This is a genomic window from Ancylobacter sp. 3268, assembly GCF_031456575.1.
Lineage (GTDB): Bacteria > Pseudomonadota > Alphaproteobacteria > Rhizobiales > Xanthobacteraceae > Ancylobacter.
The window spans coordinates 1-54729 of record NZ_JAVDUX010000018.1 but is presented as its reverse complement, the minus strand read 5'-3'; the positions used below and the strand labels follow the sequence as shown (position 1 = coordinate 54729).

General features: G+C 67.1%; 56 protein-coding genes (1 of these 56 only partly in view). 26 read left to right on the top strand and 30 right to left on the bottom strand.

What is annotated here, in order from left to right:
• Positions 1-143: the beginning of an ATP-binding cassette domain-containing protein gene (locus J2X65_RS21965; protein WP_310206023.1), read on the bottom strand. 664 nt of this gene lie to the left of the window's left edge; only the first 143 of its 807 coding nucleotides appear in the window; the start codon lies at positions 141-143; its stop codon lies beyond the left edge, outside the window.
• Between the two features lie 319 nt (positions 144-462).
• Between J2X65_RS21965 and J2X65_RS21960 the strand changes: the two genes are divergently transcribed.
• The gene (locus tag J2X65_RS21960; protein WP_310205838.1) at positions 463-912 is read left to right on the top strand and encodes a DNA-binding protein; all 450 of its coding nucleotides are present in this window, start codon (positions 463-465) and stop codon (positions 910-912) included.
• A gap of 30 nt (positions 913-942) precedes the next feature.
• On the opposite strand, the gene J2X65_RS21955 is transcribed toward J2X65_RS21960, so the two are convergent.
• On the bottom strand, positions 943-1968 hold the full coding sequence (locus tag J2X65_RS21955; RefSeq protein ID WP_310205836.1) for an NAD(P)-dependent alcohol dehydrogenase: 1026 nt from the start codon (positions 1966-1968) through the stop codon (positions 943-945).
• Positions 1969-2075: 107 nt separating this feature from the next.
• Here J2X65_RS21955 and J2X65_RS21950 point away from each other — a divergent pair, with 107 nt between their 5' ends.
• From J2X65_RS21950 to J2X65_RS21940, 3 genes are all read left to right on the top strand, one after another.
• On the top strand, positions 2076-2981 hold the full coding sequence (locus tag J2X65_RS21950; protein ID WP_310205833.1) for a LysR family transcriptional regulator: 906 nt from the start codon (positions 2076-2078) through the stop codon (positions 2979-2981).
• Positions 2982-3082: 101 nt separating this feature from the next.
• Positions 3083-5056, top strand: a complete 1974-nt coding sequence (locus tag J2X65_RS21945; RefSeq protein WP_310205830.1) for a glycosyltransferase family A protein — start codon at positions 3083-3085, stop codon at positions 5054-5056.
• A gap of 625 nt (positions 5057-5681) precedes the next feature.
• Positions 5682-6374: a porin family protein gene (locus J2X65_RS21940; protein WP_310205828.1), complete on the top strand. Its 693-nt coding sequence runs from the start codon at positions 5682-5684 to the stop codon at positions 6372-6374.
• Positions 6375-6721: 347 nt separating this feature from the next.
• Here J2X65_RS21940 and J2X65_RS21935 read toward each other — a convergent pair whose 3' ends face one another.
• Together J2X65_RS21935 and J2X65_RS21930 are read right to left on the bottom strand one after the other, a co-directional pair.
• Positions 6722-7909 carry an acetate/propionate family kinase gene (locus J2X65_RS21935; protein ID WP_310206020.1) on the bottom strand — a complete coding sequence of 396 codons (1188 nt, stop codon included), beginning with the start codon at positions 7907-7909 and terminating at the stop codon, positions 6722-6724.
• 266 nt (positions 7910-8175) lie between these two features.
• Complete coding sequence (locus J2X65_RS21930; RefSeq protein WP_404977779.1) at positions 8176-8889, bottom strand: FadR/GntR family transcriptional regulator; 714 nt, start codon at positions 8887-8889, stop codon at positions 8176-8178.
• A gap of 189 nt (positions 8890-9078) precedes the next feature.
• Here J2X65_RS21930 and J2X65_RS21925 point away from each other — a divergent pair, with 189 nt between their 5' ends.
• The 10 genes from J2X65_RS21925 (at position 9079) to J2X65_RS21880 (ending at position 18056) form a co-directional block, all read left to right on the top strand.
• Positions 9079-10083, top strand: a complete 1005-nt coding sequence (locus J2X65_RS21925; protein ID WP_310205825.1) for an ABC transporter substrate-binding protein — start codon at positions 9079-9081, stop codon at positions 10081-10083.
• Positions 10084-10093: 10 nt separating this feature from the next.
• Positions 10094-10924 (top strand): ABC transporter permease, encoded by an 831-nt coding sequence (locus J2X65_RS21920; RefSeq protein ID WP_310205822.1) that lies wholly within the window; start codon positions 10094-10096, stop codon positions 10922-10924.
• A gap of 3 nt (positions 10925-10927) precedes the next feature.
• On the top strand, positions 10928-11731 hold the full coding sequence (locus tag J2X65_RS21915; RefSeq protein WP_310205819.1) for an ABC transporter ATP-binding protein: 804 nt from the start codon (positions 10928-10930) through the stop codon (positions 11729-11731).
• A gap of 9 nt (positions 11732-11740) precedes the next feature.
• The gene (locus J2X65_RS21910) at positions 11741-12493 is read left to right on the top strand and encodes an ABC transporter permease subunit (RefSeq protein WP_310205816.1); all 753 of its coding nucleotides are present in this window, start codon (positions 11741-11743) and stop codon (positions 12491-12493) included.
• Positions 12493-13197 carry a fumarylacetoacetate hydrolase family protein gene (locus tag J2X65_RS21905; RefSeq protein ID WP_310205813.1) on the top strand — a complete coding sequence of 235 codons (705 nt, stop codon included), beginning with the start codon at positions 12493-12495 and terminating at the stop codon, positions 13195-13197. Before J2X65_RS21910 ends, J2X65_RS21905 begins: the two co-directional genes overlap by 1 nt.
• A 304-nt stretch (positions 13198-13501) precedes the next feature.
• On the top strand, positions 13502-14689 hold the full coding sequence (gene ssuD / locus J2X65_RS21900) for an FMNH2-dependent alkanesulfonate monooxygenase (RefSeq protein ID WP_310205810.1): 1188 nt from the start codon (positions 13502-13504) through the stop codon (positions 14687-14689).
• Positions 14686-15249: an NAD(P)H-dependent oxidoreductase gene (locus J2X65_RS21895; RefSeq protein ID WP_310205806.1), complete on the top strand. Its 564-nt coding sequence runs from the start codon at positions 14686-14688 to the stop codon at positions 15247-15249. Before ssuD ends, J2X65_RS21895 begins: the two co-directional genes overlap by 4 nt.
• Before the next feature lie 153 nt (positions 15250-15402).
• On the top strand, positions 15403-16398 hold the full coding sequence (locus J2X65_RS21890) for an ABC transporter substrate-binding protein (RefSeq protein WP_310205804.1): 996 nt from the start codon (positions 15403-15405) through the stop codon (positions 16396-16398).
• 48 nt (positions 16399-16446) lie between these two features.
• A complete protein-coding gene (locus J2X65_RS21885; RefSeq protein ID WP_310205802.1) occupies positions 16447-17214 on the top strand; it encodes an ABC transporter ATP-binding protein in 768 nt (255 codons plus the stop codon).
• Positions 17211-18056, top strand: coding sequence for an ABC transporter permease subunit (locus tag J2X65_RS21880; protein WP_310205800.1), 846 nt, complete (start codon positions 17211-17213; stop codon positions 18054-18056). The genes J2X65_RS21885 and J2X65_RS21880 overlap by 4 nt, the downstream gene beginning before the upstream one ends.
• 6 nt (positions 18057-18062) lie before the next feature.
• Here J2X65_RS21880 and J2X65_RS21875 read toward each other — a convergent pair whose 3' ends face one another.
• Together J2X65_RS21875 and J2X65_RS21870 are read right to left on the bottom strand one after the other, a co-directional pair.
• Positions 18063-18299, bottom strand: a complete 237-nt coding sequence (locus J2X65_RS21875; protein ID WP_310205797.1) for a hypothetical protein — start codon at positions 18297-18299, stop codon at positions 18063-18065.
• 74 nt (positions 18300-18373) lie between these two features.
• The gene (locus J2X65_RS21870) at positions 18374-18880 is read right to left on the bottom strand and encodes a ferritin-like domain-containing protein (RefSeq protein ID WP_310205794.1); all 507 of its coding nucleotides are present in this window, start codon (positions 18878-18880) and stop codon (positions 18374-18376) included.
• 395 nt (positions 18881-19275) lie between these two features.
• On the opposite strand from J2X65_RS21870, the gene murI reads away from it, so the two are divergent.
• The 4 genes from murI (at position 19276) to rpsD (ending at position 22803) form a co-directional block, all read left to right on the top strand.
• Positions 19276-20121 (top strand): glutamate racemase, encoded by an 846-nt coding sequence (gene murI, locus J2X65_RS21865; RefSeq protein WP_310206015.1) that lies wholly within the window; start codon positions 19276-19278, stop codon positions 20119-20121.
• A 122-nt stretch (positions 20122-20243) separates the two neighbouring features.
• Positions 20244-21482 (top strand): lytic murein transglycosylase, encoded by a 1239-nt coding sequence (locus J2X65_RS21860; RefSeq protein ID WP_404977778.1) that lies wholly within the window; start codon positions 20244-20246, stop codon positions 21480-21482.
• A 50-nt stretch (positions 21483-21532) separates the two neighbouring features.
• Positions 21533-21997 carry a lipocalin-like domain-containing protein gene (locus J2X65_RS21855; RefSeq protein ID WP_310205792.1) on the top strand — a complete coding sequence of 155 codons (465 nt, stop codon included), beginning with the start codon at positions 21533-21535 and terminating at the stop codon, positions 21995-21997.
• A 188-nt stretch (positions 21998-22185) separates the two neighbouring features.
• The gene (gene rpsD, locus J2X65_RS21850) at positions 22186-22803 is read left to right on the top strand and encodes a 30S ribosomal protein S4 (RefSeq protein ID WP_310205790.1); all 618 of its coding nucleotides are present in this window, start codon (positions 22186-22188) and stop codon (positions 22801-22803) included.
• 60 nt (positions 22804-22863) lie between these two features.
• Here rpsD and J2X65_RS21845 read toward each other — a convergent pair whose 3' ends face one another.
• The 7 genes from J2X65_RS21845 to purC form a co-directional block, all read right to left on the bottom strand.
• Complete coding sequence (locus J2X65_RS21845; RefSeq protein ID WP_310205788.1) at positions 22864-23964, bottom strand: alpha/beta hydrolase; 1101 nt, start codon at positions 23962-23964, stop codon at positions 22864-22866.
• A gap of 104 nt (positions 23965-24068) precedes the next feature.
• Positions 24069-24407, bottom strand: coding sequence for a Grx4 family monothiol glutaredoxin (grxD, locus tag J2X65_RS21840; RefSeq protein ID WP_310205786.1), 339 nt, complete (start codon positions 24405-24407; stop codon positions 24069-24071).
• A 175-nt stretch (positions 24408-24582) separates the two neighbouring features.
• On the bottom strand, positions 24583-24819 hold the full coding sequence (locus tag J2X65_RS21835) for a BolA/IbaG family iron-sulfur metabolism protein (protein WP_230361076.1): 237 nt from the start codon (positions 24817-24819) through the stop codon (positions 24583-24585).
• A gap of 15 nt (positions 24820-24834) precedes the next feature.
• A complete protein-coding gene (purL, locus tag J2X65_RS21830; protein ID WP_310205782.1) occupies positions 24835-27075 on the bottom strand; it encodes a phosphoribosylformylglycinamidine synthase subunit PurL in 2241 nt (746 codons plus the stop codon).
• 72 nt (positions 27076-27147) lie between these two features.
• Positions 27148-27846, bottom strand: coding sequence for a phosphoribosylformylglycinamidine synthase subunit PurQ (purQ, locus tag J2X65_RS21825; protein WP_310205779.1), 699 nt, complete (start codon positions 27844-27846; stop codon positions 27148-27150).
• Positions 27847-27856: 10 nt separating this feature from the next.
• Positions 27857-28099: a phosphoribosylformylglycinamidine synthase subunit PurS gene (gene purS, locus J2X65_RS21820; RefSeq protein WP_213360729.1), complete on the bottom strand. Its 243-nt coding sequence runs from the start codon at positions 28097-28099 to the stop codon at positions 27857-27859.
• Positions 28100-28264: 165 nt separating this feature from the next.
• Complete coding sequence (purC, locus tag J2X65_RS21815; protein WP_213360731.1) at positions 28265-29074, bottom strand: phosphoribosylaminoimidazolesuccinocarboxamide synthase; 810 nt, start codon at positions 29072-29074, stop codon at positions 28265-28267.
• Between the two features lie 317 nt (positions 29075-29391).
• Between purC and J2X65_RS21810 the strand changes: the two genes are divergently transcribed.
• From J2X65_RS21810 to J2X65_RS21800, 3 genes are all read left to right on the top strand, one after another.
• Positions 29392-29715, top strand: coding sequence for a DUF1476 domain-containing protein (locus tag J2X65_RS21810; protein ID WP_310205769.1), 324 nt, complete (start codon positions 29392-29394; stop codon positions 29713-29715).
• A gap of 214 nt (positions 29716-29929) precedes the next feature.
• Entirely contained in the window at positions 29930-30871 is a 942-nt protein-coding gene (locus tag J2X65_RS21805; RefSeq protein ID WP_310205765.1) for an SH3 domain-containing protein, read from the top strand.
• Between the two features lie 166 nt (positions 30872-31037).
• On the top strand, positions 31038-31691 hold the full coding sequence (locus tag J2X65_RS21800) for an SH3 domain-containing protein (protein ID WP_310205761.1): 654 nt from the start codon (positions 31038-31040) through the stop codon (positions 31689-31691).
• A gap of 75 nt (positions 31692-31766) precedes the next feature.
• On the opposite strand, the gene purB is transcribed toward J2X65_RS21800, so the two are convergent.
• The 6 genes from purB to J2X65_RS21770 form a co-directional block, all read right to left on the bottom strand.
• Entirely contained in the window at positions 31767-33074 is a 1308-nt protein-coding gene (gene purB, locus J2X65_RS21795) for an adenylosuccinate lyase (protein ID WP_310205758.1), read from the bottom strand.
• Positions 33075-33170: 96 nt separating this feature from the next.
• A complete protein-coding gene (gene rpe, locus J2X65_RS21790) occupies positions 33171-33857 on the bottom strand; it encodes a ribulose-phosphate 3-epimerase (protein ID WP_310205755.1) in 687 nt (228 codons plus the stop codon).
• Positions 33858-34104: 247 nt separating this feature from the next.
• Positions 34105-34971: a glycine betaine ABC transporter substrate-binding protein gene (locus J2X65_RS21785; protein WP_310205752.1), complete on the bottom strand. Its 867-nt coding sequence runs from the start codon at positions 34969-34971 to the stop codon at positions 34105-34107.
• A 72-nt stretch (positions 34972-35043) separates the two neighbouring features.
• A complete protein-coding gene (locus J2X65_RS21780) occupies positions 35044-35892 on the bottom strand; it encodes a proline/glycine betaine ABC transporter permease (RefSeq protein WP_310205748.1) in 849 nt (282 codons plus the stop codon).
• Between the two features lie 12 nt (positions 35893-35904).
• Complete coding sequence (locus J2X65_RS21775) at positions 35905-37104, bottom strand: glycine betaine/L-proline ABC transporter ATP-binding protein (protein WP_310205745.1); 1200 nt, start codon at positions 37102-37104, stop codon at positions 35905-35907.
• A 163-nt stretch (positions 37105-37267) separates the two neighbouring features.
• Positions 37268-38284, bottom strand: a complete 1017-nt coding sequence (locus tag J2X65_RS21770) for a P1 family peptidase (RefSeq protein ID WP_310205742.1) — start codon at positions 38282-38284, stop codon at positions 37268-37270.
• 196 nt (positions 38285-38480) lie between these two features.
• Between J2X65_RS21770 and J2X65_RS21765 the strand changes: the two genes are divergently transcribed.
• On the top strand, positions 38481-39212 hold the full coding sequence (locus J2X65_RS21765) for a cytochrome c biogenesis protein CcdA (protein ID WP_310205739.1): 732 nt from the start codon (positions 38481-38483) through the stop codon (positions 39210-39212).
• A 116-nt stretch (positions 39213-39328) separates the two neighbouring features.
• Here J2X65_RS21765 and J2X65_RS21760 read toward each other — a convergent pair whose 3' ends face one another.
• The 9 genes from J2X65_RS21760 to J2X65_RS21720 form a co-directional block, all read right to left on the bottom strand.
• Positions 39329-39832 carry a GNAT family N-acetyltransferase gene (locus tag J2X65_RS21760; RefSeq protein ID WP_310205736.1) on the bottom strand — a complete coding sequence of 168 codons (504 nt, stop codon included), beginning with the start codon at positions 39830-39832 and terminating at the stop codon, positions 39329-39331.
• 192 nt (positions 39833-40024) lie between these two features.
• On the bottom strand, positions 40025-41125 hold the full coding sequence (locus J2X65_RS21755) for a branched-chain amino acid ABC transporter substrate-binding protein (protein ID WP_310205733.1): 1101 nt from the start codon (positions 41123-41125) through the stop codon (positions 40025-40027).
• A 144-nt stretch (positions 41126-41269) separates the two neighbouring features.
• Positions 41270-41635: a DUF6867 family protein gene (locus tag J2X65_RS21750; RefSeq protein ID WP_310206010.1), complete on the bottom strand. Its 366-nt coding sequence runs from the start codon at positions 41633-41635 to the stop codon at positions 41270-41272.
• 115 nt (positions 41636-41750) lie between these two features.
• On the bottom strand, positions 41751-42464 hold the full coding sequence (locus J2X65_RS21745) for an ABC transporter ATP-binding protein (protein ID WP_310206006.1): 714 nt from the start codon (positions 42462-42464) through the stop codon (positions 41751-41753).
• A gap of 26 nt (positions 42465-42490) precedes the next feature.
• Positions 42491-43441 carry an ABC transporter ATP-binding protein gene (locus J2X65_RS21740; RefSeq protein WP_310205730.1) on the bottom strand — a complete coding sequence of 317 codons (951 nt, stop codon included), beginning with the start codon at positions 43439-43441 and terminating at the stop codon, positions 42491-42493.
• Positions 43441-44880 (bottom strand): high-affinity branched-chain amino acid ABC transporter permease LivM, encoded by a 1440-nt coding sequence (livM, locus tag J2X65_RS21735; RefSeq protein ID WP_310205727.1) that lies wholly within the window; start codon positions 44878-44880, stop codon positions 43441-43443. Before livM ends, J2X65_RS21740 begins: the two co-directional genes overlap by 1 nt.
• Positions 44881-44890: 10 nt before the next feature.
• Entirely contained in the window at positions 44891-45808 is a 918-nt protein-coding gene (locus J2X65_RS21730; RefSeq protein ID WP_310205724.1) for an ABC transporter permease subunit, read from the bottom strand.
• Positions 45809-46229: 421 nt separating this feature from the next.
• Positions 46230-47360 carry an NAD(P)/FAD-dependent oxidoreductase gene (locus tag J2X65_RS21725; RefSeq protein WP_404977781.1) on the bottom strand — a complete coding sequence of 377 codons (1131 nt, stop codon included), beginning with the start codon at positions 47358-47360 and terminating at the stop codon, positions 46230-46232.
• Between the two features lie 56 nt (positions 47361-47416).
• On the bottom strand, positions 47417-48529 hold the full coding sequence (locus J2X65_RS21720; RefSeq protein WP_310205719.1) for a lysine-2,3-aminomutase-like protein: 1113 nt from the start codon (positions 48527-48529) through the stop codon (positions 47417-47419).
• An 88-nt stretch (positions 48530-48617) separates the two neighbouring features.
• Here J2X65_RS21720 and J2X65_RS21715 point away from each other — a divergent pair, with 88 nt between their 5' ends.
• The 3 genes from J2X65_RS21715 to J2X65_RS21705 are packed head-to-tail and all read left to right on the top strand — an operon-like array spanning position 48618 to position 51366.
• Positions 48618-48965 (top strand): XdhC family protein, encoded by a 348-nt coding sequence (locus J2X65_RS21715; RefSeq protein ID WP_310205714.1) that lies wholly within the window; start codon positions 48618-48620, stop codon positions 48963-48965.
• Positions 48965-49693: an XdhC family protein gene (locus J2X65_RS21710; protein WP_310205712.1), complete on the top strand. Its 729-nt coding sequence runs from the start codon at positions 48965-48967 to the stop codon at positions 49691-49693. The genes J2X65_RS21715 and J2X65_RS21710 overlap by 1 nt, the downstream gene beginning before the upstream one ends.
• The gene (locus tag J2X65_RS21705; RefSeq protein WP_310205709.1) at positions 49690-51366 is read left to right on the top strand and encodes a molybdopterin-binding/glycosyltransferase family 2 protein; all 1677 of its coding nucleotides are present in this window, start codon (positions 49690-49692) and stop codon (positions 51364-51366) included. Before J2X65_RS21710 ends, J2X65_RS21705 begins: the two co-directional genes overlap by 4 nt.
• A 94-nt stretch (positions 51367-51460) precedes the next feature.
• Here J2X65_RS21705 and bcsS read toward each other — a convergent pair whose 3' ends face one another.
• Both bcsS and J2X65_RS21695 read right to left on the bottom strand, forming a co-directional pair.
• On the bottom strand, positions 51461-52192 hold the full coding sequence (gene bcsS, locus J2X65_RS21700) for a cellulose biosynthesis protein BcsS (protein ID WP_310205706.1): 732 nt from the start codon (positions 52190-52192) through the stop codon (positions 51461-51463).
• A gap of 137 nt (positions 52193-52329) precedes the next feature.
• Positions 52330-52788 (bottom strand): DUF488 domain-containing protein, encoded by a 459-nt coding sequence (locus tag J2X65_RS21695; protein WP_310205703.1) that lies wholly within the window; start codon positions 52786-52788, stop codon positions 52330-52332.
• A gap of 186 nt (positions 52789-52974) precedes the next feature.
• Between J2X65_RS21695 and J2X65_RS21690 the strand changes: the two genes are divergently transcribed.
• Positions 52975-54462, top strand: a complete 1488-nt coding sequence (locus J2X65_RS21690) for an ATP-binding protein (protein WP_310205700.1) — start codon at positions 52975-52977, stop codon at positions 54460-54462.
• The last annotated feature ends 267 nt before the right edge of the window (positions 54463-54729 follow it).

Genomic DNA, 54729 nt, shown 5'->3' with positions numbered 1-54729 from the left:
CCGATCAGCCCGATCACCCGCCCCGTCGGCAGCACGAGCGTCAGCGGCTCCAGCAGCACCCGTCCGGGCACGTCGAAGCGCACCTCGTCGAGGTCGAACAGCGGCGGAGCGACCTCATCGACCGCGTCGGGCAAGGACGACATGAGCGGCGGGTTCAAGCGGTGTCCTTCCTGAAGGCGAGCGTCCGATGGCGGATTGCAAGGCCGGCTTACGCCATTGCATCGGTGATCGTCAAATAGGCGACAGTATAGATCGAGCCTCGGCAAGTTCATTGCGGCCCCCGCTTCCGTCCGCGCGCCGCTTGATTGTAATATTTACAAACAAAGATCGCGCAGAGATCCGCTCCGGCACGCGTGACCTGCATCGGCGGAACGGCCGGCGCGGTGGCCGACCGGCGCGCGGAGGATGGAACGTCTGCCGGCCTGCGCCGTTGCCCCGTTGAAACCGACGACGAGGTGTTCCGTGCAGACGAAGATGCTCGCCGAGGCCGGTGGCCTGCGCACATTCGCCATCATCCTGGAAACCGGCGACGAGGCCATGGCGTCGCTTCAGGCTTTCGCCGAGCGCGAGCAGCTGACCGCCGCCCATTTCTCGGCGATCGGCGCGTTCCGCGCGGCGGTGATCAGCTATTTCGACTGGGAGCGGAAATCCTACGACAAGATCCCGGTCGACGAGCAGGTCGAGGTGGCCTCGCTGTCCGGCGACGTTGCGCTGGATCCGCGAGGCAAGCCGGCCATCCACGTGCATGTGGTACTCGGGCGCCGGGACGGCACCGCGCTGGCGGGCCATCTCACGAAAGGCGAGGTGCGTCCGACGCTGGAGATCATCCTCACCGAAACGCCGGCGCATCTGCACAAGCGGGTCGACGAAGAAAGCGGGCTGGCTCTCATCCGCATCGCCGATCGCGTCTGAAAGCCAGCCCGGCACTCCACGGCGTGCCGGCTACGCCATCTCCACCACGACCTTGCCGAAGGCGCCGCGCTCGAGATGGTCGAGCGCGTCCGGCAGCGCGGCGAGGGGGTAGCGGGCGTCGATCACCGGTTCGATGCCGGTGCGCTCGACAGCCGCGACGAAGTCCTCCAGCCCCCGCCGATGGCCGACGCTGATCCCCTGCAGCGTGACGTTCTTGAGCATGAGCGGGCCGCCCGGCGCGACGATCTCGAATCCCTCCAGCACGCCGATCTGCGAGATGCGCCCGCCCACCGCCGTCGCCTGCACCGCCTTGCCGGTATGGGGACCACCGACGGTTTCGAGGATATGGTCGACGCCGCGATCGCCGGTCAGCGTCAGCACGGCCTCCACCCAATCCTCCCGCGAGCGGTCGATGCCGTGGCGCGCGCCGAGCGCCTTCGCCCGCGCGAGCTTGTCGGCGCTGCTGGAAACGACGATCACCTCGGCGCCGTGCGCCCGCGCGATCTGCACGCCGAACAGCGCGACCCCGCCGGTACCTTCGATAAGCACGGTCTCGCCGGCATGCAGCCGCCCGGTCTCGATCAGGGCGAACCAGGCGGTGAGCCCGGCGCAGGGTAGGGTGCTTGCCGCCGCATCGCCCAGCGTCGCCGGTGCGCGGACGAACCAGTCCTCCGGAAAGGCGACATATTCGGCCAGCACCCCCGGACAGGTGCCGCCAAGCGTCCGATAGGGCGGCCGGCGGGCATCGCCGCGCGGCCTGCCGTCGATCCAGCCGGGAGCGAAGGTGGAGATCACCCGGTCGCCGGCGCGGAAGCGGCCGGCTCCCTCGCCGGTCTCGACCACCGTGCCGGCGAGATCGGAGGCCGGGGTGAAGGGAAAGGCGAGGGCGAGGCCCATGCCGGTCTCGATCATCAGCTTGTCGCGATAGTTCAGCGAGACCGCGGCGGCCTTCACCAGCACCTCGCCCGGTTGCGGGGCAGGGCGCGCCACGGTCTCCAATCGCAGCTGCCCGCGGCCGAGCCCGTTCATCTCCCAGCGTTTCATAGTTTCGTTCATTGCCAGCTCCTGCTTGCGCGGTAGGGTGGCTTTCCATGTATCGTTGATCAGTAGGATGCGGTGGGGATAAAAGCTCCCGATATTGTATCCGCAGAGGACACGATCAGATGCGCGAGATGCTGAACGGCCTCGATGTCTTCGTCGCCGCGGTGGAAGCCGGCAGCTTCGCCGCCGCCGCCGAGCGCACCCACCTCACCCGCTCGGCGGTGGCCAAGACGGTGGCGCGGCTGGAGACGCGGCTCGGCACCCGGCTGTTTCACCGCACCACGCGCAGCCAGGCGCTCACCGAGGACGGGCAGCTCTATTACGAGCGCTGCCAGCGCGCGCTGGAGGAGGTGCGGGCGGCCCAGGCGGTGCTGGAATCGGGGCGGCGCGAGGCGACGGGACGTCTGCGGGTCTCGGTTCCCGTGCTGTTCGGCCGCCGCTGCGTCGCCCCGGTACTGGCCGCGCTGGCGGCGAGGCACCCCAGGCTGGAGCTCGACCTTTCCTTCAGCGACCGGCCGGTCGATCTCATCGAAGACGGCTTCGATCTCGCCATCCGCAACGCGGCGATCGGCGACGGCGCGGGGCTGATGACGCGCACGGTCGGGCTGCAGCGCATGGTGGTGTGCGCGGCGCCGTCCTATCTCGTTGCGCACGGCGCGCCCAGCGGGCTGGAGGATTTCGCCGCCCACCACGCCGTGACCTATGGACGGGCGGGGCGCATCCGCAGCTGGCAGTTTCCCTTCGAGGCGGGGCGGCCGCTGGAGGCGACGCCGCCGAGCCGGCTGCGCTTCGACGATCTGGAAGCGATCGCCGAGGCGGCCGAAGCCGGCCACGGCCTCGCCTGGCTGCCCTGCTGGCTGATCCGCGACCGGGTCCGTGCCGGCACCCTGGTGCCGGTGATGAAAAACCTGCCCCAGCTGGTCTTCACCACCTATGCGCTGTGGCCGCAGGCGCCGCAGCTGCCCTTGCGGGTGCGGCTCGCCCTCGATGCCCTCGTCGCCGAGCTTCCGGGCAGCGCCGAGCTGTGAGCGGCGCCGATTGTGAAGCCGCGGCGGAGCCTCTAAACCGGACCTGAGCCGTCGCCGCGATCGCGACGACCGCCCCGGTATCAATTTGCGGACGGATGACCTTGGCCAAGTCCCAATCCCACAAGTCCCAATCCCACAAGTCCCAATCCCACGAGTCCCAATCCCACGAGTTCCTGCCCGCCTATGTGAGGCCCGTGCTGGCCGGCTTCCGGAAGTTCCGCGCCTTCCTGCACGAGACCGGGTTCCCCGCCATAGGCGACCACCCGATTTTCGCGGTGCGCGACGAAGCGTCCAACCTGGTCGTCAGCTATCTGGCCGCCGGCGGCGAGCGCGGGTTGGCCAGCTGGATCGCCGATCAGGTCGCGGCGGTGCATACGAGCGCCGCCTTCGCCAGGCATGCCGCCGAACTGAGCGCCCGCGAGCCCGAGCGCCGCATCCCGCGCATGCGCGACGTGCTGCCGCCGCTGCCGGAGCCGGCGGTGATGCAGGCGGACCTGCAGCGGGAGCTGGCGGCGGCGCTGCGGCGCATCCCGCATGAGCAGGTCGATGCCCTGCTGCGGCACGTGCTGCGCACCGGGCTTTTCGCCGAGGCGTTCGGCCGGCAGTCGCTGGGCAACTGGCTGGAGGACTTCTTCCACGCGCAGCGTTCGGTGGCGCTGCGCATGCTCGAATGGCTCGATACGCCGGAATCGGTCGGGCCGGAGCGGCAGATGCTGCTCGACATCGCCGTGCGGCACTATCTCCAGGTGCGCTATTTCGAGCGCGCCTATGATCTGCTCAGCCGCGCGGCGGCGCGCCGGCCGCCGGGGCGGGAGGTCGATACCCGCTTCCTGGAGGGGCTCTGGTACACCGCGTTCCGTCTCGGGCGCCGCGACGAGGCGCGTGCCTGGCTCGACGAATGGGCGCGGATCCGGCCGCTGCTGCGCCAGCCGCTGGTCAACAAGGCGGTGCTGGCCTCCTATGACGACAAGCAGCAGGCCTGCATGCTGCTGGAGAAGACCGGGGTGCTGCACGGCCGCTCCACGGTCGCCGGCCAGGTGCTGTACAGCGAGTACAGTATCGAGCTCGGCCGCGTGCATCAGGCGGAAATGTCGATCCGCCACGTCATCGACATCACCCAGACGCCGGAAGTGCCGGCTCCGGTGGAGTATCTGATCGCGCTTCACAACATCCTCAGCCTGGATGGCGGCAACACCACGATCCTGCGCGAGGTGTTCCGCCGCTATGAGATGGAACTCGCCTGGGAGACCTTCGGCATCGACACGGTGACCGATCTCAGCCGCGACGTGGAGGCGCCGGAGGCGCGGGTGGCGGTGGTGATGACCGCCTTCAATGCACAGGACCATATCGCCCGCGCCATTGAAGGCGTGCTCGGACAGAGCGTGCCGGGGGTGCGTCTGATCATCGTCGACGATTGCTCGGGCGACGGCACGCAGGCGGTCTGCGCGCCGCTGGCCGCCGCCGGCCGGCTCACCTATCTGCGCACACCGCGCAATGTCGGCACCTACGCCGCGAAGAATCTCGGCATCGCCGAGGCGCTGCGGGCGGGTTGCGACTATGTCGCCTTGTGCGATTCCGACGATTTCTGGCTACGCACCCATGTCGCGCATCATTTGCGGGCGATGCACGGCCGGCCGGAGCTCAAATGCACCAGTTCGCAATGGCTGCGGGTGCGATCGGACGCCACCATCGAATGCGGCCTGCGCGGCCGCTACATCGAGGAATGCCCGCATTCGACCTTCTTCGCCGCCGACGTGTTCGAAAAGGTCGGCCTGTTCGATTCGGTGCGCTTCGGCGCCGATCGCGAGTTCCAGCAGCGGGTGCGGCTGCATTTCGGCTCCTCGGCGCTCTCGGGCATCGGCATGGTGCTGACGCTCGGCCGGCGGCACGGATTGTCGCTTACCCAGCACGGCGCCGGCGCCATCTCGCAATTCAGCGAGTCGCCCATGCGCATCGCCTATTGGAAGGCGTGGAACGACTGGCACGATGTCGAACTCGCGGCCGGCCGCCTGCCGCGCACCGACGGCACTCCCGATTTCCGGCCATTCCCGGTGCCGGACGAGATGCTGCCGTGAGGAATTTAAGCCGCGTGCGGTAGCGGACTGCCTGTCGATATTTCGCCGAAGAGGCGTTGCCAAACTGCCACAGCCTGCGTCGACCACCGCCGATTACCTTGCGTCACCGCAACCAGCTCGCGCAGGCGCAACACCGCGCGGTTGCGAAAAGCCAGTGCAACCCTGGCCGTGCGCCCGTAGATTCTTGGCACAACCGGCGATTATCCAAAGAATCATAATGTGGCGTTGAAATGCACGCGATTGCCACAATTGAACGACGCTGAATTATCCCCGCCTCAGCGCTGTTGCCAACATGAATTGTATCGCTCATGTGATGAAAGACTTTATTCTCGGAAAAAAACAGAGAATATTAACGCTGAAAATCAAGGATTAACTATGTATACGCGACCGCGATAGCGGGCAGTAGGCCGCATGGCAGGTGCTCCAACACTGCGATCGAGGCCCACCGCCAGCCGTCCAGGAGGGAGGCGCCGCCGGCTGAGCCAACAAAGACTTGGCCGTGTGACATATTTATCATTTCCTCTGCCGCTGCGTTGCGGCATTATCCCGGCATACGAATTCCTGTGGTTGTTGGTTCTGACGCTGCCTAGCTGTTCGCCAACTTCAGATTTCAAGGGTGCTGGCCATGAAGAAACTTCTCCTTGCTGCTGTTAGCGTCGTCGCTCTGGCCAGCCCGGCCCTTGCTGCCGACCTGGCCGCCAAGTATCCGGTGAAGGCCGCCGTCGTCGCGGTTCCGGTGTTCACCTGGACCGGCTTCTATATCGGTGCCAACCTCGGCTACACGTGGTCGGACGGTTCGGGCGGCTCCACCATCGACGGCTATGGCGTCGGCAGCTGGGCCGGCAGCGGCAACGGCTTCACCTATGGCGGCCAGATCGGCTACAACTACCAGGTTGATGCCTGGGTGTTCGGTGTCGAGGCTGACATTCAGGGCGTCGCCGGCAGCGGCAGCTATGGCGGCATCGCCGGCTCCACCTGGTACGGCAACGACTTCGACACCGATTATTTCGGCACCATCCGCGGCCGTATCGGCTACGCCTGGGATCGCGTCCTGGTGTACGGCACCGCCGGTGCGGCCTATGGCCAGACTTCGGTCAGCGGCTCGATCAACGGCGTCGCCTACGACTCCTCGGCCGACTACTGGACCTGGACCGTGGGTGCGGGTGTCGAATACGCCTTCGCCGACAACTGGACCGTCAAGGGTGAATACCTCTACATCGGCGATCCGGACACCAAGGCTGAACTGCCGGGCACCAGCGACAGCTGGGGTCACATCAACACCAACGTGGTTCGCCTCGGCGTGAACTACAAGTTCTGATCGGCCGCCGGCCATATGGCCGGCTCTTCCGACCGGACATGGTGCTGAAGCGCTGTTTCGATATTGTTTGATAGGGCGGGATCGGACCTCGGGTCGGATTCCGCCCTGATCATTTCCGGCCTCTCATTCCCTGGGGTCGGCCCGCTCGCCGGCCATGCGGCGTTCCCGGGCCGGCAGGCCCGCCCCGCGCGACTGGTTTTGCCGACATCGAGAAGACGGGCATCACGCCCAACAGGCGCGCCATCCGCGCCGCCCGGTGCGCCGATGAACGGCGCAACCTCGATGCCTGTTCTGGAGCGATATTCGCGCTCGATGTGCAGCCCGCCCGTCGCGTCGGCGGCCGCGCCCTAGTCGCGCAGCGATGCCAGCATCCTCAGCGTGTGCCGGCCGATCATGCGCTCCTCGTCGGTCGGCACGACCAGCAGCGGAACGGTGCTGCCGGCCGCCTCGATGCGCGCCGCGCCGGCGGCATTGGCCTCCGGATCCAGCCTTGCGCCGAGCCAGGCCAGCCGCCCAGCGATGCGGGCGCGCACCTCCGGCGAATGCTCGCCAATGCCGGCGGTGAAGACCAGAGCGTCGAGCCCGCCGAGCGTGGTGGCGAGCGCGGCGATCGCCTGCGCCACTTTGAGGCAGAAGAACTCCACCGCCAGCGCCGCCTCCGGCGCGGGGCTGGCGATGAGTTCGCGCATGTCGTTGCTGATGCCGGACAGGCCCAGCAGCCCGCTTTCATTATAGAGCATGCGACCGACTTCGGCGGCGGAGAGGCCCTTCTGCTCGATGAGGTGCAGCACCACGCCGGGGTCCAGCGCTCCCGAGCGGGTGCCCATGGGCAGGCCGTCCAGCGCGGTGAAACCCATGGTCGATTCGATACTGCGCCCTTCCTTCAGCGCACAGGCGGAGGTGCCGGAGCCGAGATGCGCCACCACGACCCGGCCGCGGCCGATCTCCGGCTCGGTCCGCCGCAGCGCCGAGGCGACATATTCATAGGAAAGCCCATGGAAGCCGTAGCGGCGGACGCCCTCGTCATAAAGCGCGCGCGGCAGGGCGAAGCGCTCGGAGAGTTCCGGATGCCCGCGGTGGAAGGCGGTGTCGAAGCAGGCAACTTGCGGCAGGTCCGGGCGGCGTTCGCGCAGCACGCGGATGGGATCGAGATTGCTGAGCTGGTGCAGCGGCGCCAGCGGGATGAAGCCGTTCAGGGTCGCCAGCACCGCGTCGTCGACTAGCACCGGCCCGGAATAGACCGGTCCGCCATGCACCACGCGGTGGCCGACGCCGATCATGCGATAATCGCGGATCCGCGGCAGCAGCCAGTCGCCGATCACATGCTGCGCTGTGGTGGCGGTCGCGATCTCGTCGGCGCCGAAGGATCGGTCGACCAGCGCGCCGCCGGCGGCATCCTTGACCCGAAGCCGGGGCAGCCGGCCAATGCCGTCGAGCGCGCCGCCGAGCACCAGCGCAATGTCGTCGCCCTCCACCCGATAGAGCTTGAACTTGATGCTGGAGGAACCCGCATTGATGACGAGCAGGGCAGGGATGGCAGCGGTCGCGGCGGAATCTGTCACGGCGGAGCCCCAATATGGCGGTGCGGCGCGCCAGCCTAGCAGCCCTCGCCGCATCCGACACCCGTGGCTTTCCTGATAGCGGCCGGATCATCCGCCCATGGAGCCGGATCGGCTCGACCGTACACCGCACCGGCCTGGCTGTCGGGTGCCGCATCGCCGGTGTGCGCCTATCGGCAGCCCCATGAGAACGCAACCGGTGTGGATTCAATCATCCGATTGGTTGAGAGGCGGTGGCGAAATCAGCCCTCTTCGGCGGCCCGCAACTGCTTGTCGAGCAGCTTGCGCTCGACGGTGCGCAGATGATTGCGCATGAAATTGGCCGCGCCGGCCATGTCGCGATGCTCGATGGCGTCGACGATCGCCTCATGCTCCTTGAAGCTGTGGTGGTCCGGTGCCGGCTTGACGGGCAGGGCGCGCAGCCGCCCCCAGGTGACGGCGCGGCGCACCGCGTTCAGCGTGTCGAACAGGCCGAGCAGCAGGCCGTTCTGCGTCGCTTCGGCGATGGTGCGGTGCAGGCGGGTGTCCCAGCCCTCATATTGCCGCCAGCTGTCGGCCTGCCGCGAGCGGGCGAGGCACAGCCGCATCTCGGCGATGTCCGCCGGCGTGGCGGTGAAGGCGGCGGCGCGGGCGATCTCCGGCTCGATCACGATGCGGGCGCGCATCACCTCGGCGGGGTTGGAGCGCCGGGCCAGCGCCGTGATGTCGGCGAAGGTGTCCAGCGGCCGGCTGCCCATGAAGGTGCCCTTGCCGACATGCCGCCAGATCTGCCCTTCCGATTCCAGGACGTCCAGCGCCTTGCGCAGTTCGGTGCGCGAGACGCCGAGCGCCGCCGACAGCTCCCGTTCCGGCGGCAGTCGCCCCTCATCGGCAAGGTCGCTTTGGGCAAGAAAGGCCCGCAACTGGGTGACGGTGCTCTTTTCAGCGTGCGGATCGGCGTCGGTCAACATGTCCATGCGCATCAACCAAATATGGAATTGGTTCAATCTATGTCGTGGTGCGCGCCTTGGGTCAAGCCGATTTGAACTTGACCATGCGACAGGCCCAATGTAAACCAAATGATAATTGGTATTCAACCTCGCGGAATATTTCGGCGGTTGGCCAGGGGGCGGAACCAACCGCTCGGCACTCACGGGAGACTGGAAATGCTCAAGAATATCGTGAAAGGGCTGTGCGGCGCGTCGGGCGTGGCACTTATCATTGGTTTCGGCGCCGCCGTTCTGGCTGCGCCGCAGGCCGAAGCCAAGGTGCGCGTCGCCTATGGCGACATCGCCAGCGTCGAGAATCTGCATCTGCTGGCGGCCTTCGAGCTCGCCAAGCAGAAGGGGGTCGACATCGAGATGACCTATCTGAAGTCCGAGGACATCGCCGCCCAGGCGGTGGTCAGCGGGCAGGCGGATATTGGCGTCGGCGGGCCCTATGCGCTGATCCAGAAGGTGAAGGTGCCGGTACGCATCTTCCTGCAGCTCTCGACGCTGCGCTTCTATCCGGCGGTCAATGCCGAATTCTACAAGAGCTGGAAGGACCTGAACGGGCAGGAGGTCGCGGTGCACTCGCGCGGTTCCGGCACCGAGGCCATCATGAGGCTGATGGAGCAGAAGCAGGGGATCAAGTTTTCCAAGATCAGCTACATCCCCGGCTCGGAAGTGCGCACCGGCGCACTGCTGCAGGGTAATGTGAAGGCGACCATCGTCGATTCCAATGGACGCCGGCTGCTGGAGCAGAAGGCCCCCGGCAAGTTCGTCATCCTGCCGATGGATGGCGTCAACGCCACCGACGAGGCGCTGTTCGCGCGGCAGGACTATCTCGAGAAGAACCCGAAGGAGGTCGACGTCATCGTCGAGTCGATCCTCACCACGTGGCGCGAGGTCACCAAGAACCCGGCCGTGGTCGCCGAATGGCGCGCCAAGTACAAGCTGCTGCCCGACCTGCCGGCCGATCAGGTGGCGGAAATCACGCCGTACTTCACCGAGTTGGCGGAAGGAAAGGCCTTTCCGCTCAATGGCGGCGGCGCCGCGGCGGCCAAGGACGACTTCGCCTTCTACACCCTCTCGGGCCAGCTGACCGGCGAGCCGGCCAGCCTGAAGGTCGAGGAGTTCTGGGCGCTCGAGCCGCTCAACCGCGTGCTCGGCAAAGTCGGCACCAATTGAGGCGGGTGGCATGTCGGCACCCGCTCACGCAAATGGCTCCCCGCGAGCTATTTCGGGCACCGGGGCTTCCTCCTTCTGGGGGAAGCTTCTGGAGCATCGCACGGCCCTCTGGCGAACCGCCTCCATAGGTTTGTTCTTTCTCATCTGGGAGATCGCCGGCCGCATCCCGATCAGCTTCGCCTTTCCGACCTTCCTGGAGACGCTGCGCGCCTTCCTGACCATGCTGTTCAACGGCGCCTTCGTCGCGGCCTATGCCGAGACCCTGCAGCCGCTGGTGATCGGCATCAGCATCTCCGCCGTGCTCGGCGTCAGTCTGGGCATCGTGATGGGCCTCTCGCGCTTTGCCGAATGGCTCGTCGCGCCGGTGTTCGTCGTGCTGCAGGCGGCGCCGATGGCGGCGCTCATTCCGCTGATCACCTTCGTCTACGGCATCGGCCTGGTGTCCAAGACCCTGGCGGTGGTGATGCTGGCCCTCCCGGTGATCGCCCTCAACGGCTACAAGGCAGTACGAAACACCAATCCGTCATTGGTCGACATGTGCCGCTCCTTTCAGGGCAGCTGGTGGCAAAGGATCGTAAAGATCATCCTGCCCGACGCCTCGCCAGTAATCTTTGCCGGCTTACGACTTGGCCTCGCCGCCGGCTTCATCGGCGTCATTCTCGCCGAACTGCTTATCACGCCTACCGGAATCGGCGATCTCATCACCTATCACCGGTCGGTGGCCGACTATCCCGAAATGTATGCCGCCGTCGTTTCCATCATCCTCGTCTCGACGCTGACGCTGTCCGCTCTGGAGGCCTTCGAGGTCCGGGTACTGCGTCCCGAGAAGCGAAAGGGCTGAGCCATGCGCAACATAACAGCCGCGGCGACCACCGCCGTCGAAACACCGTCGCCGGACGCCGCCGTCGAAGTGCGCGGCATCAGCAAGATGTATGCGGACATGGAGGCGCTGCGCTCCATCGACCTCGATTTTCCGGCCGGCAAGCTGACGACGCTGCTCGGCCCCTCCGGTTGCGGCAAGACCACGCTGCTCAAGATCATTGCCGGCCTCATTCCCGCGACCAGCGGCGAGGTGCGGGTGAACGGCGTGCCGGTGACCGGGCCTGGCCCGGAACGTGCCTTCGTGTTCCAGGATTTCGCGCTGATGCCTTGGGCGACGGTGATGCGCAACGTCGCCTTCGGGCTGGAGCTGAAGGGCATGGGCAAGACCGAGCGGCAGGCGATCGCCCGGAAATACATCGCCGAAGTGGGGCTCACCGGTTTCGAGGAGAAGTATCCGCACGAACTCTCCGGCGGCATGCGGCAACGTGTCGGTCTCGCCCGTGCCTTCGCGGTGAACGCCGACGTGCTGCTGCTCGACGAACCGTTCTCGGCGGTGGACGAGCAGAACCGCCGCAAGTTCCAGGAGGATCTGCTGCGCCTCGTCGAACTGGAGAAGAAGACCTTCATCTTCGTCACCCATTCCATCGAGGAAGCGGTCTACTGTTCGGACCGCATCGTCATCCTGTCGCGTCGCCCCGGCCGGGTGGCGCAGATCATCGAGCCGGAGATCGATCGCACCGCCAGTCCCGATGCCATCCGCCGCGACCAGGGCTACCTCGATACCGTCGAGGAGATCTGGCAGGGCCTCAAGCGCTATGTCGATTAGGAGCGGACGATGACTCTTTTCGGCTATCGCGTGCCGATGATGGCCTCGCTGCTGGCGTGGTGCGTCATTTGGGAAATCGTCGGGCAGCTCGGCCTGTCCTTCCTGGTCCCGCCGCTTTCCGACGTGCTGGTGGCGGCGTTCTCGCTGGTGCAGACCGGTACCTGGCAGGCGGCGGCGCTGACCACGCTGAACAGCTTCGTCATCGGCATGGCGCTCGCCATCGTCGTCGGGGTGGTGCTCGGCCTGCTGATGGGCCGCTTTCCGGTGGCGGACAATCTGTTCGGCATCTGGGTCAACATCTTCGTGTCGGCGCCGCTCTCGGCGCTGGTGCCGGTACTGATGATCCTGTTCGGCATGGGCGAGACCACGGTGGTGGTCACTGTCTTCCTCTTCGCGGTGTGGATCATCGTGCTGGATACCCGCGCCGGCATCCAGGCGGTTCCCCGCTCGCTTGAGGAGATGGGGCGCAGCTATGGGGCAGGGGGGCTTCGCCTCTATACCAAGATCATCCTTCTCGCCGCCTTGCCGGAAATCCTCGCCGGCATCCGCCTTGGCATGGTGCGCGGCGTGAAGGGCGTGGTTATCGGGCAGTTGCTCGTTTCCATCATCGGCTATGGCGAATTGTTCGAGCTCTACTCGCGCAATTTCGACATGGAAAACTTCTGGGCACTGACGATCATCCTGTTCGCCGTGGCGATGGGACTGTCAGCCTTGATTGAGAACATCGAAAAACGCGTCGAATATTATGCAGGAGTCCGCTGATGAACGCACCGCTTGACACCACCGCCTATGTGATCACCCCGCCGGGCATCCCGACCCTGCCGGTGGCCGGCAGCGACAAGCTGTTCCCCATCCACCGCATCTACTGCGTCGGCCGCAACTATGCCGAGCACGCGATCGAGATGGGGCATGATCCGAACAAGGAGCCGCCCTTCTTCTTCCAGAAGAACCCGGACAACGTCATCACCGGCGGCACCTTCCCCTATCCCGACAAGTCCAAGGACGTGCATTACGAGCTCGAAATGCTGGTGGCCATCGGCAAGGGCGGGGTGAACATCCCGGTCGAGAGCGCGATGGACCATGTGTGGGGTTATGGCGTCGGCCTCGACATGACCCGCCGCGACCTCCAGGGCGAGGCCAAGAAGCTCGGCCGCCCGTGGGAAGTCGGCAAGGCTTTCGAGGCTTCCGCGCCCTGCTCCGCGCTGGTGCCGGCTTCGCAGATCGGCCATCCCACCGATGGCAAGGTGTGGCTGAAGGTGAATGGCGAACTGCGCCAGAGCGGCGACCTGAACCAGATGATCTGGAAGGTGCCGGAGATGATCTCCTATCTTTCCGGCCTGTTCACGCTGGTGGCGGGCGACATCATCATGTCCGGCACGCCGGCGGGCGTCGGCGCCATTGTGCGCGGCGATCGCATGGAAGGTGGTGTCGACGGTGTTGGCACGCTCGACGTGACCGTGGTCTGATCCTCACATCCATCGACGTCATCCAGACAAGCCCGCCGGTCATTGTGGCCGGCGGGTTTTTTATTGCCGTGCAAGACGTTGCACGAGTCATTCCTGTGATTGACGCTAATTACCATAGAGTCTATAGAAAATATGTTGACCTGTTGCCGCTCCTGAGTTCTTCTTGGGGCGAGAAGCGCGGCGGTGGTCGCGACGGGCGAGGATTGGCGGATATGAGGCGCACGTTTCGATGTTGCTCCTGAACCAGGCGCGGTGATGCCTGGCTCCGCACATCCATCACGTCCATTTTCCATGAGTTTTGACGATGACGCTCACGACATTGCCCCCGACCGCCGGCTCCGGCCTTGATGTTTTGTGGTTTCTGCCGACGCACGGGGACGGTCGCTACCTTGGGACGGCGACGGGGGGGCGGGCGGTGACGCTGGACTATCTGCGTCAGGTGGCGCAGGCAGCGGACACGCTGGGCTTCTACGGGGTGCTGATCCCGACGGGGAAGAGCTGCGAGGATTCCTGGCTGGTGGCCTCGGCGCTGGCGCCGGTGACGAAGAAGCTGCGCTATCTGGTGGCGGTGCGGCCGGGGCTCGCCTCGCCGACGCTCTATGCACGGATGACTGCCACGCTTGACCGCATCGCCGACGGGCGGCTGCTGATCAACATCGTCACCGGCGGCGACCCGGTGGAGAACGCCGCCGACGGGATCTTCCTCGACCACGACCAGCGCTACGAGGTGACGCGGGAATTCCTCGACATCTACCGCCCGCTGCTGGCCGGCGAGACGGTGAGCTATGAAGGCAAGCACCTGAAAGTGGAGGGTGCCTCGGTGCTGTTCCCGCCGGTGCAGGCGGGCGGGCCGAAGCTGTATTTCGGCGGTTCGTCGGAGGCGGCGAACGCGGTGGCGGCCGAGCATGTCGACGTCTACCTGACATGGGGCGAGCCGCCTTCGGCGGTGAAGGCGAAGATCGCCGAGGTGCGGCGGCAGGCGGAGGCGCGCGGGCGCAAGGTGCGCTTCGGCATCCGGCTGCATGTCATCGTGCGCGAGACCAATGCCAAGGCGTGGGCAGCGGCGGAGGAACTGATCAGCCATGTCGACGACGCGACGATCGCGGCGGCGCAGAGCGTGTTCGCGCGGCTGGATTCGGTGGGCCAGGCGCGGATGCGGGCGCTGCATGGCGGCCGGCGCGACAAGCTCGAGGTGAGCCCGAACCTGTGGGCGGGTGTCGGTCTGGTGCGCGGCGGCGCCGGGACCGCGCTGGTGGGCGATGGAGCGACGGTGGCGGCGCGCATTGAGGAATATGCGGAGCTCGGCATCGAGAGCTTCATCTTCTCCGGCTATCCGCATCTGGAGGAAGCCTATCGCGTCGCCGAGCTTGTTTTGCCCCGGTTGAAGCTCAACCACGACATCGCCCGCGCGTCCGCGACCGTGAATACGGGTCCGTTCGGCGAAACCATCGCCAATGACTATCGCCCCGTCCGGCAGGTGTCGCAGTCATGAGCGGCGGGCTGAACATTGTCGGCATCAGCGGCAGCCTCTCGGCGCCGTCCCGCACCCTCGGGCTGGTGCAGTTCGTGACGGAGCGGCTCGCGCGCGAACTCGACGCCCGGGCGCAGGTCGTCGACGTCTCACGCCTGCCGCAGCTCGGTGCAATGCGTTCGCGCGAGGCGGCCGGGCGCGAGGAAACGGCCGCCTTCGCTGCCGTCGAGGCGGCGGATCTCCTCGTGGTCGGCTCGCCGGTCTATAAGGGCTCCTATTCCGGCCTGTTCAAGCACTTCATCGACTTCGTCGACTATGGCGGCCTGGTGGGTAAACCGGTGGCACTGCTGGCGACCGGCGGCAGCGAGCGCCACGCCCTCGTCATCGAACATCAGCTGCGGCCGCTATTCGCCTTCTTCCAGGCGCAGCCGCTCGGCACCGGCCTGTTCCTCACCGACCGTGAATGGTCCGGCGCCGCGCTGATCGGCGAGCCGGCGGAGCGGCGCTTCGAGCGGCTGGTGCACGAGGCGACGTTGGCGGTGCGTCGCTCGTCCCATCCCCTGGCCATTGCGGCGGAGTGAAGCCATGAGCGGCGCCGCCCGGTCCAGGGAACGATGTAGCGCCACGCGCTGACGGCGCGCGGCCTTCACGTTCAATCTTCCATTCATGCGCCGCCGCAGCGAGGGGAAATCTCGCGCGAGGAAAGCCGGCGCTCGACCTCAAGGATCTCGTGAATGAAACGTTTTTTCCGGGCCGCGACGCTCTCCCTTGCGCTGCTGGGCACCGCCATCGGCTCGGCTTCGGCCGAAGGGCTGATCCGCATTTCCGAGCAGTTCGGCACGCTCTACATTCCCTTCCACATCCTGCGCGACCAGAACCTGATCGAGAAGCACGCCAAGGAACTCGGCATCGACGTCAAGGTCGAATGGCTGAAGCTCTCCGGCGGCAACGCGGTGAACGATGCGCTGCTCTCCGGTTCGGTCGATATCGCCTCGGCCGGGATCGGGCCGTTCTTCACCGTGTGGGACCGCACCAAGGGGGCGGTGAAGATCGTCGGCGCCTTCGGGGCAACGCCGAACTATCTCCTCACCAATAAGCAGGACATCAAGAGCCTCAAGGATTTCGGGCCGAACGACCGCATCGCCACGCCGGCCGCCGGCGTCTCGGTGCAGGCGCGCACCCTGCAGATCGCCGCCGAAAAGGAGTTCGGCCCCGGCAATCAGGGTAAGCTCGATTCCCTCCAGGTGACGCTGCCGCATCCGGACGCGACCGCCGCGTTGATTTCCGGCTCCACCGAGATTACCGGGCACCTCTCCAACTCGCCATTCCAGGAGCAGGCGCTGAAGGACCCCAAGGTCCACAAGGTGTGGTCCTCCTATGACGTGCTGGGCGGTCCCTTCACCCCCACCGTCGCCTATACGACGTTGAAATGGCGCGATGCCAATCCCAAGACCTATGAGGCGTTCTTCCGCGCCTTCAAGGAGGCGACCGAAATCGCCGCGAAGGATCATCAGCTGGCGGCGGACACTTACGTGAAGATCGAGAAGTCCAAGCTCGATCCGGCCTTCGTCAAGCAGATCATCGACAATCCCGAGGTGCGGTTCACCCTGGTGCCGCTGAAGAGCGAAGCCTTCGGCGCGTTCCTCTTCCGCACCGGCGCCATCAAGACCGATCCGGGCAGCTGGAAGAGCTATACTTTCCCCGAGCTGCACGACCAGGCGGGGAGCTGAGCGATGCTCGCCCCGGCCATAGAGAGGACGCGAGACACGAGAACGGCCGTGCCGGTGTTGGAGGCACGCGGCCTGACCCTCGACTATGCGACCGAGCGCGGTCCGGTGCGGGCAGTCGATACGGTGGATTTCACCATTGCCGAAGGCGAGCGGCTGGTACTGCTCGGCCCCTCCGGTTGCGGCAAGTCGTCAATCCTCAAGGCTGCGGCGGGGTTCCTCACGCCCACCGCCGGTACTATCGGCCTGCGCGGACGACCCATCAAGGGGCCGGGGCCGGACCGCATCGTGGTGTTCCAGGAGTTCGACCAGCTGCTGCCCTGGAAGACAGTGCTGGACAATGTCGCCTTTCCGCTGGTGGTCGCTCGCCGCAAGAAAAAGGGCGAAGCACGTGAGATTGCCGCTGATGCCTTGCGGCGGGTCGGGCTGGAGCGGGTGCTGAACAGCTATCCGCACACGCTTTCGGGCGGCATGAAGCAGCGCGCAGCCATCGCACGGGCTCTGGCGGCGAGCCCGGATGTGCTGCTCATGGACGAGCCCTTCGCGGCGCTCGACGCGCTCACGCGGTTGCAGATGCAGCGCGACCTGATGGACATCGCCCGCGAGACCGGGCTGACATTGCTATTCGTCACTCACGATATCGACGAGGCCGTGCTGATCGGCACGCGGCTGCATCTTCTCAGCCTCCATCCCGGACGAACCATCACCACGCTGGACGTCTCGGCTTTCGACATACGCGACCTGGGCTCCGCCGCCTTCGAGACCGTGAGCCGGAAGGTGCATGCGACGCTGTTCGGTGACGCAGGAGCGCAGCGATGACTGATATTCCCGTGCACAGTGCCGAGATCGGCGCGGCTGGGCCGCGTCATTGGCGTGACGGCGTCAGGCGCGTGAGCCGCACCCTGTGGTTCCGGCGCCTGCTCGTGCTGGTGCTGCTGGCGCTCGGCTGGGAACTGGCGGCGCGCTGGCAGAACAATCCCATTCTGTTGCCGAGCTTCCTGGAGGCCTTTGCCGCCTTTCGCGCGGCGAGCCTGAACGAGGGACTGCTCGCCGCTGCCGGCGCCTCGCTGACCGTGCTGCTGAAAGGGTATGTGGCGGCGATCGTCATCGCCACCATCATCGTCTCCATCGCCGCGGCCAACAGCTTCGTGCGCGATGCCCTGCAGACGGTGGCCGCCATGCTGAACCCGCTGCCGGCCATCGCGCTGTTGCCGCTGGCCTTGCTGTGGTTCGGCCTCGGCGAGGCGAGCCTGCTCTTCGTGCTGATCAATGCGGTGGTCTGGCCGTTTGCACTGGCGGCGCTTCAGGGTTTTGAGGGCGTGCCGGAAACCCATCGCCTGGTTGGCCGCAATTATGGACTGACCGGCGCCGCCTATGTGCGGCAGATCCTGATCCCCTCGGCATTGCCGGCGATCATCTCGGGAATGCGGGTCGGCTGGGCCTTTGCCTGGCGCACGCTGATCGCCGCCGAGCTGGTGTTCGGCGTGAGCTCAAGTTCCGGCGGTCTGGGCTGGTTCATCTTCAGGGCGCGCAACGAACTTTATACCGACCGTGTGTTCGCCGGCCTCGCAACCGTGATCCTCATCGGCCTGCTGGTCGAGGCGGTGGCGTTTCGCGGACTGGAAAGCGCCACCGTTCGCCGCTGGGGCATGCTTCGCTGAGCGGCGTCAGCGCTCGCGCTGGGCCGGTACGGGACGTGCATTTCCCGGCACATGTCCCGGAGCCGGCTTGCGACCTGCCTTTTCGCCATCGCTTTCCCGCAGCGGACGCGCGTGCGAGACGTCATCCAGCGCGGGCTTCAGCGGATTTCCGGGTGGAGTCGGGCGGTCATCAAGAACCGCATCGACATTGGCGGGATCGATCACCACCGGGTTCTGGTCAAGCTGCCGCGGATCGCGCACCATTGCTTCTCTCCTTTCTGCGCGACAGGCGGCGTCCGCTTCGGGCGCCGCCTGTCCGGGGATAGCGGCCGTGCCGCCTAGCTGGCGGCACGCACGTTGAGCTTCGCCATCGCCACCTTGGAGAGGAGGGCGTCGGCCTTCTTCTCCTCGTCAAGCGTGCGCTGGAGCACACGGGCGCAGTCGGCGCGGCCGAGCTGGTTGGCCCAGGCGATCAGCGTGCCGTAGCGGGTAATTTCATAGTGCTCCACCGCCTGGGCGGCAGCGGCCAGGGCGGCGTCGAGCACTTCCTTGTCCGCCACGTCGCCGCTGATCTCCTCGGCTTCCTCGATGATGCCGTTGATCGCCGGACAGGTGACCGACTTCGCCTCGGCACCATGCAGTTCGAACACTTCGAGCAGGCGCTTCACGTGGCCTTCGGTTTCCTTCAGATGATTCTGGAAGCCGGTCTTCAGCTGAGGATCGGTCGCCTTGTCGATCATCGAGGGCAGGGCCTTCAGAATCTTGTTCTCCGCGTAATAGACGTCGCGGAGCGTGTGGACGAAGAGATCGTCCATGGTTTTGATGTCCTTCGAGAAGAAGCCCATGGTCTTTCCTCCGGTATCTAGGTGGTGAGGGCATGAATCGGCATCACGTCTTGCCGTGACGTCTGCCAAGTCAACAGCCCATCGCCGCCTGGGTTCCAGATTGTTGCGCCGTCTCTGCGCTTTACCTCCCGATGGCGCGAGTTGGGCGAGAAGCGGGCCTCGTGCCTGCATGCGACGAAGATCGGCCTGACCGCTACCTCCGCCGTGGTGGTGGGGAGGGAGCCTCGGCTGCCGCTCGCGACAGCTGCGACCACCAGATCGGAAACCAAGTGTTCACCTTGATGCGCCACAATGCCGCCCGGTTGGAGGGCAACAAGATGGGCATCAAGGCTTCCTCTGTTTCCGGCACGTCTTCCGCTGTTGCCAATTGCGGATTTTCCATCGGGCCATCGCTGGTGTCGTCACTTCCTCCCGCTTCTATTCCAGGCCTGCGCAGCCCCACCGTTCTCGTTTTCGACTCAGGCCTCGGCGGCCTGTCGGTGCTGCGCGAGCTGGTGCGGGCCCGGCCCGATGCGCGCTATGTCTATGCTGCCGACGATGCGGCCTTCCCCTATGGCTCCTGGGACGAGCCGGCGCTGATCCAGCGTATCGTTTCGGTCATGGATGCGCTTGTCGCCCGCATCGTCCCGGATGCGGTGGTGATCGCCTGCGGCACGGCCTCGACCTTGGTGCTGCCGGCGCTGCGGGCACGTTTTTCCGTGCCCTTCGTCGGCACGGTGCCGGCCATCAAGCCGGCCTGCGAAGGTTCGCAGACGCGCTTGATCAGCGTGCTCGCCACCCCCGGCACCGTCAAGCGCGACTACACCCAGGCGCTGATCCGCGATTTCGCCGGCTCCTGCCGGGTGACGCTGGTCGGCAGTGCCCGGCTGGCACCGCTCGTCGAGGCCAGCTTCGCCGGCGAGGCCGTCGGTGACGCCGAATTCGCCGAGGAACTCGCCCCCGCTTTCGTGCGCGAGGGCAGTGCCCGCACCGATACCGTGGTGCTGGCCTGCACGCACTATCCGCTGGTGCGCGAGCGTCTGGAGAAGGTCGCTCCCTGGCGGGTGCGCTGGCTGGACCCTGCGCCGGCCATCGCGCGCCGCACGGTCTCGCTGGTGGGGCCGGCCCTCGACGAGCGCGTGCCGGCGCCGTTGCGGCTGTTTTCCACCGGCGCGCCGCTCGATGCTGCTTTGGTCGGTCGGATCGTCGGCATGCTCGCCCGCAATGGCGAATTGGTGCCGATGAGTGCCGAACTTGCCTGAGTGATCATGCCGGACCGGTCGTTTGGCCGCGTCTCTTGCCGGGATCGCCTTCGCCAGCCACCATGCCCTGAAGTCAGCAGCCGCCCGATTCCGGCATGTTGTCGTGGAAAGCGAGGGAGGACATGCAGGGTTTTCACCGTTCCGTCCTGTCGCGCCGTGCGATGCTCGCGCTCGCGGGCGCGCTCGTCCTGCCGGCCGCGCCGACCCTGGCGCAATCCGCCAATCAATCCTTTGATGCCTGGCTGCGCGATTTTCGTGCCAAGGCCCGGGCGCGCGGCATTTCCGACGAGGTCTATGACCGGGTGACCGGCGGTTTGAAGCCGGATACCAGCGTCTATGCCAAGGACCGTGCGCAGCCGGAATTTCGCGAGGAGCTCTGGCAATATCTCAACCGCCGCATTTCGGAATGGCGGCTGGTCACCGGCCGGGCGGCAGCGAAGCAGAATGCCGCGCTGCTGAAGCGCCTCAACAGGGATTTCGGCGTCGAACCCGACGTGCTGCTCGGCTTGTGGGGGATGGAGAGCGCCTTCGGCGAACTCGTCACCGACGAGGATCACATGAAGCCGGTCTTCCCTTCGCTGGCGGCGCTCGCCTGGGGCGAGCCGCGCCGGCGCCGCTATTGGGAAACCGAGTTGCTCAATGCCTTCGCCATCGTCCAGCGCGGCTGGGGCACGCCGGACATGATGCTCGGCTCCTGGGCCGGCGCGATGGGCCATACCCAGTGGATGCCGGAGGTGTGGCTCAATCTCGGCATCGATTATGACGGCGATGGCAGGGTGTCGCCCTATGAGGTCGGTGACGCGCTCGCCGGCTCCTCCCGCTATCTGATCAAGCGCGGCAAATATCAGGCCGGCTTGCCCTGGGGGCTCGAAGTGACCGTACCGGCCAGCGCCGCCCGCTACGCCGACGCCCAGTCGGTGCGCACCGTGGCGGAGTGGGGCAAGCTCGGCGTCACGGCGGCCGGAGGAGGGCGCCTCACCCATGCCGCCGCCCGTACGAGGCTGTGGGCGCCAGTCGGCATCGAGGGGCCAAGCTTCCTGCTGACGCAGAATTTCTATGCGGTGCGCTCCTATAATCCGTCGATGAACTACGCGCTTGCCGTCTGCCATCTCGGCGATCGCGTGCTCGGCGGCGAAGGGTTCATAACGCCGTTTCCCGGCGGCGAGCGGACGCTGACTCTGGCGGAGATCCAGGAGGTGCAAAAGCGCCTCACCGCGGCCGGCTTCGACACCGGCGGCGTCGACGGGCGGGTTGGCAACTTGACCATGCGCGCCGTCGCCAATTTCCAGCGCCGTTCCGGTATGAAGCCGGACGGCTATGCCGGGCTCGATGTGCTGGCGGCGCTGAGGAAGGGGCGCTAAAATCACGGCGCGCTGAAACGGGTTCGCGACACGCGGTCCGGGAGAGCTCGATGAACGCTGCCGATCTCACGGGTGTCTGGCTGTTGCGGAGCTTTCAGTTCGAGGAGGTCGAAACCGGCCTGCTGAGCGAACCGCTTGGCGAGCATCCAGCTGGAACGATCATGTTTCACCCGTATGGCCGTTTCTTTGCGCTTCTGACCGCCGGCGAGCGGCCGACACCCGCCAATGCGCTCGAACGGGCAGCGGATTACGAGCGGCTTGTCGCCTATTCGGGAGCGTATCGCCTGGAAATGCCGAATATGCTCGTCACGCACGTGGATATGGCGTGGTTTCCGTCCTGGATCGGCACCGAGCAAAGGCGCTTCTGTACATTGAGAGGCGACGAACTCGATCTCGTCAGCGCACCGCTGTACATGCCCGGCGCCATTGGAACGAGACGCCAAGTCATCGCCCATGTCGGCTGGCGTCGCGAAGGGACGCCGCAGCATCATGAGCTCAAGACGCCGGGCCCTTGACCCCATGAGCGTTTGCCACTAAGGAGCCTGACCTCGCCGGGCCTCTGTACGTTCGGCGAGACTGTTTCACGCACCCGTGGTTCCGTTCGGCGCGTTCGACCGGAGCCTGTCGGTCCTGCAAGTTGATTGCTTGCGAGACAAAGGAGGGGGCGCGATCCAAACCGCAACCTTGCGAAGAGGACCAGCGCATGAGCAAGCGCGTTTCGGCCAAGCATAAGCTTGACCGCCGTATGGGCGAGAACATCTGGGGCCGCCCGAAGAGCCCCGTCAACAAGCGTGAATACGGCCCCGGCCAGCACGGCCAGCGCCGCAAGGGCAAGCTTTCCGACTTCGGCGTGCAGCTGCGCGCCAAGCAGAAGCTGAAGGGCTACTACGCCTCGATCGGCGAGAAGCAGTTCTATGCGATCTATGTGGAAGCCGCGCGCCTGAAGGGCGATACCGGCGCCAACCTGATCGGCCTGCTTGAGCGTCGCCTCGATGCCGTCGTCTATCGTGCCAAGTTCGTCCCCACCGTGTTCGCCGCCCGCCAGTTCGTGAGCCACGGCCACGTGAAGGTGAACGGCCGCCGCGTCAACATCCCGTCCTACCAGGTGAAGGTCGGCGATGTGATCGAGGTGAAGGACGCGTCCAAGCAGATGGCGCTGGTTATGGAAGCTGCGGCTTCCGGCGAGCGTGACGTGCCGGATTATCTCGAGGTCGACGGTCACAAGCTGACCGCGAAGTTCACTCGCGTGCCGGAACTGAACGAAGTGCCCTATCCGGTGGTGATGGAGCCAAACCTCGTCGTCGAATATTATTCGCGCTGAGTTGCGGGTTTCTATCCAGACGAGAAAGCCGCCCTTGGGGCGGCTTTTTTGTTGCCTTCTTTAGCCGGCGGGACGTGGCTTGATGCGATATTGCCGCCCGGCGCGCACGGCAACGCGGCCGGTGACCTGATCGGGGCCCTTGCCGGCCATCACCTGCCGCACATCGGCGATCACCTCCGGGCGGATGCGGTAATATTGATGGTTGGCGTGAGTGAGCCCCGTCGCGCACACATCGGCGCAATCGATGCCGTAGATGGCGGAATCGAGCCCGTCGAATGTGCGCGGCCCCCAGGCACCGAGCCGGTCGGGATTGAGCTTGGTGGTGTCGCTGATGATCAGGGCGAGGTCGCGGCGTGCATGGTAGACGTGGATCGCCTCGGCGAGCTGCGGCAGCAGGCCGAGCTTGTTGTTGTGCTCGAGGGCATCGGCATCCTCATCCGCCGCCATCAGGAAGGCATTGGTGAAGATCTTCGGCAGGCGGGCGCCGCTATTGAAGCCGCGCAGGGCGAGCAGGGCGTGGCGCAGTGCCCAGTTGCCCATGCTGTGGGTGACAAGATGCAGCTTTTGCCCGCAAGGCTCGCGGCCCATAGCGCGGTCCTCGCGCCGTAGTTCGAGCAGGAAGTCGATAAGCCGCTTCAGGCTGCGGCCGATGGCCTTTCCCGAGGCTTCGGCGTCGTCGCGATCGCCGAAATACTTCCATTTGGATTCCGTGGCGGCGCTTTCGCCAAGGCCGAGTCCATCGCCGTCATCGGCCGGCCAGGAGAAAGCGAAGACCAGCGGCGCCTTGCCGCCGACGCGCCAATTCGCCTCCAGCTGGGCGGCGCGCAGAATGCAGGTCTCGAAGCTGGAATTGAAGCCGTGAATATAGGCGATCACCTCGCGGGATTCCTCCCGCACCGCCTGCGTCATCGAGGCGAACACGCCGGTCGAGCCGATCATTTCGGCCGAAGGAGGCGCTCCCGGAGGGGCGGGATGCTCCTCCGCCACCGTCACCGAACGCAGGACAAAGCCGTCATCCGGATCTGCCGCATCCGGGACGCGGTCGACCTCGGCATAGCCGACTCGGTAGAAGGCCGGCCCTTCCGCATTATAGCGATTGCCGAATGGAACCCGCGATCCGGCGATGAGGCGCCGGTTCGTCGCATAATAGATGCGTGCCATGGCATTCCCCCCGAGCTTGGCCCGGAGGGAATTACCGCACTAGCCGGGCGAAGAAGCAAGCCGCGCAGAAGGAGGTGGTGTCGAGCGCCGGTGGCGCCCCGGCGTCACGCCGAGGCGCGACCCATCACCGGCACGCCCTTCTCCTCGAGCAGGCTCTGCAGCTCGCCAGCCTGGAACATCTCGCGGACGATGTCGCAGCCGCCGATGAACTCGCCCTTCACGAAGACCTGGGGCACGGTCGGCCAGTTGGTGTAGTCCTTGATGCCCTGGCGGATCTCGTCGGAATCGAGAACGTTGATGCCCTTGTAATCGACGCCGAGGTGGTTGAGAATCTGCGCCACCTGTCCGGAGAAGCCGCACATCGGGAACTGCGGCGTCCCCTTCATGAAGACGACGACGTCGTTGCTCTTCACCTGGTTGTCGATGAAATCCTGGATGCTCATGTAGCGTTCACCCGTCTCAGGCTCCCACGGGGGCCCTGTGTGTCTCTATGCGATCATAGGTGATGGCGCGCGGGGCACCATTCAACCCTTCGCCTCTACATATAGATGAAGCCCGGCACGCTGTCGCGGCCGGGCTTCATGATGTCGTCCCACGCCCCTGAACATGGCGGGATTGTCAGGCTTTCGGCACTTCCGTCTGCAGGGCGAGGGCATGCAGGACCCCGCCCATGGGCGCGCCGATGGCCGCATAGACCATCTGGTGCTGCTGCACGCGGGACTTGCCGCGAAAGCTCTCGCTCACCACGGTGGCGTGCCAGTGATTATTGTCGCCGGCCAGATCGCGCATGACGACCTGCGCATCCGGCAGGCCCTGCCGGATCAGCTTCTCGATCTCGGATGCTTCCATTGCCATGACAGGTCGGCTCCCTCACATCATGCCCGCGCCCATATAGATGGGCAGCCAGGATTCGGAACGCTCGCGCAGCGCATCGATGACGATGGGGCGCTCGCCGGGAATGGTCAGTTTGTCGCCGCCGGTGCTGCCGAGCTTGGCGATCGGGACGCCGGCGGATTCGGCGCGCTTGAAGATCGTCGCCTTCTCGCCGGCGGTCACGGTGACAAGGTAGCGCGCCTGATCCTCGCCGAACCAGAAGGCGTGCGGATTCACGTCCGTCGGCTGGGCGAGCAGCGAGGCGCCGATACCCGATGCCATCGCCATCTCGGCCAGCGCCACCAGCAGGCCGCCGTCGGAGACGTCGTGCACGGCGGTGACGAGGCCCTCGGCAATCAGTTCGCGCACGAAGTCGCCATGCTTGCGTTCGACCGCGAGGTCGACCGGCGGCGGCGCGCCTTCCTCGCGGTCGAGGATTTCGGACAGGAAGGCGGACTGGCCGAGCCACCCCGAGGTTTCGCCAATGACCAGAATAACTTCGCCGGAATCCTTGAAGGCAAGTGTCGCCATCTTCTCGATGTCGTCAATGACGCCGACGCCGCCAATGGTCGGGGTCGGCAGGATGCCGCGGCCGTTCGTCTCGTTGTACAGGCTGACATTGCCGGAGACGACCGGGAAGTCGAGCTCTTTCGCCGCCGCGCCGATGCCGCGCAGGCAGCCCACCAGCTGGCCCATGATCTCCGGCTTCTCGGGGTTGCCGAAGTTGAGGTTGTCGGTGAGGGCCAGCGGGGTGGCGCCGACGGCGGTGATGTTCCGCCAGACTTCCGCCACCGCCTGCTTGCCGCCCTCGAACGGGTCGGCCTCGCAATAGCGCGGGGTGACGTCGCAGGCCATGGCGAGGCCCTTGGGGCCATCCTGCACCCGCACCACCGCCGCGTCGCCGCCCGGGCGCTGCACGGTGTTGTTGAGGATCAGGTGGTCGTACTGCTCCCAGATCCAGCGCTTTGAAGCGAAATCGGGGGAGCCGATCAGCCGCTCGAGTGCGCCGGGAATGGTAGCGGCGATTTCCAGCGACGACGGGTCGATGCGCTGCTGCTTGGGCGTTTCCACCCAGGGACGGTCATAGAGCGGCGCCTCGTCGCCGAGTTCCTTGATCGGCAGGTCTGCCTTCACCTCGCCCTTGTGCTTGACGACGAAGCGCAGCGTGTCGGTGGTGTGGCCGACGATGGCGAAGTCGAGCCCCCATTTGCGGAAAATCGCCTCGGCTTCATCTTCCTTGCCCGGGGCGATGACCATGAGCATGCGCTCCTGGCTCTCGGAGAGCATCATCTCATAGGCGCTCATGCCCGTCTCGCGGCAGGGCAGCCTGTCGAGGTCGAGCTCGATGCCGAGATCGCCTTTGGCGCCCATTTCCACCGCCGAACAGGTGAGGCCGGCCGCGCCCATGTCCTGGATGGCGACGACGCAGCCGGCCTCCATGATTTCGAGGCAGGCCTCGAGCAGAAGCTTTTCGGCGAAAGGATCGCCGACCTGCACCGTCGGGCGCTTTTCTTCCGCGCCTTCGCCGAATTCGGCGGAGGCCATGCTGGCGCCGTGGATGCCGTCGCGGCCGGTCTTGGAGCCGAGATAGACCACCGGCAGTCCGACGCCGGTCGCCTTGGCGTAGAAGATCTTGTCGGCGTCGGCGAGGCCGACCGCCATGGCGTTGACCAGGCAGTTGCCGTCGTAGCGGGTGTGGAAGCCGACAAGGCCGCCGACGGTCGGCACGCCGAAGGAATTGCCGTAGCCGCCAATGCCGGCGACGACGCCGGCCACCAGATGCTTGGTGCGCGGATGTGCCGGATCGCCGAAGCGTAGCGCATTGAGCGCCGCGATCGGGCGGGCGCCCATGGTGAACACGTCGCGCAATATGCCGCCGACCCCGGTCCCCGCGCCCTGATAGGGCTCGATATAGGAGGGGTGGTTGTGGCTCTCCATCTTGAACACCGCAGCGAGACCGTCGCCGATGTCGATGACGCCGGCATTCTCGCCCGGCCCCTGGATCACCCACGGCGCCTTGGTCGGCAGGCCGCGCAGATGCAGCCGCGACGATTTGTAGGAGCAGTGTTCGTTCCACATTGCCGAGAAGATGCCGAGCTCGGTGAAGCTCGGCTCGCGGCCGATCAGCTTCAGGATGCGCTCGTACTCGTCGGGCTTGAGGCCGTGTTCGGCGACGAGCTCGGGAGTGATCTTCGGTTCTTTGGCGGGTTCTTGGACAGGCGTATCGAGGACAGTCATGCGCGGGCCGTCACATTCCGTTTCGCTGGCAGGCGGGCGCCGTCGGGGGCGGGCGAAGGGAGCCGCAGGGCGTCACGCCTTCTCCAATATCCCGGCGAGGCTCTCGAACAAGGCGCGCCCGTCGGTCGGGCCGATCAGCGGGTCGACATGATTTTCGGGATGCGGCATCAGCCCGAGCACGTTGAACTTCTCGGACACGATACCGGCGATGGAGTTGGCGGCGCCATTGAGCACCTGGGTGTCGTCACGCTTGCCGTCCGCCACCACATAGCGGAACACCACGCGGCCTTCGCCCTCCAGACGCGCCAGCGTCTCGGCGTCGGCGGTGTAGTTGCCCTCGCCATGCGCCACCGGGTAGCGCACGATGGCGCCCTTGGCGTAGCGGCGGGTGAAGGGCGTGTCGTTGCGTTCGACCTTGAGCAGGGCCTCGCGGCAGATAAAGCGCAGCCGGGCGTTGCGGACCAGCACGCCAGGGAGCAGGCCGCTCTCGCACAGGATCTGGAAGCCGTTGCAGATGCCCAACACCAGCCCGCCGCGCGCGGCATGGGCGCGTACCGCATCCATGATGGCGGCGCGGGCGGCGATGGCGCCGCAGCGCAAATAATCGCCATAAGAGAAGCCGCCCGGCAGCACCACGAGATCGGTGCCGGCGGGAAGCTCGGTCTCGGCGTGCCAGACGATGGCCGGCTGCGTGCCCGTAACGGTCCTGAGGGCGTGCGCGACATCGCCCTCGCGGTTCGAGCCGGGGAAGAGGAGAACGGCGGCTTTCATCAGCGCGGCCTCACCCGACGAATTCGATACGGTAGGTTTCGATCACCGTATTGGCCAGCAGCTTCTCGCAGGCGTCCTTCAGCGTGGCCTCGGCCTTGGCGCGGTCGCCGCCGTCGAGCTCGACGTCGAACACCTTGCCCTGGCGAACGCTGCCAACGCCCGGCACACCGAGCGAGCGCAGAGCGCCCTCGATGGCCTTGCCCTGCGGATCGAGGACGGCGGATTTGAGGGTGACGAGGACGCGCGCCTTCATGGAACCACTCTTCAGATCGATCGTCGCCGGGGACGATCTCGAGAAACCGGCGGAAAACAGAAACGGGGGCGTTTCGGCCCCCGCCTATCATCGGAATGCGCGGGGCTCAATGCCCCAACGCAACATGGCTGCCCGGCGCGGCGTGCAGTCGCGCCGGCGCGCTCCTCATTTCTCGGGTTCGGACTTCACCAGCACCGGACCAGCCGGCTGGGCGCGCTCGCCCTCCGAGATGATGCCGAGACGGCGTGCGACTTCCGAATAGGCCTCGACAAGGCCGCCCATGTCGCGGCGGAAACGATCCTTGTCGAGCTTGTCGTTCGACTTGATGTCCCACAGGCGGCACGAGTCGGGGCTAATCTCGTCGGCGACGACGATCCGCATCATGTCGTTTTCCCACAGGCGGCCGCATTCCATCTTGAAGTCGACGAGGCGGATGCCGACGCCGAGGAACAGGCCGGAGAGGAAATCGTTCACGCGGATGGCGAGAGCGATGATGTCGTCGATCTCCTGGGTGGTGGCCCAGCCGAACGCGGTGATGTGCTCTTCCGACACCATCGGGTCGTTGAGCTGGTCGTTCTTGTAGTAGAACTCGATGATCGAGCGCGGCAGCTGCGTGCCTTCCTCGATGCCGAGGCGGGTCGACAGCGAGCCGGCGGCGACGTTGCGCACCACGACTTCGAGCGGAATGATCTCGACCTCGCGGATGAGCTGCTCGCGCATGTTCAGCCGCTTGATGAAATGGGTCGGTACGCCGATCTCGTTCAGCTTCAGGAAGACGTATTCCGAGATGCGGTTGTTGAGGACGCCCTTGCCATCGATGACGTCGTGCTTCTTGTTGTTGAAAGCAGTGGCGTCATCCTTGAAGTGCTGAATCAGGGTGCCGGGCTCGGGACCTTCGTAAAGGACCTTCGCCTTACCTTCGTAAATGCGGCGGCGGCGGCTCATGGGGGGGTACCGTCGATTGAGGAAATCCATCGGTGCCGGGGCTCCGGTTCTAACTGGTCCACGGCTGGGGGCTGCTGTGATCGCTCTGCGCCGGGCAATGCCGATTCGTATCGCGCTGCACAAGCTCCCGCGTCCGGACACTAGCCGATCAGCGACCGCGATACAACGCAATGCAAAGACAGGCCGCCAAAACGCACCGCTTCACGGCGACCCGGGAACGGCAGCGGCAGATTGACGTAAGGGGTGTTCCGCTGCCCGGGCAGCGTTGATTTGGGGGCGCGTGCGCTATAATCAAGCCCGCGAGCCGCACCCCGCAGGCCACATAAACAGACAGGGCGAGGGAAAAGATGAGCACGTTCGATAAGCGCGAAGATGCGTTCGAAGCCAAGTTCGCCCATGATGAGTCGCTGAAGTTCAAAGCGCATGCCCGTCGCAACCGTGCGCTTGGGTTGTGGGCCGCCGAAAAGCTCGGACTTTCCAGCGACGAGGCCGCCGCCTATGCCCATTCACTGATCGAGGCGGATCTGGAGCAGGCGGGCGACGAGGAAATCTACACCAAGCTGAAGACCGACTTCGACGCCAAGGGTCTCGACATCTCCGAGCATCGCATCCGCCGGACGATGGAGGATCTGCTCTCCGAATCCCTCGCGGCGATCAAGGCGGAGCGCTGATCGCCAGCCATCCGGGCGAGCCTTTCGCAACCGCGTCGGCCGGCCTGCGCCACTCCCGTGAGTGAGCCGGAGCCGGCCGCGGCATCGGGCGGGCCGAGCACAAGCCTTTAAGCAACCATTTTTCCGGCTTTCCGTTGCAGCACGGCGGATTTGCGGGCATGGGAGAGGCTTGCCGCCGCTACGCGAGGGATGGGCGGGACGGGAGGGGCCACCCATGTGGATCACGAGGTCGTTGCTGACAGCCGGGCTGGCGCTCGCCGGCGTCGGCCTCGCCGCCGGCGCACCGGCCATCGTCACCGCCACGGCCGAGCTGCGCGCCGGGCCCGGCCCGCGCTATGACCTGATCGGCCGTCTCCCGGCCGGCACCGCAGTGGAGACCGCCATCTGCTCCGGCGGCTGGTGCCGGACCCAATATGGTTATGTGAGTGCCGGCCTGATCGGCCAAGGCACGCCGGCCGCGGCGGCCGTGCCGGTCGCTTCCATGATGTCGAACAACCAGCCCGGCAGTACCGTTTCCATGACGGGAACCCGCACCACGATCGGCACGGTGAACGTGCGTGCGGGGGCCGGTACCGATTTTGAGATCGTGAAGACGCTGCCGGACGCCACCTCGGTGAGGGTGCAGGGCTGCGCCAATGGCTGGTGCCAGATCGACGGCGGCTATGTGAGCCTTTATGTGCTCTCGCGCGGGCCCGTGCAGCAGGTCCTGCCTCCCGAGGCCCAGCCCCGGATGCCCGACCCTACTTCGCCTGTAGCCGTGGCCGCAGGGCCATTCTCGCTTCCCGGCCAGGCGTCTGTTCCTGCCGTGGCGAACGCACGGGGCGGAGCGATGCCGGAAAGCAACGCGACCACCACCGCCAATACCAATGTTCGCGCCGGTCCCGGCACCGGCTACGAACGGCTCGGCACGCTGCCCGCCGGATCCCCGGTCGCGATCGAATCCTGCTCGGGGGGGTGGTGCCTCACGCAATATGGTTATGTGAGCGCCCGGTTGGTCGGGCGCGCGCCGGGGCGCTTCAGGGCCGGAACGACGCGGCCGCGTGCCGCCGTGCGGGCGCCGACGCTCGGTTATTGGGGCGCACGGCCGAGCTACTGGGGCGGGCGGCCGAGCTATTGGCGGCCACATCCGGCCTATCCGTTGCCGGAACGGATCTGAGCGCCGGCCAGCGCCCCTGCGCACCTTCCTCGCCCCGCCAGTCGCGGCTTCGTGACACCTGTGGAATGAACCAATGCCGTCCTGCGCCGTTTAAGCGGGGGCTGGACGTGGCCGGCGCCGCCGGCGAGAGGGCGGCCCCGCTGGTCCGCCCGCGAAGGAGGTTTCCATGCGTATGCGGACGACATTGTTGACAGCCGTCGGCCTGCTTCTGGCCGGAATGGCCACCGCCGAAGCGCGGCCGGCCACCGCTACCAACGCGCTCAACGTACGCAGCGGGCCGGGTACCGGCTATCAGGTGGTCGCCACCCTGCCGGCCGGCGCACGCGTCGATGTCGGCGGCTGCACCAGCAACAACTGGTGCCAGATCGGCGGCGGTTATGTCAGCGCCAGCTATCTGTCATTCGGCGGCTCCCGCGTCGCTGTCAGCCCCGGCTATTATGACGGTTATTATGGCGACCCGGCATTGGGCATCGGCGCCTTTGCGCTCGGCGTCGGCGTCGGCTCCGCCTGGGGCGGCCCCGGCTACTGGGGTGGACCCGGTTATTGGGGCGGTCCCGGCTATTGGGGCGGGCCCCGTTATCGCTATTGGGGTCCCGGCCGCTATTACGGGCCGCGTGCCGGCTATTGGCGCGGCGGTCCCGCCTGGCGCGGTCGCCCCGGCTATTGGGCCGGTGGCCCGCGGCCGGGCTGGCGCGGGGCTCCCCCGCCTGCCTGGCGCGGCGGTTATGCCGGCGCCCGGCCGGCGATGTACCGGGGAGGTTATGCGGGCCCCCGTCCCGTTATGTACCGCCCGCAGATCGGCGGCATGCGTCGTCCGTGATCAACGAAAAGGGCCGACTCGAAAGACGAGCCGGCCCAATTCTTTAGTGCAAAAATCTATTGAAGAGAATGAGCTTCAGGCGTGTCCGAAGACCCGCTTGAAGATGGTATCGACATGCTTCAGATGATAGCCGAGGTCGAATTTCTCGGCGATCTCCTCGGCTGAGAGATAGCTGCGCACATCGGGGTCGTTGGTCAGCAGGGTCTGGAACTCGCCTTCGCCGCGCCAGACCGGCATGGCGTTGCGCTGCACCAGCTTATAGGCCTCCTCGCGCGAGGCGCCCTTCTGCGTCAAAGCCAGCAGGACGCGCTGCGAATGCACGAGGCCGCCGAGCCGGTCGATATTCTTCTGCATGGTCTCCGGATAGACCAGCAGCTTCTCGACCACGCCGGCAAGGCGGTTGAGCGCGAAGTCGAGCGTGACGGTGGCGTCGGGGCCGATCATCCGCTCCACCGAGGAATGCGAGATGTCGCGCTCGTGCCAGAGCGCGACATTCTCCAGCGCCGGCGTGACCATGCCGCGCACGAGGCGGGCGAGGCCGGTGATGTTCTCGGTGAGCACCGGGTTGCGCTTGTGTGGCATCGCCGAGGAGCCCTTCTGTCCCTCGGAGAAGAACTCCTCGGCTTCCAGCACCTCGGTGCGCTGCAGATGGCGGATCTCGATGGCGACGCGCTCCATGGAGGAAGCGACGACGCCGAGCGAGGCGAAATAGGCGGCGTGGCGGTCGCGCGGGATCACCTGCGTCGACACCGGCTCGACCTTCAGCCCCATCTTGGCGGCGACATATTCCTCAACCCGCGGATCGATCTGCGCGAAGGTGCCGACAGCGCCGGAAATGGCGCAGGTGGCGACTTCTTCCCGCGCCGCGACGAGGCGGGCGCGGTTGCGCTGAAACTCGGCATGCGCCTGGGCGAGCTTGAGCCCGAAAGTGGTCGGCTCGGCATGGATGCCATGCGAGCGGCCGATGGTCGGGGTCAGCTTGTGCTCGAAGGCGCGCGCTTTCAGCGCCGCCAGCAGCCGGTCGGTATCGGCGATCAGGATATCGGCGGCGCGCACCAGCTGCACGTTGAGGCAGGTGTCGAGAATATCCGACGAGGTCATGCCCTGGTGGACGAAGCGCGCCTCCGGGCCGACGATCTCGGCGAGATGGGTGAGGAAGGCGATGACGTCGTGCTTGGTGACCGCCTCGATCTCGTCGATGCGCGCGACGTCGAAGGTCGCGTCTTTGGCCTTCTCCCAGATCGTCGCCGCGGCTTCCTTCGGCACCACACCAAGCTCGGCCAGCGCGTCGGTGGCGTGCGCCTCGATCTCAAACCAGATGCGGAAGCGGGTCTGCGGCTCCCAGATGGCGGCCATCTCGGGGCGGGTATAGCGCGGGATCACGGGCGTGCTCACTCAATTGGGTGACGGACGCCGCGCATTAGCAGATAGGCGCCCGCGCGACAAATGCGGGCACCGCAGGGGCACCGGGCGGCCGCGTCAGACCAGGGTGCCGAGCGCCCGTTCCGCCGCGTTGCGGATGCCGGCGATGTTGCCCGCATAGGCGGTCGCACCGCCCTTGAACACTGCCGAGCCGGCCACCAGCACCGTGCCGCCGGCTGCCGCGCAGAGCGGCGCGGTTTCCGCCGTCACCCCGCCATCGATCTCGATCTCGATGGCACGGTCGCCGACCATCGTCTTGATCTGGCGCACCTTCTCCATCATCGGCGCCAGGAAAGCCTGCCCGCCGAAGCCGGGATTGACCGTCATCACCAGCACCAGATCGACAAGGTCGAGCACATGTTCGACCGCGCTCGCCGGCGTGGCCGGGTTGAGGGCGACGCCGGCCTTCTTGCCGAGCGCGCGGATATGCTGGAGCGAGCGGTGAAGATGCGGGCCGGCCTCGGCATGCACGGTGATGAGGTCGGCACCGGCTTTGGCGAAGGCGTCGAGATAGGGATCGGCCGGCGCGATCATCAGATGCACGTCGAAGAATTTGGGCGTCAGCGGGCGGATCGCCTTCACCACATCCGGGCCGAAGGAGATGTTCGGCACGAAATGCCCGTCCATGACGTCGATATGCACCCAGTCGGCGCCGGCGGCGTCGATGGCGCGCACCTCCTCGCCGAAACGGGCGAAGTCGCTCGCCAGGATGGAGGGGGCGATGATGAGCGGATGGGCGGCCATGGCGGTCTCCTCGCGATCTCCCGGCGGATCACTCTGGCGGTCTTGCCGACGGCCGCGCCCTAGCACTGGCGTTCGGCCAATGCAATGAGCCGGCCGGGACCGGTGCCAAGGAAAGGCCGGGACGATGCCCGGCCTTGCAGGTGGGAACGACCGCCGTGAGGCGATGTCAGGCAGGAGAGGCGGGGCGAGGAAGGCGGGGCGAGGGGCGACCACCGCGTGGCCACCCTCGCAACCGTCTGACCCGGAACTACTTGGACCAGGCCTCGACTTTGGCCTTGTTGGCGGCGACCCAGGCCTTGGCGGTGGCCGCCGGATCGGCGCCCGGCTTGTTGTTCTCCACCATCACCGCCTGCTCGTCGGCGAGCGACAGGTTGAAATTGTCGAGGATCTTGTAAGCCTCGGGCGCCTCTTCCTTCAGCTTGGTCGAGACCACGGTGTTCACCGTCTCCTCGCCGCCGAACACGCCCTTGGGATCGGCGAGATATTTCAGGTCCCAGGTCGCGAACATCCAGTGCGGCGTCCAGGTGGTGATGACGATCGGCTCCTTCTTGGCGTAGGCGTCCTTCAGCGCCGCGACCATGGTGGCGTCCGAGCCCTCGACCAGCTTCACCGGCAGGGCGTAGTCCTTGATCGCCTTTTCCGACGCCTTCATCAGCCCGGCGCCGGGATCGATGCCGATCACCTTGCCGCCGAACTTGGCCGGATCCTTCTTGATGTCCTCGATGGTGGCGATGTCGACATAGGTCGGCACCGCCCAGCCGATCTTGGCGCCGGTGACGTTGGGGCCGAGATCGGCCACCTTGTCCTTCAGCTTGGCGTAATAGGCAGCATGGGTGGCCGGCAGCCAGGCGGCGACCATCGCGTCGGCCTCGCCGGTCGCCACCGCCTGCCACATGGCGGCGCCGGACAGCGGCACGATCTTGACCTTGTAGCCCTTCTCCTCCAGCGCCGTCTTGACGATGTTGGTCGCCACCACCGCGTCCGACCATTCGACATAGGCGATGGTGAGGTCCTTCTTCTCCGCCTGGGCGGAACTGAAGGCGAAGCTCAGGGCGGTGGCGGCGAGAAGGGCTGTCTTGGCCGCCGTCTTCGCTAGTCTACCGAGAATGGACATAGGCTGTCTCCAGTCTGGAAGGGGGAAGGTTGCTTGCCGGAAGTCGTTGTGCCGCTTCCGTTGGGTGCGTGGTCACGCCTTGTCGCGCCGCATGTGCCGGGCGATGTGCTGGGTGATGCGATCGAGGATGACGGCCAGCACCACGATGGCGATGCCGGCCTGGAAGCCCTGGCCCGCCTCCAGCCGCTGGATGGCCTTCCACACCTCGCCGCCGAGGCCGCCGGCGCCGATCATCGCCGCGATCACCACCATGGAGAGGGCCAGCATGATGGTCTGGTTGATGCCGGCCATGATGGTTGGGATGGCAAGGGGAAGCTGCACCTTGAACAGCTTCTGCCAGCGCGACGAGCCGAAGGCGTCCGCCGCTTCCACCAGTTCCGGCGGCGTCTGCATGATGCCGAGCGCGGTCAGGCGGATGGTCGGCGGCATGGCGAAGACGATGGTGGCGAAGCAGGCCGACACGGCGCCGAGGCCGAAGAACGGAATGGCGGGGATGAGATAGACGAAGCTCGGCATGGTCTGCATCATGTCGAGCGCCGGGGCGACCACCCGCCAGAACCTTTTGCTCACCGCCGCGCCGATGCCGATGGGTATGCCGATGGCGAGGGCGAACAGTGTCGACACCAGCACCAGCACCAGCGACTGCATGGTGGCGCGCCAGAGTTCGAGGTTCCACAGGAAGGCGAACCCCACCACGGTGAACAGCGCGATGCGCAGCGTGGTCAGCCGCCACGCCGCGAGGCCGAAGGCGAGGATCACCAGCCAGGGCGGCAGGCCGACCAGAAGATCGGTGGCTCCCTCAATGCCGGTGCCGACGACGGCGCTGAGCGCGCGGGTCACGCCGGAGAAGTGTGCGGTCGCCCAGTCCAGCGCGATATCGCACCATTCGGCGAGGGGAATGCGCGGGATTTCGAACGCCATCACCATGTCCCCTCAGTGCTCAGGTTGCGAATGACGGCGCGCCAGCGTCGCCACGAGGTCGGCATTGGCGATGACCCCGCGCAAGCTTCGATCGGCGTCGATCACCGCGATCTCGCCCCGCCCGGTGGCGAGCTTCGCCACCGTCTCGTTCAGCGTCGCCTCCGCCGATACGCAGGCATCGGTGTCGCTGAGCAGCAGCCGCAGCTGCGTCTCGCCGGCCGCCTTCAGCGTGTCGGCGTCGACCGTGCCCTGGAAGCGGCCCTCGTGGCAGACCACGGTGACCACCGGCTCGCCGCTCTGCATCAGGCTGGCGAGCGCCTCCGCCGCGGTGCTGAACCAGGGCTTCACCGCCGCCGGCGCGCGCATGGCGTCGCCCGCGGTGACGACGCCGAGCACGTCGATATGCTCGACGAAGCGTCGCACATAGTCGTCGGCCGGATGGCTGAGGAAATCGGCCGCCGTGCCCTGCTGTACCACGCGGCCGTCCTTCATCAGCACGATGCGCCCGCCGAGCGCGATGGCCTCGTCGAGATCGTGGCTGACGAAGACGATGGTCTTCTTCAGCCGCTTCTGCAGCGCCACCAGTTCCTGCTGCATGTCGCGGCGGATCAGCGGGTCGAGCGCGCTGAACGCCTCGTCCATCAGCAGCACGTCGGGATCGAGCGCCAGTGCGCGGGCGAGGCCGGCGCGCTGCTGCATGCCGCCGGAAAGCTGCGAGGGGTAGTGCTGGTCCCAGCCTTTCAGCCCGACGGTCTCCAGCGCCGACATCGCCCGATCGCGACGCGCGGCCGGCGGGACGCCCTGGATCTCCAGCCCGTATTCGACATTCCTGACGATGGTGCGGTGAGGAAACAGCGCGAATTGCTGGAACACCATGCCGAAGCGGGTACGGCGGAACTCCATCAAGTCCCGCTCGCTCAATTTGGTGATGTCGACATCATCCACGAGCACCGAGCCGGCGGTGGGCTCGATCAGCCGGTTGATGCAGCGCAGGCAGGTGGATTTGCCCGATCCCGACAGGCCCATGACCACCAGGATCTCGCCCTCGGCAATATCGAAACTGACATCCTGCAGCCCGACGACCGCGCCGGTCGCCTTCTGGATCTCGGCACGGCTTTGCCCGGCCTTCAGCAACGACAGCGCCGCTTCCGGCCGGTCGGCGAATATCTTGGTCAGTCCGTTGACCCTGATGCGAGGCCGGCTCTGCGTCATGCGCCCCTCTTTTTTTCTAAAGAGAGTGTCCGGCGCATTGCGGCCTCGTCGATTGGACGGATGCGACAGCAGCGGCAATGAAACACGACAAAACCGTGTCAGCGACCCCGTCTTATTGCGCCGGCCGCAATAAGCCCGGAAAACGCCCGTCGTTGATACCTCCTCAGCGTCCCCAGCGGTCGCGCCAGGAAGGGAGCGCGCCGGGCTGCGGCAGCGCGCTCGCCTCATAGACGCCGCGGGCGCAGGCGCGGGCCAGGGCTTCCACCGCGGCGACGCCGATCCAGGCAAGGTCGCGCACCGGCTCGCCGAGCGGCTTGAAGCCGGTGGCGGCGGTGAACACCGTGTCGCCGTCGAGAGGTGTGTGCACCGGCCAGATGGCACGGGCCAGTCCGTCCTGCGCCATCACCGCGAGCCGCTTGCACTGGGCTTTGGTCAGCACCGCGTCGGTGGCGACGATGGCGATGGTGGTGTTGGCGAGCGTGGCCGCCGCCGGTTCCTCGACCGCCGGCATGCCCTTCATCGGCGGCGCGAGGCGCGGGTCGGGCAGGGGGGACGGCAGGCCGAGGCCGCCGAACTCGCCGCCGCGCTCGAAAGGCGCGGCCCAGAAATGCGGACCATCGCCGACATTCACCGAGCCGACCGCGTTCACCGCGACGATGGCGCCAACCATATGGCCGCTGGCCGCCCGCACCGAGGCCGAGCCCAGCCCGCCCTTGAGAACGGCCGTGGTGGCGCCGGTGCCGGCACCGACAGTGCCGAGCGGAAAATCCAGCCCGGTGTCGACGGCTGCTCGGTAGCCGAGGTCGCGATACGGAGCAAAGCGGCCCCAGTTCTTGTCGCCGCCATTGATGAGGTCGAACAGCACGCAACCGGGCACGATGGGGATGCGGGCGTCGCCGATGGCGAAGCCGATTCCCTGCTCGGCCAGGGCGGCCATCACCCCGGCGCAGGCATCGATGCCGAAGGCCGAGCCGCCGCTCAGCGTCAGCGCGTGCACGGCGTCGACGGTGGTGTCGGGTGCGAGCAGATCGGTCTCCCGCGTGCCCGGCCCGCCGCCGCGCACGTCCACCGAGGCGGTGGTCGGCCGGTCGAACACCACCGTGGTGACCCCTGAAGCGAGAGCGAGATCGGTGGCATGGCCGACCTTCAGTCCGGCGACGTCGGTGATCAGATTGCGCATCGACCTACCTCTTGCTGAATTCACGAAACCCTACTCGCACAGCCATCACATCCCGGCGATGGTGGAAATCGCCGCATTGCATTCGCCGCCGTGGCCGTGCATTGGACGCAGGTCGGACTGACGCGCGGCCGGCACGGGAGGCGATCCGGATCGCGATGTGGATCGCCAGTCAATTCGTTCACGGGTGCCAAGGTCAATGGCCGACGTCACGCTTCCGGCCGCTTTCCTCGCCGGTATCGCCAGCTTTGCCTCTCCCTGCGTGCTGCCGCTGGTGCCGCCCTATCTGTGCTACCTCGCCGGCACCAGCCTCGACGAGATCACCCACAAGGCGCCGACCGATGCGGCGGCGCGGCGCACGCTGGCGGCCTCGGCGCTTTTCGTCGCCGGCTTCTCCACCGTGTTCGTGGCGCTCGGTGCCGGCGCGTCGGTGGTCGGCGGCTATCTCCGGCTCTATTCGCAGGAGCTGGCCATCGTCGCCGGCATCGCCATCCTGCTGATGGGGCTGCATTTCCTTGGCCTGCTCCGCCTCGGCTGGCTGACGCGCACCAGGCGCGTGCATGTCGATGCCCCGGCGACGCTGGCGGGCGCCTATGTGATGGGCCTCGCCTTCGCCTTCGGCTGGACCCCGTGCATCGGGCCGGTGCTGGCGGCGATCCTCGCGGTGGCCGCCTCGGAGCAGACGCTGCTGCGCGGCGCCGGCCTGCTGGCGGTCTATTCCGCCGGGCTCGGGGTGCCGTTCCTGCTGGTGGCGGCGATGGCGCGGCCGGCGCTCGGCCTGCTCGTCCATGCGCGGCGCTATCTGCCGATGGTGGAGAAGGGCATGGGCGCGCTGCTGGTGCTCACAGGGATCGGCTTCCTCTCCGGCTGGATGGCGAGCATCAGCTACTGGATGCTGGAGACCTTCCCCGGGCTGGCCAGCTTCGGCTGAACGCCGATTGCCGCTAAAGCGTTTTCGAGCGAAGTGGATTCCACCTCGCGGGAGGAAAACGCGTCAGAACAATTTGCTAGAGCATTTCCAGCGAACCGGTATTCACCGGAAATGCTCTAGCGCGCGAGTGCCTTGCGCATGCGGATACAGGCCATCCGCGCCCCGCCCCGCAGCAGATGCTCGCCGCTGCGTATCGTGACGTAGCCATGGCGATGGTAGAACGCCTCCGCATTGATCGAGGCGTCGAGAACGAATTCGGTAACGCCATATTTGCGCGCCCTGAGCTCGAGCGCCCGCAAAAGCGCGCCGCCAATGCCGCGCCGGCCGTGTTCGGGGGCGACATATACGGCGCGCAGTTCGCGCCCACTCGGCACGAAGGAGCCGAAGCCGATCACCTTGCCGCCCGGTGCGCGGGCGATGATCGCCTCTTCCTCGCCGGTCTCGATGCGATGCGCGAGGGCGTCGACATGGTCGGGCCGCAGCGGCAGCGGCGCCCAGGCCTCGATGATGTCGGTGGCGTAGAAGCTGGCGGCGGTCGCGCGAATGGCCGCGCGATGCACCAGCAGCATCGCTTCCGCATCTTCCGGGTGAGCCGTTTCCAGGCGCAGATTCGCTTCCATCGACATGTCGAGCCCAACGGATGAACGAGTTTATCCGGAGGGCGCCGGCTGGCAACGGCGCCGTATGCCGGGGAGCGGCACGGGATCGATCCGTGAGGGGAGGGGCGAAAGAAAAACCCGCCGGCGCGGACCGGCGGGTCTCGTCTTCAGGCCTTGAGCGCAGCGCCGCGGGCGCCGCCGGTCGAAGGCGTATCAGAGCTCGGTGTAGCCGCCGTCCTTCCAGACATAGACGACGTAGTCGAGATTGGTGCGGTCGCCCTTCTTGTCGAAGGTCAGCTTGCCCAGCACGGTGTCGAAGGGCTTGCCGGAGTGGATGTACTCGGCGACCTTCTTCGGATCGAGCGACTTGGTGGCGTCGGCCGCCTGCTGGATCACCTGGCCGGCGGCATAGGAGTAGAGCACGTAGCCTTCCGGATCGATGCCCTTCTTCTTGAACTCCTCGACGACCTTGGCGGCAGCGGGGTTCTTGCGCGGATCGGGACCGAAGGTCATCAGCGTGCCTTCGGCGCCCGGACCGGCGATGGTCCAGAACTCCTTATCGGTGATGCCGTCACCCGAGAACAGCACGGTCTTCAGGCCCTGGTCGCGCATCTGGCGCACCAGCAGGCCGGCTTCGGTGTGCAGGCCGCCGTAATAGAGGATGTCGACATTGGCGCCCTTCAGCTTCGAGACGAGAGCCGAATAGTCCTTCTCGCCCGGGTTGATGCCTTCGTAGACGACTTCCTTGATGCCGGCCTTGTTCATCGCCTTCTGCGTCTCGTCGGCGAGACCCTTGCCGTACGGGGTCTTGTCGTGGACGATGGCGACCTTCTTGCCCTTCAGGTTCTTGACGATGTACTCGGCGGCCACCGCGCCCTGCTGGTCGTCGCGCCCGCAGGTGCGGAACACGTTGGTGAGGCCGCGCTCGGTCAGCTTCGGATTGGTCGAGGCCGGAGAGATGGCGACCACGCCGCCTTCGGCATACTGCTCGGAAGCAGGGATCGACACGCCCGAGTTGAAGTGGCCGATGACGAACTTCACGCCGTCCGCGATGAACTTGTTCGCCACCGAGACGCCCTGCTCGGGCTTGGAGGCGTCGTCACCGACGATGATCTCGACCTTCTGGCCCTGGAGGCCGCCGGCGGCGTTGACGTCGGCCGCCCACTGCTCGGCGCCGTTCTTCAGCTGTGCCCCGAAAGTGGCGTTGGCGCCCGTGATCGGGCCGCCGACGCCGACTTTCACCTGCGCCGAAGCCGGCAGCGCCATCGCCAGGGTGGCGCTGAGCGCAAGGCCGGCAAACAGAAACTTCTTCATGGAAGATCTCTCCTGCTTCTGAAAGGTTGGTTGTTCGCTGGTCCGTCGGCCAGGCCAGTCGCCCCATGGTGGTCGTCGTCCGAGGGCAAATGTTGCTCTTTTTCAGGCGCTTGTCGACGGCAGAAGCGAAAGGTTTCGGCCGAACTACGCGACGTCCTTCCGTTGCGTATCCGGGGCTCCCCGCTGCCAGCCGAAGGGGCCGGACTGACGATAGAGCCAACCATAGCGTGTCGCCATCTGCTTTGCTCGCTCGGCACGGAAGCCGAGGGTCGAGATCGCCAGCACGAAGGCGGTATCTGTGAGGAAGTGCGGCAGGCTGAACAGCGTGCCCTGGAACAGCGCGAAGTGGAAGAAGCGCACCGCGCAGCCGAGCAGCAGCGCATAGACCACCGCCTGCCGGTAGCCGCGCCAGGTGGAGGCCACCGCCCGGCCGGACAGCCAGGCCGCGCCGCCGCCGAGGAAGACGGTGACGAGGTAGAAATCCGCCCGCGAGGCCTCGACCACCAGCACCGGCGCAAGGATGCTGGCGAGAAGGACGGCGACCGCCACCACTGCCGGCAGCACCACGGCGAGGCTGGCGGGCGAGCCCTGGGCGATGAGGGTAGGACGCGTGGATGGGCTCATCTCAGTGCCTCCCGCCTTCGAGATAGGCGGCGCGCACTTCCGGCCGCTCCAGCAGCTCGCGGCCCTCGCCGGACATGGTGACGGCGCCGTTCACCAGCACATAGCCGCGATGGGCGAGCTTCAGCGCGTGGAAGGCGTTCTGCTCGACCAGGAACACGGTGAGCCCCTCGCTGCGGTTGAGCTCGCGTATGGCGTCGAAGATCTGCTTGACGATCAGCGGCGCCAGGCCGAGCGAAGGCTCGTCCAGCATCAGCAGACGCGGCCGGCTCATCAGCGCGCGGCCGATGGCGAGCATCTGCTGCTCGCCGCCCGACAGCGTGCCGCCGCGCTGGTTGACGCGCTCCTTGAGGCGGGGGAACAAGGTGAACACCCGCTCGAGATCGCTGTCGAAATGCTCGAAATTGTCGATGGAAGCGCCCATCTGCAAATTCTCGAACACCGTCATGCGCGGGAAGATGCGCCGGCCTTCCGGCGACTGGGCGATCTTCAGATGCGCGATCTCGTGGGTCGGCATCCGCGTGATGTCGCGGCCCTCATAGAGGATCTGTCCCTCGCGGGCGCGCGGCTGGCCGAAGATGGTCATCATCAGCGTCGACTTGCCGGCGCCGTTGGAGCCGATCAGCGTGACGATCTCGCCGCGATGGACGTCGACGTCGACGCCCTTCAGCGCCATGATGTTGCCGTAGAAGGTCTTGACGCCGCGCACGGCGAGCATGGGCTCGGAAGAGGTCACGGCGGCGCTCACGAGTGCGCTCCCGTGGCTTCGTCGAGCACCGCTTCGACCGCCTCGACCGCATCCTCGTCGACGCCGAGATAGGCGGCGATGACGCGCGGGTCGTTCCGCACCGCCTCGGGCGTGCCGTCAGCTATCTTGGTGCCGTAGTCGAGGACGACCACATGGTCGGAAATTTCCATCACCACGCTCATGTCGTGTTCGATGAGAAGGATGGAGGTGCCGTGCTCGGCGCGGATGGCCCTCAGGAGCTCGTTGAGCTCCAGGCTCTCGCGGGGGTTGAGGCCGGCCGCCGGCTCGTCGAGGCAGAGCAGGATCGGGCCGGAGCACATGGCGCGGGCGATTTCCAGCCGCCGCTGGGCACCATAGGGCAGGTCGCCGGCCGGGTCGTCGGCGCGCTCGGTAAGGCCGACCTTGTCGAGCCAGTATTTCGCCCGCTCGGTGGCATCCTTCTGTGCCGCGGTCCAGCTCGGCAGGCCGAGCAGCCCTTTCAGCGAATAGCCGGAGGCGGTCATCAGCGCGTTGTGCTGGGCGACCATGAGGTTCTCCAGCACGGTCATGCCGGAGAACAGCCGGATGTTCTGGAAGGTGCGCGCCACCTTGGCCTCGCCCGACACCTTGAAGTCCGGCATGCGCTCCAGAAGATAGACGCTGGAATCCGGCCCGACGAGGGCGCGCTCGCCGTTCAGCGTCACCGCGGCGAGTTCTTCAGCGGTGGGCGCGCGGCCGTGACCGAGGATCAGGCGGCCCTCGCTCGGCTTGTAGAAGCCGGTGATGCAGTTGAACACCGTGGTCTTGCCGGCGCCGTTGGGGCCGATCAGCGCGGTGATGTCGCCGCGGCCGACACGGAAGGACAGGTCGTTGACGGCGACGAGGCCGCCGAACCGCATGAACAGGTGCTCGACCGTGAGGATCGGGTCCTTGTCCCAGCCTTGGATGGGGAGAGCGTTGTCGGACATCAGCCGTGCCCTTCCTTCACGAGACTGCCGGAAACCGCCTTCTTCTCCTTGAGATAGATCGTCGGATCGCGGGAAGAGACGAGGCCGCGCGGCTTCCAGATCATGATCGCCACCATGGCGAAGCCGAACAGCAGCATGCGGTAGAGGCTGGGATCGAAGCCTTCGCCGAATACCTGCTTGAGGAAGCCGAGATTGCGCAGCATTTCCATGCCGCCCATCATCACCGCCGCCGCCACCGCGACGCCGATCTGCGAGCCCATGCCGCCGAGCACCACGATGGCGAGGATCATCGCCGAGATGTCGAAGGTGAAGCTCTCCGGCGAGACGAAGCCGGCCCGCACCGCGAAGAAGCAGCCGGCGAAACCGCCGAACATGGCGCCGGTGGCGAAGGCCGAGAGCTTCACATTGGTGGTGTTGAGGCCGAGCGAGCGGCAGGCGATCTCGTCCTCGCGCAGCGCTTCCCACGCCCGGCCGACCGGAAGCCGGCGCAGCCGCACCGTGGTGAAGGCGGTGATGAGCGCCAGCGCCAGGATGATGAAATACAGGAAGACGATGCGGTGCATCGGGTTGAATTCGAGCCCGAACAGCGCCGCGAAGCCATCCTCGCTGGCATTGAACGGAATGCCGAAGAAGGTCGCGCGGGGGATCGAGGCGATGCCGGCGCCGCCGCCGGTGAAATCCACCCAGTTGATCAGCACCAGGCGGATGATCTCGCCGAAGGCCAGCGTCACGATGGCGAGGTAGTCGCCGCGCAGGCGCAGCACCGGGAAGCCGAGGATCATGCCCCACAGCCCGGCGAAGGCACCGGCCGCCGGCAGGCAGAACCAGAACGCCCAATTGGCCCAGAAGGTCTCGCCGAGCAGCGCCGCGAAGAAGTCGTTCACCGGCGCCGAGGTGGCGAGTAGCGCATAGGTGTAGGCGCCGACCGCGTAGAAGGCGACATAGCCGAGGTCGAGCAGGCCGGCGAGGCCGACCACGATGTTCAGGCCCCAGCCGAGCATCACATAGGTGAGGATGAGGATGCCGAGGTCGAGCAGGTAGCGGCTTTCGCTGAGGCCGCCGGTCATCAAGGTGGCGAAGAAGGGGAACCCGACCGCGAAGGCCAGCAGCGCCGGCTTCAAGGCCGGAGAAATGGCGAGGATGCCGCGGGCGACGGGGCTCGTTCCGGCCTGCGCCTTGGGCCGCCGATTGGGCGACCAGACGGTGAGGTTGAGGATCAGTCGCCCGGCGACGATGATCCCGACCATGACGGCGACGATGAGCGGCCGATAGGCGAGGCCGAGGGCCCCGTCGATCACGATGGTCTCGAAACCGACCAGCGGCCCGAGCAGGCCGAGCGCGATCAGCCCGGTGAAGAAGGCGTCCTTGAGGGCGCCGGGAAGGACGGAGGTGCCGGAGCCCGCGATGGCGCCGGCAGGATGTGCGGTGTCGACGGCCATTGACGTCGCCTCACACCTTCTCGACTTCCGGCCGGCCGAGCAGGCCCTGCGGCAGGAAGATCAGCGTGATGGCCAGAATGGAGAACGCGGCGACGTCCTTGTACTCGATCGAGAAATAGGCCGACCAGAACACCTCGATCAGGCCGATCAGCAGCCCGCCGAGCACGGCGCCGGGCAGCGAGCCGATGCCGCCGAGCACCGCGGCGGTGAAGGCCTTCACGCCGGGCACGAAGCCATCGGCGAAGTTCGCGACGCCGTAATACATCAGGTACATGGTGCCGGCGACGGCGGCGAGGGCGGCGCCGATGACGAAGGTGAGCGAGATGGTGTGGTCGACATTGATGCCGAGCAGCGCTGCCATCTTGCGGTCCTGCTCGACGGCGCGCTGGGCGCGGCCGAGCGATGTCTTCTGCACCAGGTACCAGAAGCCGAAGAGCAGAACCGAGGTCAGCAGCATGATGATGATCTGCTTCCAGGCCAGCGTGACCTGATAGCCCTCGCGCTCCATGATGACGATCACGTCGGTGACCATCGGGGGCACCGGCTTGTTGCGCGGGCCCTGCGACACCTGGACGAAATTGGCGAGGAAGATCGACATGCCGATCGCCGAGATCATCGGCGCGAGGCGGAAGGAGCCGCGCAATGGCCGGTAGGCCACCCGCTCGATCGCCCAGTTCATCAGCGATGTGAAGAACATCGCCACCACCAGCACGATGGCCAGCGCCAGGAAGATCGAGGTGATCCCCAGCACGGTGGTCACCAGCAGAAAGCAGATGAGCGCGATGAAGCTCGACACCATGAACACGTCGCCATGGGCGAAGTTCACCATGCCGATGATGCCGAAAACCATGGTGTAACCGATGGCGATCAATCCGTAGATCGATCCCAGCGTCAGCCCGTTGATGAGCTGCTGAACAAAAACGTCCATAATGTATGCCGGCTCCCCTCAGCCGATGTCGCCACCCCAGCTCCCGTATGGTTTGCCCATATTGTGATCGTGCCCGGGAGATGGGCTGCGCAGAGTCTTAGCCTGCGCCGCGATCCGATACAATTCGATCGAAAGACGAAATGCAAATCATTGAAAGAAGTGATGCATGGGTATTAAAATACCTCAGTTGCCGAAAATCTAATCAATTTCAGGCTGTTGCTAGGTGCGATTTCACGCGCCCGCCGTGGTATTCAGCGTCTGAAAAATGTCGCATGAGCGACACAATCCCCATTTTTGAACAGCCGAGCAATAAGAACGGGCGGCCGGAGCGGCCGGACAGGCCCCGTCGGTTACCGTCGCGGCGAGTCGCGCAAAGCCGGGCTGCGGATCCGGCCGTCGGCAGGCGTCCGGCAGGAGGGCGTCAGGCGGCTTGGCCGGCTGCCCAGCCGGAAGACCATGCCCACTGGAAATTATAGCCGCCGAGCCAGCCGGTGACGTCCACCACCTCGCCGATGAAGAACAGGCCCGGCACCGCGTGGGCCTGCATGGTCTTCTGGTCGAGCTCGGCGGTGTCGACACCGCCGAGCGTCACCTCGGCGGTGCGGTAGCCCTCCGAGCCGGTCGGCTTGAACCGCCATTCATTAACCGCCAGCGCCAGTTGGCGCAGCGCCTTGTCCGACAGATCGGCGAGGTTGCGGCCGGCGGCGTGGCTGTCGCCGGCGAGTTGCGCCAGCCGGCGCGGCAGCAGCGCGGCCAGCGCGCTGCCCGGCGCCTGCCGGCCATTCTCGCCGCGCGCCGCCCTCAAGGCGGCGAAGACGTCGGTGCCGGGGACCAGATCGAGCGCGATTTCGTCGCCTTCCCGCCAATAGGAGGAGATCTGCAGGATCGCGGGCCCGGACAGGCCGCGATGGGTGAACAGGACAGCCTCGTCGAAGCGGGTCTTGCCATGCGTGGCTCTGGCCGGCAGGCCGATGCCGGCCAGCGGTGCGAGCCGCTCCAGCAGTGCCGGGTCGAGCGTCAGCGGCACCAGCGCCGGGCGGGTCGGCGTCACCTTGAGGTCGAAGCGGGCGGCGATGTCGTGGCCGAAGCCGGTGGCGCCCATCTTCGGTATCGACTTGCCGCCGGTGGCGACCACCAGGCTGGCGCAGGTGAGGGCGCCGCCGGAGGTGGCGAGCCGGAAGCCGCCTTCCACCCGCTCGGGCAGCGCCGCCGAGGTGGCGAGGCGCAGCGCGCCGGCGGCGTCGTCGAGCTCCCGCAGCAGCATGTCGACGATCTGCCGCGCCGAGCCGTCGCAGAACAACTGTCCCAGCGTCTTCTCGTGGAAGCCGATGCCGTGGCGGCGCACCAGCGCGATGAAGTCGTGCTGGCTGTAGCGCTTCAGCGCCGAAATGCAGAAGCCGGGATTGGCGGAGAGGAAGTTCTTCGGCGTGGCGCCGATATTGGTGAAATTGCAGCGGCCCCCGCCGGATATGCGGATCTTTTCACCTGGTGCGCGAGCATGGTCGATGACGAGGGTACGCCGCCCGCGCCGGGCCGCCTCGATGCCGCACATCAGCCCGGCGGCGCCGGCGCCGATGACGACCACATCCCAGTTCTCCGCCGGCGTCTTCACGGTTCCGTCGCCGGATCGCCGGCCAGGGGATCATAGGCCAGGGGATCGTAGGTATGGACCTCGCCGCAATAATCGGTAACCTGCCAGCCCTCGGGCGCCGGCTCGATATAGCCCGGCCCGATCGGCACCTTGCCGTGGCCGCCGGGAATGTCGAGCACATAGGTCGGCAGGGCGAGGCCGGAGACGCGCCCGCGCAGCGCCCGCATCAGCTCCTGCCCGCGCTCCACCGGCAGGCGGAAATGCGCGGTGCCCGGCGCGAGGTCGGGATGGTGCAGGTAATAGGGCTTCACCCGCGCCTCCACCAAGGCGCGGAACAGGCGGGCGAGCGTGTCGGCGTCGTCGTTCACCCCGGCCAGCAGCACGCTCTGGCCGACCAGCGCGATGCCGGCATCGGCAAGGCGGGCCAGCGCCGCGCGCACCTCGCCGTCGAGCTCGCGGGCATGGTTGGCGTGCACGGCGACATAGGTGGTAAGGCCGGGCACCCGCAGCGCGTCGGCAAGGGCGGCGGTAACGCGCTCCGGCGCCGCCACCGGCACGCGGGTGTGGAAGCGCACGATCTTCACATGGGCGATGGCCGCGAGGCGCGCCATCAGTTCCTTGAGCCGCCGCGCCGAGGCCATGAAGGGATCGCCGCCGGTGACCACCACCTCCCAGATCTCGGGATGGCCGGCGACATAGGCGAGCGCGCCGTCGAGCACCTCGTCCGACAGGGTGGTCTCGGCGCCGGGGCCAACCATCTCGCGGCGGAAGCAGAAACGGCAATAGACGGCGCAGACGCCGACCAGCTTCAGCAGCACCCGGTCGGGGTAGCGATGCACGATGCCCGGCACCGGGCTGTGCGCGTTATCGCCGATCGGGTCGGTGAGCTCCTGCGGCCGGTCGTCGAGTTCGCGCGCATCGGGCAGGAACTGGCGGGCGATGGGGTCTTCCGGCACGCCCGGCGCCATCTTTGCCGCCAGCGAGGCGGTGACCGCCACCGCATAGCGCGCGCCGACCGCCTCCAGCGCCGAGTCGTGCGGCAGCAGGCCGGCTTCGGCGAGCGCGGCGGCGCTGCGCAGCGTGCGCGGCAGGCGGGTGAGGGGCGGGGCGGCGGAACGGCTCGGCTTCATGCGCGACCTTGTGACCGTTTCCACCTTTATCGGCAAGGCGGGTTGTGCTGCATTGCGCTATAGTTGCTCACATATAAGGGAGGCTGTCATGGCCGGCTCGGAAGCTGGCGCGCCCGCCGCGCGCGAGGACGACGTACTGGAAGCCGCGGCCCGCTGGCGCCGCGAGGGCCGCGGCGTGGCGCTGGCGACGGTGGTGGAGACCTGGGGCTCGGCGCCGCGCCCGGTCGGCAGCCATCTCGTCATCGACGAGGCCGGCGGCTTTCTCGGTTCGGTGTCCGGCGGCTGCGTCGAGGGCGCGGTGGTGGCGGAAGCCGCCGAGGTGATCGTCGACGGCGCCCCGCGCCTGCTGGAGTTCGGCGTCGCCGACGCGACCGCCTGGCAGGTGGGTCTTTCCTGCGGCGGGCGGATCGCCGTCTATGTCGAGAAGCTGAACTGATGGATCTGTTGCTGCTCGAGGAGCTGAACGCCGAGCGCGCCGGGCGCCGCGCCGCCATCGTGGTCACCGAGCTGGGCAGTGGCCGGCAGCGTCTGGTGAAGGCGGCGGCCATCGACGCCGATCCGCTGGCGCCGCAGCTCGCCGAGGCGCTCCGCACCGGCAGGAGCGGCATGCTGACGCTCGGCGATGAGCGGTTGTTTCTCGCTGTGGAGGTGCCGGCCCCGCGCCTGGTCATCACCGGCGCGGTGCACATCGCCCAAGCGCTGGCACCGATGGCGCGGCTCGCCGGGCTCGACGTGACCATCGTCGATCCGCGCACCGCCTTCGCGACGCCGGAGCGCTTCCCGGATGTCGAGGTGCACGCCCAATGGCCGGACGTGGTGCTGCCGCGGCTCGGCCTCGACGCCTTCACGGCGGTGGCGGCGCTGACCCACGATCCCAAGATCGACGACCCGGCGCTGATCGAGGCGCTGGCGCGCGACTGCTTCTATATCGGTGCGCTGGGCTCGCGCCGCACCCATGCGACCCGGCTCGATCGGCTGGCGGAAAAGGGGGTGCCGCGCGAGGCGCTCGCCCGCATCCGCGCGCCGATCGGGCTCGATATCGGCGCGGCCAGCCCGGCGGAGATCGCGGTCTCCATCCTGGCCGAGATCGTCGGCGAACTGCGGCGCCGGCCGGCAGTGGACGAGCGCGCCGGCGGGCCGGCCACGAGCGGGCAGGCGGCATGAGATTCGACCGCGTACCGCTCGGCGAGGCGGAAGGGGCGGTAAACGTTCATTCGCTGCGGCTGCCGGGTCTCGAGCTGCGCAAGGGCACCCGGCTCGATGCCGGCACGCTCGGCGCCCTGGCCGGCCACGGGCTTGCCGATATCGTGGTGGTGCGGGCCGAGGCCGGCGACGTCGCCGAGGACGTGGCGGCGGCACGGGTGGCCGCGGCGATCGCCGGTGGCGGGGCGGCGCCCGATGCCGCCTTCACCGGCCGCGCCAATATCCGCGCCCGCTGCGCCGGGCTGGTGCGGGTGGACCGCGCCGGCGTCGATGCGCTCAACGCCGTCGACGAGACGGTGACGCTGGCGACGCTGCAGGAATTTCGGCTGGTGCAGGCCGGCGAGATGATCGCCACCGTCAAGATCATCCCGTTCGCGGTGGCGGGCTCGGTGATGGCGGCGGTGGAGACGGTACTCGCCGGGCGGCCGCCGCTGGTCGAGGTGGTGCCGTTCCGGCTGTCGCGCGTCGCGGTGATCTCGACGCTGCTGCCGGGGCTGGCCGAGAAGGTGATCGCCAAGACGCTGCGGGTGACGGCGGCACGGCTGGCCGCTGCCGGCGCCGTCATCGGCCATGAGGAGCGGGTGCCGCATACAACGGAGGGCGTGCGGCACGGGCTGGAGCGCGCGCGGGCGGCCGGCGCCGATCTCGCCATCGTGTTCGGGGCTTCGGCGATCGCCGATCGGCGCGATGTCATCCCTGCCGGGCTGGAAGCCGCCGGAGGCGTCATCGAGCACTTGGGAATGCCGGTCGATCCGGGTAATCTCCTGCTCACCGGCCGGCTGGGGGCGCTGCCGGTGCTCGGCGCGCCGGGATGCGCCCGCAGCCCGAAGGAGAACGGCTTCGACTGGGTGTTGAACCGGCTGCTCGCCGGCCTCCCGGTTTCGCGGACCGATATTGTCTCGATGGGTGTAGGAGGTCTTCTGATGGAAATCCCGTCCCGTCCGCAGCCGCGCGAGGGTGCGGCCCCGCATGCTGGCGGCCCGACCGCCGCCATCGTGCTCGCCGCCGGCCGCGGCAGCCGTATGCCGGAGACCTACAAGCTCACCGCACCGCTCGACGGCGAACCGATGGTGCGCCGCGTGGTGCTCTCGGCGCTCGCCTCGCATGCGCGGCCGGTGATCGTCGTCACCGGTCATGACGCCGCCAAGCTGCGCGCCGCGCTTGTCGGGCTGCCGGTGCATCTCATCCACAATCCCGATTACGCCGAAGGGCTGTCGAGCTCGATCCGCGTCGGCCTCGGCGCCGTGCCGCCGGAAGCGCCCGCCGCCGCCGTGCTGCTCGGCGACATGCCGAAGGTCCATGCCGGTCTGATCGACCGGTTGATCGCCGCGCTCGACGCCGCGCCCGGCGCCATCGCCGCCGCGCCGTCGAGCGAGGGGCGGCGGGGCAATCCGGTGGTCTGGGCGCGGCGGATGTTCCCGGCGCTGGCGGCCCTCACCGGCGATGTCGGCGCGCGCCATCTGCTCGCCGAGAACGCCGAGGCGGTGGTCGATGTCGAGGTCAGCGACGACGCGGCCTTCGTCGATGTCGACACGATGGAGGAGTTGCAGGCGCTGGAACTGCACCACATCGCCGAGACCGCCCATGTCGATGCCGGCCCGGCGCTGGACGGCATGCAGGCCGAGGATGCCTGAGGACCAGGCGTCTTCGGCACGGCAGGCTGCCGGTTCGCGTGGAGAACTGACGCGAGGCGATGCCCCGGAACGGCCCCGCTAGAATGGTGTGTAGCTAGAACGGCGTGTAGAAGGACAGCGCGCCATAGGCGCCGTCCGGGCTGTCGCTGCTCCAGCGCCAGCCGGCGGCGACGCGCCATTGCCGGCCGGGCAGGGGATTGGCGAGATAGAGCCCGATGCCGGCGGTGTTGGAGAACCAGTCAGCATATCCCATCGCCTCGGTGCCGAGCTCCACCTTATCGGTAAGCTTGCGGCCGAGGCCGGCCCGCAGCGATGCCGTCTCGTCCGCGGTGGAGGCGCCGGCGGCTGCGCTCGCCACCCAGTCCGGCGCCGGGCGGTGAAACCATTCCACCACGCCCTTGATGCCGACATGACTGCCCTGGTCGCGGTTCGAAGGATCGGGGCGGTCGAGCATGTCCTGGCGCAGGTTCACCCCGCCATAGACCGCCAGCGCGTGGCCGCCTTCGAGGAACTGCCATCCGGCCAGCACCTCGCCTTCCACCTTGCCGGCATTGTTCCAGCCGCCGGGCACCGCATCTGTACGGTAGGAATAGCGGCCGCCGCCGCCCTGGGCGCGCAGGCGGAAGCCCTCCTCGTGCATGGCGCCGAAGGGCGACCAGGCCGCGCCGGCCCAGCCATAGGAGGTGTCGCGGGCGACATCGACGCCCGAATAGAAATAGGAGCGTTCGGCAAACGGGTTCTGCCACGCCGGCTCCTCGGCGACGGCGGCGCCGGGACCTGCGACGGCAAGCAAAAGCCGCAGCGCCAGACGGTGGATACCCGCCATGCCGATCCATTCGGAAAGTTGTGAAAATCCATGCTTCAGCCAATACGAGCATCGGCTGGAGCGGCTGCCAACGAATCAATGCGCGCATAAGATCGGGATGCACGCATGCGTTGTAGGCAATTGGTCGCGGTATGAGGCTACAGCGGTGCGGCCATCAGATGGGTCACTGGCACCTCCACGCGCTCGCAGACGAGATTGGCGACGATGAGCCGGTGGCAGTGCTCGGGATGCCGCTCAAAGCAGAGCAGGCAGACCCGCCTGCCGGCCTCGACGAGGCCCACCAGTTCGTCCAGCTGCTCCCGTGCGGTCGGCGTCCTCATGTGCTCGGCGAAGATGCGCTGCATGGTCGCGTGCTGCCCGCTGCGCGCCGCCTGCCGGCCTTCCGCCGGGGTGCCGAGGCCGCGCAGGTGCAGATAGCCGATGCCGCGCTCCGCCACGCCGGCCGCCAGCAGGGTCTTGGAGAAGCCGGCCCGGCGCGAGGCCGCCACCGCCCGCACATCCACGAGCAGCTCGACGCCGGCCTGCGCCAGTTCGTCGAGCACCGCCGAGGAACTGGCCTGCTCGTAACCGATGGTGAACAGCGCGGGATCGGACATGCGGCTACTGTGTCCGAGCCGGATCGTCTTGTCGACGCCCCCCGTGATCGATGCCGCCCGCCCCTTGCCGGCGGGGCGCGAATCTGTGGACTTCTATGCCGGTGCCGCTCCCCGCGCGCGCGATGGTGCTAGAGCGTGGCGGGGACGGATGGAGCATCAGGCGATTATCGGGACGCGAAGCAGATCATGACCATCGCCATCGAGCTCGGGGCCGGTCCAGCCGGCCAGCCGGTGCGGCTCGATCTGGAAGAGCTGCTGTCGACCCGCCTGCTGGTGCAGGGCAATTCCGGGTCCGGCAAGTCGCACCTGCTGCGCCGCCTTCTGGAACAGAGCGCCGGCCATGTGCAGCAGGCGATCATCGATCCGGAAGGCGATTTCGTCGGTCTCGCCGAGCGCTTCGGTCATGTCGTCATCGATGCCGAGCGCACCCAGAGCGAGATCGGCCGCATCGCCGCACGCATCCGCCGCCATCGCGCCTCGGTGGTGTTCAACCTCGAAGGGCTCGATGCCGACGCGCAGATGCGCTCGGCCGCCGCCTTCCTCGCAGGCCTGTTCGACATCGAGCGCGACTACTGGTTCCCGATGCTGGTGGTGGTGGACGAGGCGCAGCTCTTCGCCCCGGCCGGCGCGGCGGAGATTTCCGAGGAGGCGCGCCGCGCCTCGCTGATGGCGATGACCAACCTGATGTGCCGCGGCCGCAAGCGCGGCCTCGCCGGCGTCATCGCCACCCAACGCCTCGCCAAGCTGGCCAAGAACGTGGCGGCGGAGGCGTCCAACTTTCTGATGGGCCGCACCTTCCTTGATATCGACATGGCCCGCGCCGCCGATCTGCTCGGCATGGAGAAGCGGCAGGCGGAAAGCTTCCGCGACCTCAACACCGGCTCCTTCGTCGCGCTCGGCCCGGCCCTGTCGCGCCGGCCGCTGCCGGTGAAGGTCGGGCAGGTGGAGACCGGCACCCGCAATGGCCGCCCCTCGCTGATGCCGCTGCCGGACATGGCCTCCGGCGACATGCAGGGGCTCATCTTCGAGGATGACGGCCTGCCATTGCCGGCGCCGGCGTCGCGCCCGGCCGGCCCCTCGGCCGACGAGGTGCTGGAGCAGCTGGAGCATGCCGTCGCCCCGGTCGCGGCCGAGCCAGATGTCGAGGCCGCCGCCGCCATCGAGGCGGAGCGCGAGGCGCTGATCGACGAGATCATCAATCAGTTCGTTTCCGATCCGGATGCGCCGTTCCGTTCGGCGGCGACGCTCTATCCGGACTTCACGGTGCATTGCCGGGTGCGTCGCGTCGGCTCGCGCATGCCGGATCTCGCCGAGTTCACCCGCCGCCTCGCCATTGCCCGCGCCGGCGTCGCGGGAGCGGGCGGGGAGGGGCGCGACGGCGAGTGGCGACGTGCGGTCGAGCTTGCCGGCGCCCTGCCGGAGGAGATGCAGGGCGTGTTCCTGCTCCTCGCCCGCGCCGGCATGGAGGGCGCGCCCTCGCCGGCCGACGAGGAGCTCGCCCGCGCCTATGGCAGCCGCTCGCCCTCGCGCGGGCGCTGGCTGCTCACCTATATGGAGGAGCGCGGCCACCTCGTCTGCGAGAACGATTTCCGCGGCCGCCGGGTGGTACGTTTCCCGGCGCTCGGCTGGAAGACCGCGCCGGGCGACCCGAAGGGCGCCTCTGCGACGGCGTGACGACCTGGACGACGGTGTGAAGGGCGGCCGAAGCGCCGCGTCGCCTTCGCAAATGGCTACGCCGGCCCCGCTGCATCTGACCTTCTGTCCCTCTCCCCGATGGGGAGAGGTGGCCCGCGTAGCGGGTCGGTGAGGGGGGACGACATGGGGAAGCCGAGAGGAGGGGGGGCCCCCCCCCCCCCCCCCCCCCCCCGGCGGGGGGGGGGGGGGGGGGGGCCCGCCCACGGCAGGGACGAAAGGTCGGGGGCGGCGGGAGGGGGGGCGCGC

What these genes read in the sequence shown, in the direction of transcription:
- rpsD (WP_310205790.1), top strand. Translation starts at nt 22,186, where the DNA reads ATGAGCAAGCGCGTTTCGGCCAAGCATAAGCTTGACCGCCGTATGGGC.
- J2X65_RS21765 (WP_310205739.1), top strand. Translation starts at nt 38,481, where the DNA reads ATGGCCGACGTCACGCTTCCGGCCGCTTTCCTCGCCGGTATCGCCAGC.
- J2X65_RS21950 (WP_310205833.1), top strand. Translation starts at nt 2,076, where the DNA reads ATGCGCGAGATGCTGAACGGCCTCGATGTCTTCGTCGCCGCGGTGGAA.
- J2X65_RS21895 (WP_310205806.1), top strand. Translation starts at nt 14,686, where the DNA reads ATGAGCGGCGGGCTGAACATTGTCGGCATCAGCGGCAGCCTCTCGGCG.
- J2X65_RS21910 (WP_310205816.1), top strand. Translation starts at nt 11,741, where the DNA reads ATGACTCTTTTCGGCTATCGCGTGCCGATGATGGCCTCGCTGCTGGCG.
- ssuD (WP_310205810.1), top strand. Translation starts at nt 13,502, where the DNA reads ATGACGCTCACGACATTGCCCCCGACCGCCGGCTCCGGCCTTGATGTT.
- grxD (WP_310205786.1), bottom strand. Translation starts at nt 24,407, where the DNA reads ATGAGCATCCAGGATTTCATCGACAACCAGGTGAAGAGCAACGACGTC.
- J2X65_RS21880 (WP_310205800.1), top strand. Translation starts at nt 17,211, where the DNA reads ATGACTGATATTCCCGTGCACAGTGCCGAGATCGGCGCGGCTGGGCCG.
- J2X65_RS21730 (WP_310205724.1), bottom strand. Translation starts at nt 45,808, where the DNA reads ATGGACGTTTTTGTTCAGCAGCTCATCAACGGGCTGACGCTGGGATCG.
- J2X65_RS21725 (WP_404977781.1), bottom strand. Translation starts at nt 47,360, where the DNA reads ATGTGCGGCATCGAGGCGGCCCGGCGCGGGCGGCGTACCCTCGTCATC.
- J2X65_RS21930 (WP_404977779.1), bottom strand. Translation starts at nt 8,889, where the DNA reads ATGGACATGTTGACCGACGCCGATCCGCACGCTGAAAAGAGCACCGTC.
- J2X65_RS21770 (WP_310205742.1), bottom strand. Translation starts at nt 38,284, where the DNA reads ATGCGCAATCTGATCACCGACGTCGCCGGACTGAAGGTCGGCCATGCC.
- J2X65_RS21955 (WP_310205836.1), bottom strand. Translation starts at nt 1,968, where the DNA reads ATGAACGAAACTATGAAACGCTGGGAGATGAACGGGCTCGGCCGCGGG.
- J2X65_RS21845 (WP_310205788.1), bottom strand. Translation starts at nt 23,964, where the DNA reads ATGGCACGCATCTATTATGCGACGAACCGGCGCCTCATCGCCGGATCG.
- purS (WP_213360729.1), bottom strand. Translation starts at nt 28,099, where the DNA reads ATGAAGGCGCGCGTCCTCGTCACCCTCAAATCCGCCGTCCTCGATCCG.
- J2X65_RS21780 (WP_310205748.1), bottom strand. Translation starts at nt 35,892, where the DNA reads ATGGCGTTCGAAATCCCGCGCATTCCCCTCGCCGAATGGTGCGATATC.
- J2X65_RS21710 (WP_310205712.1), top strand. Translation starts at nt 48,965, where the DNA reads ATGGATCTGTTGCTGCTCGAGGAGCTGAACGCCGAGCGCGCCGGGCGC.
- J2X65_RS21805 (WP_310205765.1), top strand. Translation starts at nt 29,930, where the DNA reads ATGTGGATCACGAGGTCGTTGCTGACAGCCGGGCTGGCGCTCGCCGGC.
- J2X65_RS21690 (WP_310205700.1), top strand. Translation starts at nt 52,975, where the DNA reads ATGACCATCGCCATCGAGCTCGGGGCCGGTCCAGCCGGCCAGCCGGTG.
- J2X65_RS21860 (WP_404977778.1), top strand. Translation starts at nt 20,244, where the DNA reads ATGCAGGGTTTTCACCGTTCCGTCCTGTCGCGCCGTGCGATGCTCGCG.
- J2X65_RS21740 (WP_310205730.1), bottom strand. Translation starts at nt 43,441, where the DNA reads ATGTCCGACAACGCTCTCCCCATCCAAGGCTGGGACAAGGACCCGATC.
- J2X65_RS21800 (WP_310205761.1), top strand. Translation starts at nt 31,038, where the DNA reads ATGCGTATGCGGACGACATTGTTGACAGCCGTCGGCCTGCTTCTGGCC.
- J2X65_RS21940 (WP_310205828.1), top strand. Translation starts at nt 5,682, where the DNA reads ATGAAGAAACTTCTCCTTGCTGCTGTTAGCGTCGTCGCTCTGGCCAGC.
- J2X65_RS21835 (WP_230361076.1), bottom strand. Translation starts at nt 24,819, where the DNA reads ATGGCAATGGAAGCATCCGAGATCGAGAAGCTGATCCGGCAGGGCCTG.
- purC (WP_213360731.1), bottom strand. Translation starts at nt 29,074, where the DNA reads ATGGATTTCCTCAATCGACGGTACCCCCCCATGAGCCGCCGCCGCCGC.
- J2X65_RS21745 (WP_310206006.1), bottom strand. Translation starts at nt 42,464, where the DNA reads ATGCTCGCCGTGCGCGGCGTCAAGACCTTCTACGGCAACATCATGGCG.
- bcsS (WP_310205706.1), bottom strand. Translation starts at nt 52,192, where the DNA reads ATGGCGGGTATCCACCGTCTGGCGCTGCGGCTTTTGCTTGCCGTCGCA.
- J2X65_RS21810 (WP_310205769.1), top strand. Translation starts at nt 29,392, where the DNA reads ATGAGCACGTTCGATAAGCGCGAAGATGCGTTCGAAGCCAAGTTCGCC.
- J2X65_RS21855 (WP_310205792.1), top strand. Translation starts at nt 21,533, where the DNA reads ATGAACGCTGCCGATCTCACGGGTGTCTGGCTGTTGCGGAGCTTTCAG.
- J2X65_RS21875 (WP_310205797.1), bottom strand. Translation starts at nt 18,299, where the DNA reads ATGGTGCGCGATCCGCGGCAGCTTGACCAGAACCCGGTGGTGATCGAT.
- J2X65_RS21760 (WP_310205736.1), bottom strand. Translation starts at nt 39,832, where the DNA reads ATGGAAGCGAATCTGCGCCTGGAAACGGCTCACCCGGAAGATGCGGAA.
- J2X65_RS21890 (WP_310205804.1), top strand. Translation starts at nt 15,403, where the DNA reads ATGAAACGTTTTTTCCGGGCCGCGACGCTCTCCCTTGCGCTGCTGGGC.
- J2X65_RS21705 (WP_310205709.1), top strand. Translation starts at nt 49,690, where the DNA reads ATGAGATTCGACCGCGTACCGCTCGGCGAGGCGGAAGGGGCGGTAAAC.
- J2X65_RS21870 (WP_310205794.1), bottom strand. Translation starts at nt 18,880, where the DNA reads ATGGGCTTCTTCTCGAAGGACATCAAAACCATGGACGATCTCTTCGTC.
- J2X65_RS21695 (WP_310205703.1), bottom strand. Translation starts at nt 52,788, where the DNA reads ATGTCCGATCCCGCGCTGTTCACCATCGGTTACGAGCAGGCCAGTTCC.
- J2X65_RS21720 (WP_310205719.1), bottom strand. Translation starts at nt 48,529, where the DNA reads ATGAAGCCGAGCCGTTCCGCCGCCCCGCCCCTCACCCGCCTGCCGCGC.
- purQ (WP_310205779.1), bottom strand. Translation starts at nt 27,846, where the DNA reads ATGAAAGCCGCCGTTCTCCTCTTCCCCGGCTCGAACCGCGAGGGCGAT.
- livM (WP_310205727.1), bottom strand. Translation starts at nt 44,880, where the DNA reads ATGGCCGTCGACACCGCACATCCTGCCGGCGCCATCGCGGGCTCCGGC.
- J2X65_RS21715 (WP_310205714.1), top strand. Translation starts at nt 48,618, where the DNA reads ATGGCCGGCTCGGAAGCTGGCGCGCCCGCCGCGCGCGAGGACGACGTA.
- J2X65_RS21920 (WP_310205822.1), top strand. Translation starts at nt 10,094, where the DNA reads ATGTCGGCACCCGCTCACGCAAATGGCTCCCCGCGAGCTATTTCGGGC.
- J2X65_RS21785 (WP_310205752.1), bottom strand. Translation starts at nt 34,971, where the DNA reads ATGTCCATTCTCGGTAGACTAGCGAAGACGGCGGCCAAGACAGCCCTT.
- J2X65_RS21925 (WP_310205825.1), top strand. Translation starts at nt 9,079, where the DNA reads ATGCTCAAGAATATCGTGAAAGGGCTGTGCGGCGCGTCGGGCGTGGCA.
- rpe (WP_310205755.1), bottom strand. Translation starts at nt 33,857, where the DNA reads ATGGCCGCCCATCCGCTCATCATCGCCCCCTCCATCCTGGCGAGCGAC.
- J2X65_RS21915 (WP_310205819.1), top strand. Translation starts at nt 10,928, where the DNA reads ATGCGCAACATAACAGCCGCGGCGACCACCGCCGTCGAAACACCGTCG.
- purL (WP_310205782.1), bottom strand. Translation starts at nt 27,075, where the DNA reads ATGACTGTCCTCGATACGCCTGTCCAAGAACCCGCCAAAGAACCGAAG.
- J2X65_RS21905 (WP_310205813.1), top strand. Translation starts at nt 12,493, where the DNA reads ATGAACGCACCGCTTGACACCACCGCCTATGTGATCACCCCGCCGGGC.
- J2X65_RS21775 (WP_310205745.1), bottom strand. Translation starts at nt 37,104, where the DNA reads ATGACGCAGAGCCGGCCTCGCATCAGGGTCAACGGACTGACCAAGATA.
- J2X65_RS21755 (WP_310205733.1), bottom strand. Translation starts at nt 41,125, where the DNA reads ATGAAGAAGTTTCTGTTTGCCGGCCTTGCGCTCAGCGCCACCCTGGCG.